The sequence below is a fragment of the Streptomyces noursei genome, from assembly GCF_001646665.1.
GTDB classification, from domain to species: domain Bacteria; phylum Actinomycetota; class Actinomycetes; order Streptomycetales; family Streptomycetaceae; genus Streptomyces; species Streptomyces lavendulocolor.
The window spans coordinates 186,556-241,754 of record NZ_LWBU01000011.1; the positions used below are offsets into that span (position 1 = coordinate 186,556).

The following is a 55,199-nucleotide window of genomic DNA, read 5'->3' on the forward strand; positions in this document are numbered from 1 at the left end:
CGCCCCGCCCGCCCCTCCTGGAGCCCTCGCCCCGCCCGCCCCGACGTCCGCCGGGGTACGGCCGGTGCTCGCCGCGCTCGCGCCGGTGATCGTGTTCGCGGTGAGCCGCCAGTCGCAGGTCCTGGTCGAGCGGTTCCTCGCCGCGCCGCTGCCCGCCGGGGCCATCTCGCACCTCAACTACGCGCAGAAGGTCGCCCAACTGCCGATGGTGCTCTCCCTGATGCTCTGCACCGTCAGCTTCCCCGTCGTCGCCCGGGCCCTCGCGGCCGGTGACACCGGCACCGCCCGCCGGCGCGCCGAACGCGACCTGCTCCTCGCCGGGGTGATCGTCCTCGTCGGCGCCGCCACCGTGGTGGCGGCCGCGCCGCAGATCGTCGGGCTCCTCTTCCAGCGCGGCGCGTTCGACGGCGCCGACACCGCCGCCACGGCGGGCGTCATGCGGGTGTACGCCCTCGGGCTCCTCGGCCAGACGCTCGTCGGCGCCCTCGTACGCTGCTACTTCTCCGCCTCCCGGCCCCTGTGGTACCCGGCCGCCGCCATGCTCGGCGGCATCGCCCTGACCGCCGCCGCCGGCTCGGCGTTCGCCGGGCCGTGGGGCGCCCGCGGGATCGCCGCCGCCAACGCGCTCGGCATCACCCTCACGGCGGCCCTGCTCCTGCTCGGCCTGCGCCACCAGAGCGTCCCGCTCGACGCCCGGCGCCTCGCCGGCGGACTGGCCCGGCTCACCGCCGCCGCGGCCGTCGCCACCGCCGCCGGACAGTGGTGCGCGGCGGGCCCGCCGCCGCTCGCCGTGCCGCTCGCGTTCGCCGCCGTCACCACCGTGTTCACCGCCACCGCCTGCGCCCTGCGCGCCCCGGTGGTCCCCTCCCTCGTCCGCTCCGCCCATCCGTTCCGTCGGCTCGCGAAGGCCCGCTCATGAACCAGCCGCGCATCCCCCTGTGGGTGGCGATGTACCACTCGATCGACGACACCACGGACGACGACCCGTACCACGTGACCGTCTCCCCGTCCCGCCTCGACAAGCAGCTGCGCTGGCTGCGCGACCACGGGCTGCGGGGCGTCGGCCTGCGCCAGCTGCTGCTGTACGCGGCCCGCCACGGCGACACCCGCGGACTCGTCGGCCTCACCTTCGACGACGGCTACGCCGACTTCCTCGACAACGCCGTCCCCGTCCTGCGCCGCCACGAGTGCACGGCCACCGTCTTCGTCCTCCCGGGCCGGCTCGGCGGCGAGAACGCCTGGGACGCCCTCGGCCCGCGCAAGGCGCTGCTCACCGAGGACGGCGTGCGCCGCTGCGCCGCCGCCGGCATGGAGGTCGCCTCCCACGGACTGCTGCACGTCTCCCTCACCGGCGCGCCCGAGCACGTGCTGCACGAGGAGACGGCCGCGAGCCGCCGGCTGCTCCGTACGATCACGGGCACCGCGCCCGACGGCTTCTGCTACCCGTACGGGCACGTCGACGAGCGAGCCGTGCGCGCCGTGCGCGAGGCGGGCTACGCGTACGCCGCCGCCATCGACCCCGGCCCGGCCGGCGGCATGTTCGCCCTGCCGCGGGTGCACATCGGGGAACGGGACACCGCCTGGCGACTGCACGCCAAACGCCGGCTGCACGGCGTGCGGCGCGCCCCGGTGCCGGTGTCATGAGCGGCCTGAAGGTCCTGCACGTCATCACCGGCCTCGGCATCGGCGGCGCCGAACAGCAACTGCGGCTGCTGCTACCGCACATGGACCGCGTCCGCAGCAGCGTCGTCACCCTCACCAACCCCGGCCCCGTGGCCGGCGCCCTGCGCGCCGACGGGGTGCCCGTGGCCCACCTGGGCATGCGCGGCAACCGCGACCTGTCGGCCCTGCCGCGCCTCACCCGCCTCATCCGGCGGGGCGCCTTCGACGTCGTCCACACCCACCTGTACCGGGCCTGCCTCTACGGGCGCGTCGCCGCCCGGCTGGCGGGCGTGCGGACGGTCGTCGCCACCGAGCACTCGCTGGGCGCCGCGCAGATCGAGGGACGGCCCCTGAGCGCCGGGGCGCGCGCCCTGTACCTGGCCGGCGAGCGGCTCGGCACCACGACGGTCGCCGTCTCCGACACGGTGGCGCGGCGCCTGGTCGCATGGGGCGTGAGCCCCTCCCGTGTCCGGGTGGTGCCCAACGGCGTCGACGTGCCGCGCTTCGCGTTCGACCCGGACGCGCGCCGGGCGGCACGCCGGCGGCTCGGGCTGGCGCCCGACGCGTACGTCGTCGGCGGCGTGGGGCGGCTCGCGCCCGGCAAACGGTTCGGCACGCTGATCCGGGCGGTCGCCGCCCTCCCCCGGGAGCCCCGGCTGCTGCTGGTCGGCGAGGGCGAGCAGCGGGAGCGGCTGGAGCGGACCGCCCGGGAGTGCGGGGCGGCGGACCGGGTGGTGTGGGCGGGCGCGGTCGACCGCGAACTGCCGGAACTGCTGTCCGCCATGGACGTGTTCGTGTCGACGTCCGCCGACGAGGCGTTCGGCCTCGCGATCGTCGAGGCGCTGGCCGCCGGGCTCCCCGTGCGGTACGTGGCCTGTCCGGCGCTCGACGACCTGCCGCCCGGGGAAGTGCCCGGGGCGCGCCGGATCGGCGGGTCGGTGCCCGAGGTGACGGCCGCGCTGGAGTCGGTCCCGCGCGAGCGGTTCGCCGTCCCCGCCGCCGTACGCCGCTACGACATCGCGCACAGCGCCCGCCGGCTGATGTCGCTCTACGACCGGCTCCACCACACCGCCCCGCACCCCACCCCTCACGACGAACTTCACGACGACCTTTACGACGGAGCGAGTTGTCGATGACCACGACCCAGTCCCTTGCCGTACGCCGTGCGATCGGCTGGCTCACCCGCCTCAAACGCACCCGGCGCCGCTGGCTCGTCCCGGCCGCCGCCCTGCTGGGCGTCCTCGTCGGCGGGGGCTACGGGCTGCTGAAGGCGCCCGAGTACGCCGCGACCAGTTACGTCATCGTCGTCCCCACCGCGAAGTCCGACCCGGCCGGGGCGATGGGCCTGGCGCAGGCGTACGGGCGGGTCGCCACCGACATCGCGGTCGTCGGCGACGCCCAGGTCGCCGCCGGGGTGCCGGCCGAGACCCTGCGGGCCGGCGTCCAGGCCGTGACCTCGCCGGACGCCCCGATGATCGCCGTCACGGCGCGCTCCTCGCGGGCCGCCACCGCCGCGGACATGGCCGACAGCGTGGCGCGGGCCCTCGTGCAGAAGGGCGCCCACACGGAGGCCGGCACCGGGGTGAAGGTGCTCCAGTTCACCCGGGCCGCCACGCCCACGGACCCCGTCTCGCCCTCGGCCCCGCTCGCCGGGCTCGTGGGCGGCTGCGCGGGCGGTCTGCTCGGCGGCCTCGCCCTGCTGGTGCGCCCGCCCCGGTACGGCCGGCGCGACGGACGGGCCCGGTTCGGGTCCGTACCGGGCCCGGTGGCACAGCCGGAGGCGCTGGTATGACGCGGGACGGGAACTGGGAGGTCACCGTCTGCCGGGACGGCGGCGCGTTCGGCCGGCTCGGGCCGGAGTGGGCCGCCCTGTACCGGCGGTGCGCCACGGCCACCCCCTTCCAGTCGCACTCCTGGCTGCACTCCTGGTGGGTGTCGTACGGCACGCCCGGCGCCCTGCGGGTGGTCCTGGTGCGCCGGGACGGCGCCCTCGTCGCGGCGGCCCCCCTGCGGCTGGCGCGCGGTCCGCTGCCGGTGCTGACCCACCTGGGCGGGGCGATCACCGACTTCTCCGACGTGCTCGTCGACGACGCGTGCGCCGACGACGCGGTACCCGTGCTCACCGGGGCGCTCGGCCGGCTGGCCCGTACCGCCGTGATCGACCTCCGCGAGGTACGGGCGGAGGCCGCCGCCCAGCGGGTGTACGCGTGCTGGCGCGGACCGCGCCGGCGCCTGCCCGACTCCGTGTGCATGGAGCTGCCCGCCGCGTCCATCGACGAACTGGTCGCCCGCCTGCCGTCGTCCCGGGCCCAGCGGGCCCGCTCCAAGCTGCGCCGGCTCGACAAGCTGGGCATCGAGGAGCGCGTCGTCCCGCCGGCCGATGTGCCGCACGCGCTGCGGCGCCTGCTCGACCTGCACCAGCGCCAGTGGGCCGACCGCGGGGTGACGCCCGAGCACCTCAGGCCCCGGTTCGCGGAGCACCTCCAGCGGGCGGTGCGGTCGATGGTCGAGTCGGGGGACGCGATGGTGACGGAGTTCCGCATGGCCGGCGACCTGGTCGCCGCCGACCTCACCCTGATGTCGCCGCTCCTGTCCGGCGGCTACCTGTACGGGGCGGACCCGGTGCTGCGTGCCAGCAAGGTGGACGTGGCGACCCTGCTGCTGCGCAACGGCGCCCGGGAGAGCAGCACCAGCGGCCGCGCCACGCTGAGCCTGCTGCGCGGCCGGGAGCCGTACAAGAGCCACTGGCGCCCCGAACCGGTCGTCAACCAGCGCCTGCTGCTGGCCCGCCGGCGCACGGCCGCGCCCCTGCTGCTCCTGGCCGGGTACGCGGCCGGCCGCCGGCGGGCGGCGGACCGGCTGCGTGACCGGGCCTGGGCGCGGAGGCTCACGACGTGAGCCGGCGCTGCCATTCGAGCCGTACGCACAGCTTGCGTCCGAGCCACTTCTCGACCCACTCGCCGAGGTCCAGCGGCGTGCAGGCGGGCTCTTCGGGCTGAGGCTCCGGCTCGGGTTCCGGCTCCGGGCGGGGCTCCGGCTCGGGCTCCGGGGCCGGCTCCACCGGGCCGCCCTTGCCGGACAGCTTCGTGCGGAACACCTCGGACGACCGCGGGTTCTCCTCGCACTGCCACACGCCGTGTGGGCAGTAGTCGGTGATGGTGTGGTAGAGCGGCTTGCTCCGTTCGATCCAGTCCAGCATGCGCCGCATGTACTCCGGGTTGTCCCCGTTGCGGAACAGGCCCCACTCCGGGTACGAGACGGGCTTGCCGTGCGCGGCGGCGAACTCCACGTGGTGCCGCAGACCGTAGGGCTCGGTGATCTGCTCGTCGAAGGACTGGCCCGTCGGCTGGTCGTAGGAGTCCATCCCGATGATGTCCACCACGTCGTCACCGGGGTAGCACTCGGTCCACGGGACGGCGTCCCGGCCGCGGTTGGGCGCGAAGTCGAACCGGAAGCGCTGCCCCGGTACGTCGCGCATGGTGGTGACGATGCGCTTCCAGTACGCCTTCCACGCCTCCGGGTCCGGGCCGCAGCGGTGCGAGTAGGTGGTGCCGTTCATCTCCCAGCCGAGCACGAGCACGGTGTCGGGGACGTCGAGCCGTACGAGGCGTTCGGCCAGCGCCCGGAAGTGCCGGTCGAACCGCCCGTCCGCGCCGAGCCGCAGCAACTGGCGGACGACGGGGTCGGGGAGGTGGCTCTCGTTGCGCTCCAGCATGGGCACGTTGAGGACGAACAGCCGGTCCTTCCGCGCCTGCCGCCACTGGGCCCAGTGCTCCAGGAACCCGGGCCGGCCCTCGATGTTGGTCCACACGTCGCCGGGCAGGTAGGTGTGCCCCACGCGCAGGTCGGCACCGCCGAGCCACTTGCTCAGCCCCGCCATGCGGTGGATGCCGCGCGGCCCGTAGTCGAGGTAGGCGCCCATGGCCGTGGCCGCCGCCCCGGCGCCGTCGCCGGTCCCGCCCTCCGGAGTGGGGACGGCGCCGGGCTCCCGGACGCGCTCGGCCCCCGACCCCGGCCCCGGGCCGCCGCCGGTGTCGGTCTCCGCGACCGCCCCGGCGCCGCTCCCGGCGCCCGTTCCCGTCCCGGCACCCGTTCCGCTCCCGGTACCCGTCCCGCTACCGGCACCCGTCCCGTCCGCGGCTCCGTCCGTGTCTCCCGTGGTGCCGTCCGGGGCGCCCGCGCCGAGCGCCGTCCCGGCACCGGCACCGGCGCCCGAGCCGGGGGCCCCGGCTCCAGGGCCCGCCACGGCACCCGCCTCCCGGTCGCCGTCCGGGCCCGGCCCGGTCCCGGTGTGCGCCCCCATGACCGGCCCCCGGGCCGCCCCGGTGACCGGCACCGCGGCCGAGGCGTGGCCGGCCGGGGCCGACACGACCGAGCCGGCCATCAGCAGGCCCAGCAGCCCGGCGGTCAGGGCTCCCGGCCGCGCGCCCCCCGGCCGCGCGCCGTCGGTCCTCTTTCTCCGGTGACCCATGTCCGCTCCTTCGCCAGGCGCCAGGATTTCGCCAGCCACTCGGAGCAAAAGTATTCTTAATGAGCCGACCGGGAACGCGGTCCCTTCCCTCAGTAGGCCGTTGGGGAATTTCATCCCCCGCTTGGGTCATCAGGACGGCGAAAAGCCGGTCCCGGAGCGCTCCGGGACCGGCTCTGGCGCGACCTGGAATCAGGCCTGATGCTGCGTCACTTGTTGATGCAGACGTTCCCGAAGGCCGGGTTCAGCAGCGCGATGATGTTGATGGTGTTGCCGCACACGTTGACCGGCACGTGCACCGGGACCTGGACGACGTTGCCGGACAGGACGCCCGGGGAGCCGACAGCGGCACCCTCGGCGTCGGCGTCGGCGACAGCAGGCGCGGCCGCACCCAGCGCCATGACGATACCGGCGACGGCTACCGCAGCCTTCTTGCACTTCATAGGTTCGGGTCCTTTCCACAGGAGGAAGTCGAGCCACGGATTTCGTGACGAACGGGCCTCGATGAGGTCCGGCTTCCACTGCGAAAATCACAACGAATGCGAAAGCGGAAAGACACCACTGAGGCTGCTTTCCGCACCGATTCACCCGAACCGCCGAGCATCGACCGGCGGCAGATGGCTCAATGGCTGGGCCACACGGGGCGCGTCACCAGAACGTCCCATTCATGGTCCGGCACTCCGGGTACCGACCGGCCCAGCGCTTTCCATTCGCGCATCAACGACGAATAGACGGGGACCGGATCGGTCTCCGCCGCTTGCCTGCTCTGTGGGATGAGGGGCACACGCTGCCATTTACCGGCGCGAGGAGCCATGCCGAACCTTTCCGTTCACAGCAGCCTTGGCGAGGCCCTCGCATCATGTCACAGGCGGTGTGCGCGCCGTCACTGTCACGGGTGGTGCGGCAGGGCCGCGAAGCGCAGCCCGAAGTGGTCCAGGGTGCGCGGCAGGGGCCGGTCGGGGCGCAGCCGCCCGGGCCGTTCCGGGAGGTAGGTGTGCCGTTCGAGCAGGGCCGCCAGCATGGTCGAGGTGACGAGCAGGACCAGGTCCTCGCCCGGGCACCGGCCGGGGCCCGCGCTGAACGGCACCAGCGCCTCGGTGTCCTGGGCGGTGCCGTCCAGCCAGATCTCCGGTGTGAAGCGGTCGGAGTACGGCAGCGACTCGTCGCGGTGGAACAGCGGCGCGTAGAGGAGGAACTCGGTCCCGGCGGGCAGCACGTCCCCGCCCCACTCGGTCTCGCGCACCGACTCGCGCAGCAGGAACGGCGTGGTGGGCCACAGCCGCACCGACTCCAGGAGGCAGGCGCGGGTGTACGGCAGGAGGTGCGGCTCGGTGAGGTCGGTGACGGCCAGCTCGTTGCGTATCTGCTCCTCCTGCGCGGAGTGCGTGGACAACAGGGCCAGGGTCCGGAAGGCCGCGATGCCGGCCGCGTCGAAGGCGAACAGCCAGTGCGGCACCTGGCCGGCCGGGTCCGTGCCGGGTACGGCGGGCGTGGCGGCGAGGGCGGCGGCGAGGCTGCCGGGTTCGGCGCGGGCGAGGTGGGCGCGCAGCCGGCGCTCGAAGCGGTCGCGCAGGGCGGTGCGGCGCGGTGCGGCGCCCGACCAGTTGGCGGCCGAGCGCAGCCTGCCGAGCATCGCGGTCAGGCCGGTGTCGTCACGGCCGTGGTCGCCGAGCACGAGCCGGCGCGCGGTGCGGTCCCAGGCGGTGCTGAAGGCCTGCCAGTCGATCTCGCCGTCACCGGCGGTGGTGGCGCCCAGCAGCTTGCCGGCCTCCTCGCGCACGGTCCGCACCATCCGCGGGGCCAGGCTGTGCATCTGGTGGCCGTACTCCAGGACGGCCTCGTTGAACGCGCGCCGGGGGTCGCGTTCCGTGCCGCGCGAGATCAGCACCCCGTGCGGCTGGAACTGCTCCAGCGCGGCGCGCTTCTCGCGGGTGGAGGGCGAGTACGGGTCCGGCGTGCCGCCCAGGATCCGCGCGGCGTCACCGGCGCTGAGGACGACGGCGAAGTGACGTCCGGCCACGTCGAGCCGCAGCGGTCCGGGGCCGTGGGCGCCACGCAGCTCGGTGAGCAGTGCGGTGGCGCGCCGGTCGACGGCGAACCGCTCGGCGAGGGCCATCCCGGAGCGGCGGCGGACGATGACGCCGGCCGCGAGCGTCGGAGCGACGACCTGCGCGACCAGCCGTGCCGTGTCGCGCGGGGAGATCCGGACGGGGGTGTGCGTGGCCGTGTCCGTACTGGTCATGGCCCCCGGGTGCCCAGCCGCCCCGGACGCGAAACGGCGTGCCGGGGCGGTCCGCGGGCCGGTCGGGGCCCGGTCGGGCGGCTGCTGCGCGGGCCGGTCAGCCGCCCGTGGTGGGACCGCCGCTGCCGAAGCCGCCGCTGGGCGCGCCGCCCCACTTGTGGTCCTTCTCGCTGCGCGGCGAGGCGTCCGGGTCGGTGTTCTGGTGCCTCAGCTCGTACGGCATCACCCGGTCCTCGCGCTCGTCCAGCTCGGCGGGCCGGCGGTGTCCCTCGGCCTCACCGGGCAGACCGGAGTTCGCCGGCCGGTGCGGCTGCTCGTCGGGCGTGGGGGGTGCGGGCTCCCGGTTCCGGACGCGCCGCCCCAGCATGAAGGCACCGATCAGGAAGCCGACGAGGAGGATGCCCGCCACCAGAGGACCAATACCGACGACATGGTCCTTAGCGGCGAATTCCATGGCGAACGTCACGAGAGAGTCCATATGGGGCGTGTACCCCGGTCGCCGCCCGATCAGACATACCCGGGCCGGACGAACGCATCATCATGCAAGCGTTTCATCCTTCTTTAGGTGATTGATCTCTTCGGGTGACCTGGCGCAACTTAAACGGTGGCCTGCTGTTGATCAGGGCGACCCCGAGCACCGGGTCTCTCGACGAGAAGGATGGACCATGATCAAGAAGGTTCTGGCCACCGCCGGCGTCGCCGCCGCCGTCCTTGGCGCGTCCGCGCCGATGGCCTCGGCCGTGGGCGACCGCGGTATCGACACGCAGAACGGCAACTTCGCCACCCAGTCGTACGGCAACACCACGACCGGTGGCTACATGAGCCCGCAGATCGGTCTGATCCAGGGTTCGCTCAACAAGCCCTGCATCGGCCTGCCGGTCCAGGCGGACGTCCAGAACATCGTGGCCCTGGTCAACGTCGGTGTGCAGGACATCCTCAACGACACGCAGAACCAGCAGTGCGCCGAGAACTCCACGGCGGTCAAGGGCGACAGCGCCCTGTCGCACCTGCTGGAGGACGTCCTCTCCGAGAACGTCTCGGCCGCCGTCCAGGACTGACGCACCAGGCAGCCGTCCCGCACGGTCGACACGGCCGTGCGGGCCGGCTCCGCGTGGCGTCCGCGCCACGCACGACGGGCTGACGCCCACGCTCCCCACGCGCCCGACGCCGGGCGCTGGCACGACCCGAGCACCGGGTCTCTCGACGAATGGGATGAACCATGATCAAGAAGGTTCTGGCTACCGCCGGCGTCGCTGCGGCCGTGCTCGGCGCGTCCGCGCCGATGGCCTCGGCCGTGGGCGACCGCGGTATCGACACGCAGAACGGCAACTTCTCCCGCCAGATCTACGGCAACACCGTGACGGGCGGCCACCAGAGCCCCCAGGTCGGCCTCGTCCAGGGCACGCTGAACAAGCCCTGTGTCGGTCTGCCGGTCCAGGCGGACGTCCAGAACATCGTGGCCCTGGTCAACGTCGGTGTGCAGGACATCCTCAACGACACCCAGGACCAGCAGTGCGTGGAGAACTCCACGGCGGTCAAGGGTGACAGCGCGCTGTCGCACATCCTGGAGGACGTCATCTCCGAGAACGCGTCCGTCGCGGTCCAGGACTGACGCACTTAACAGGCGTGACCACCGCCTGGGCGGGCCCCGCATCCGGTTCCACGGACGCGGGGCCCGCCCTTGTGCGTGCACGGGAGGAAAGCCGTGTGAAACATTTGCCGCCGGCTGCCGCGTCAATGGGGTGAAGGACGACGGCAGCGGGGTGAAGGGGAGGGCATGAGAAGGTCCCGAGCGGACGAGTTCATGGAGTTCGCGGCGGGCCGCACAGGGCATCTCTTCCGCTCCGCCTGCCTGTTGACCAGCGGCGACACCCACCTCGCCGAGGACCTGGTGCAGGAGACGCTGGGACGGATGTACGCGTCGTGGGGCCGGATGGCACGGATCGACAGCCCCGCGGCGTACGCCCAGACCGTCCTCGTACGCACCTACCTCACCCAGCGGCGGCGGCGCTCCTCGGGGGAGCGGCCGCTGGCCGAACTGCCCGAGTCCACCGCCGGGCGCGGCGACGACCCCGCCCTGCGGGTGGCGCTGCTCGACGCGCTGGCACGGCTGGCGCCGAAGGACCGGGCCGTGGTGGTGCTGCGGTACTGGGAGGACCGCAGCGTGGAGGAGACCGCCGCCGCCATGAACGTCAGCGCCGCCGCCGTCCGCACCCGCTCCACCCGGGCGCTCGCCCGGCTGCGCGAGCAACTGGGCGGCAGCATGGCGGAACTGTCCGCCGCCGTCTGACCGGGGCCGCACGTCCCCGCCCCCCTCTTCACGTCCCGCCCAGATCAGGAGCTGGTGGTTTCGCATGCCTTTTGAAGACGAGCTCGGGAAGGCGCTCCACAACGCCGGTGGCGCCTTCAGCACCGGTCAGCGTGCCCTGGTGGAGGGCGGTCTGGCGCGAGGGCGCAAGAAGCTGGCCCGCCGCCGTGTGGCCATGGTGGCGGGCAGCGCGCTCACCGTGGCCGTGGTGGCCACCGGCGGGCTCTACGCGGTGCGGACGCCCGAGAAGGACGGGACGGAACGGGCGGCGCAGGTGGCGACGACCGATGCGTACCGGCACTTCGAGGTCACCGCCGAGGAGATGGAGAACATCCTCGAGAACGGCATGGGCCGGGCCGGAATCGCCATCGTGAAGCCCCGGACCGAGGGCAGGGGCAGCACCGAGCCCGCACGCGCCGGAACCGCCTCCCTCACCTTCGGCGACGGCTGGGGCGAGGCGACCGTCGACCTGTCGGTCCGCCGGGTCGACCCGGCGGACCCCGCGCTGAAGAAGCTGATCACCTGCCCGCCCAAGAAGGGCTCGCCCTTCGAGGAGTGCACCAACCAGCCGGGCGACCGGGCCGTGAAGGGGTACACCGAGGCGGGCAAGGCGGGCGGCGTCAAGAAGTGGGCGCTCACCATGGTCTCCCCGAACGGTTACCTCATCGAACTCGCCACCCAGAACGTGCAGGTGTCCGGTGACGTGTCGCCCAAGGGCCGCAACCCTCGCATGAACCCGGGCAAGCTGCGGCACCTCGCCATGTTCGTCGACGCGTCCTTCACCCCTGAGGGCGAGCCGAACACCTTCGGCACGGTGGAGCCGGGAGCCGCGGCCGAACCGGGCGACATCCTCCCCATCCTGAAGTCCCTGCTGCCCAAGCGCCTGAAGGTGTACTCCGAGGGCGGCACCGGGGCGGGCGGTCATGTGGTGGTGGCCGACGGGCAGGGCAACGAGACCTACATCGAGGCGGGACGGAACCTCGAGGACATCGCCTGGACCGAGACCCTGCCGGACAGGACCAAGGTCGCCACCCGGCGGCTGACCGCCCAGGAACCGGGCGTCGTCAGATGGCGGGTCGACATGCTCAGGGTCAACGGCCTGCAGATGCTGGTCTCCGCCTACAACGCCCCGTCGCCCAAGTCGGCGAAGCGGGGCGCCGAGCCCCTGATCACCATGGAGGAGCTGAAGGCCATCGCCCTCAGCCGGACCTGGCTCGTGGCCCGCTAGAGAGCGGTACGCACGGGACCGGCGTCCGTCCCGCGCCTGTCGGGAGGGCGGGGCCGATACGGTGCGGACAGGCCCGGCCCGTACGGGCCCGTCACTTCGCGTCGGAGTAGCGCTCCACCGTCGCCGTCGTGAACGGGAACCGCACCGGAGTGTCGCCGAACGCGATCCGGCCGGCCGTGTCACCGGCCGCGCGGATCGCCTCGGCGACCGCCGGGGCCTCGGCGGCCGGGCAGTGCACGATCACCTCGTCGTGCTGGAAGAAGACCAGCTCCGCCCGCATCCCCGCCAGCGCCTGCCGCAGCGCGGCCAGCATCAGCAACGCCCAGTCAGCCGCGCTGCCCTGCACGACGAAGTTCCGGGTGAAGCGGCCCCGCGCGCGGGCGTTCACCGACGCGTACCCCGGGGTGAACTCGCCGTCCGTGAGCGGCTCCTCCGCCCCCTCCTGGGGGATGCCCGCCTCGTCCGCCTCCGCCGCGCCCGCCGCGCGCGGACTGGTGCGGCCCAGCCAGGTGCGCACCAGCCGGCCCTCCTCACCCGCCTTCGCCGCGTCGTCCACGTACGCCACCGCCCGCGGGAACCGGCGGCGCAGGGCCGCCAGGTTCTTCAGGCCGTCCCCGCTGGTCTGCCCGTAGATCGCGCCCAGCAGCGCCAGCTTCGCGTGGTCCCGGTCGCCGGAGAACGCCCGGTCCGACAGGCGCGTGTACAGGTCGTCCGGGTGGCCCGCGACCTCCATCAGCCCCGGGTCGCGCGAGATGGCCGCCAGCACCCGCGGCTCCATCTGGTCCGCGTCGGCCACGACGAGCCGCCAGCCGTCGTCCGCGACGACCGCCTGCCGTATGACCTTCGGGATCTGCAGCGCGCCACCGCCGTTGGTCGTCCAGCGGCCGCTGACCGTGCCGCCCGGGAGGTACTCCGGCCGGAAGCGCCCGTCCCGCACCCAGTCCTGGAGCCATCCCCACCCGTGCGCCGTCCAGATCCGGTACAGCTTCTTGTACGCGATGAGGGGCTCGACCGCCGGATGGTCGATCTTCTCCAGCTCCCAGCGGCGCGTCGACCGCACCCGGATCCCCGCCCGGGCGAACGCCTTCACCACGTCGGCCGGCAGGTCGGGACGGACCCGGCGCCCGAACGCCGCCGACACCTCGTCCGCCAGCTCCGCCAGCCGGCGCGGCTCACCACCGCCCGCGTACCGCTCGCCCAGCAGCTCGTGCAGCACCGCCCGGTGGACGTCCGCCCGCCACGGCAGACCCGCCCGGTGCATCTCGGCGGCCACCAGCATCCCGGCCGACTCGGCGGCGGTCAGCAGCCGCATCCGCCCCGGGTGCTCGGCGGCCGCGTGTCTTCGCTGCTGGTCCGCGTACACCTCCAGAAGGGCCTCGAACGGCAGGTCCAGCGTGGGCCGCGGATCGAACAGGGACGACTGGGCGTGCGCCCCCGGCTCGGCCGCCCTGAGCGGCGGGTCGGGCGGGACGGGCCGGTCCCGCAGCCGCGCCCAGGCCGCCGCGGCCGAACGGGGCTCGCCCAGCCGCCCCTCGTGCCCCAGCAGCAACTGCTCGGCGTCCTCGATGTCGTAGCACCGCTCGACCCGGACGCCCGCCGCGAGGAGCCGCGGGTAGACCGCGCCGGTGGACCGCCACACCCACCGGCCGACGTCCGGCCGCGAGCGGACCGCCTCGACCACGTCGGGCGCGGTCAGCACCGGACCGGCGGGCAGGCCGTCCTCACCGAGGGGGACGAGCCGTGCGCCACCGCCCCCGGTGTCGTCCACCGCCCAGCGTTCGCTCACGCATGCGAGTCTGGCACCCGGCACTGACAATCGGCGGGACCCGCGGTCACGCGGCGGCGTGGAAGAGGGCGGCCGCCTCGCCGCGCGAGCCGACGCCCAGCTTGGTCAGGATGTTCGCCACGTGGAACTTCACCGTCGACTCGCTGATGTGCAGCTCCTGCGCGATCACCCGGTTGCGGTGCCCCAGCGCCAGGTGGGTGAGCACCTCCAGCTCGCGCCCGCCCAGCGCCGTCAGCGGGTGCGGGGCCGGGTCCTGGGACACGCGCAGCGGGACCGACGCCGTGACGGTGGTCCCCCAGCCGGGCACGGCGTCCACGTCGAGCCGGCCGTCGAGGACGTCGAGCCGCTCGGCCACCCGGCCGGGGCCGAGCGCGCAGTGCGACAGGGTGCCCGGCCCGTCGTCCCGCACGATCGCGCGCAGGGTGTCCTCGGTGACCTGCCAGCCGACGTGGACGCGGGTCACCGCCTCCTGCTCCAGCACCTTCATCAGGACGGCCCGGACCACCGCGCGGGCGGTGTGCGCCACGTCGGCGGCGAGCGGTTTGGTGGAGCCGGGCGCGCCCAGCTCCAGGCGGACCGGGCCGTAGCGGACGAGGGGGCGCAGCGACTCGGCGAGCCGGTCGAACGCCTGGTCGGCGGGCTCCTCCGCGATCTCCTGGTCCCGCTCGGCCTGCGCCCGCAGCTCCACCAGCGCGGACACGGCCAGGTCGGTCGCGGTGGCGCGGGCGGCGGCGTCGTCCAGGTGCCGGCCGCGCAGCACGCCCAGCAGCCCCGTGAGCGTCGCCGCGTGCGCCTCGCCCAGCTCGGCGATGACCCTGGCGCGGGTGCCGGCGGCGGTGCGGGACCGGGCCAGCGCGCCCGGCACGGCCTCCGCGGCCAGCCGCTCGAAGTGGCTGGTGACCAGGTCCCACAGGGCCTGTACGAAAGCGAGGACCTGGCTATCGAGCGGGTCGCCCCCGGTGCGGAACAGCACGAGCACCGCGCCCCGGGGCGTCGCGTCGCTGCGGACGGCGAGCACGGGGTGCGCGGTGCCCGCCACCGTCAGGGTGCCCTGCCAGGGGCGGCCGGGCACGCCCGAGGCGAGGAGCGGGGCCATCTCGGCGGTGCCCAGCCGGGCGGTGACGGCCTCGTCCCCGTACGACTTGAACGGTGAGTGGGCGCAGTGCGTGGACAGTTCGGCCGCGGCGACGTGCGGGACCGTCCCGGACAGCACGGCCGAAAGGCGGGGCAGGACCTGGCCCAGCGGCCGGCTGATCACGTCGTGGGCGGCGGTCAGTGCGGGCACCGCGCCGGGGCCGAGGCCCAGGCCGGGTCCCGGGCCGCCGTTGTCCGTGCCGAGGCCGGTGCCGGTCGGGGCGATCACATCCATGCGCCTCAGCCTAGCCACGACGGGCACCGGTGCCGCTCTCCTTTCGGACAGGTCCAACCGTCCTTTGGACCGGCCGTGTTGACGGGTGCTCCGGTGGAGGGTTGAGCCCGTCAACCGGAATCCACGAGGGGGAGCACGACATGAAGGCCATTTCCTACGAGCGGTTCGGCGGCCCCGAGGTCCTGGCGCTCGGCGAGACCGCCACGCCGGAGCCCGGCCCGGGCGAGGTGCGGGTGAAGGTGGTGGCGGCGGGGGTCAACCCGCTCGACCACAAGCGCCGCGAGGGGTGGGTGGAGCAGTTCTACCCGACGACGTTCCCGGCCGTACCCGGTCTGGAGTTCGCCGGCGTCGTGGACGCCCTCGGGGAGGGTGCGACCGGCTTCGCCGTGGGCGACGAGGTGTTCGGGTGGACGCGGACCGGCGCGTACGCCGAGTACGCGATAGCCGGCGACATCGTCCACAAGCCGGCCGGGCTCTCCTTCGAGGAGGCGGCCGCCCTGCCCGTGGCGGGGGAGACCGCCCAGCGGGTGCTGGACCTGCTGGAGGTGCGCGGCGGCGAGACCCTGCTCCTGCACGGCGCGGCCGGCGTGGTCGGCCAGGTCGCCGTACAGCTCGCCGTGGCGCTCGGCGTCACGCTCGTCGGCACGGCCTCCCCGGCCAACCACGACTTCCTGCGGGAGCTGGGGGCCGTCCCCGTGGCGTACGGGGACGGGCTCGGCGACCGCGTCCGTGCGGTGGCCCCGGGCGGGAACGTCGACGCGGTCTTCGACGCCGCCGGGCACGACACGCTGCCCGTCTCGATCGAGCTGCGCGGCGGTACGACGGACCGGATCGTCACCATCGCGGCCACGGACGCCGACGCGTACGGCGTCCCCTTCTCCGGGGGCGGCACCCCGCCGGAGGCCGTCCGCGCGGGACTCGCCGAGCAGGGCCGTCTCGCCGCCGCGGGCCGGCTGCGGGTGCGGATCGCCGAGACGTTCGCCCTGGCCGACGCGGCGAAGGCGCAGGAGCTGAGCCAGGCCGGCCACGCGCGCGGCAAGCTGGTCGTCCGCCCCTGAACCGGGTGCCGGGCCGCTGGTCCCGGGCCGTCCGCGCGCACCCCCGCACGGCCGGCGGGGCGGCCCGGCACGGCCCCGGACCGGGGTGGCGGTCACCGGCTCGCGCGGGCTGCGGCCACGACCGACGACACCACCGCCACCAGGGCGCAGCCGGCCAGGGCGGCCCCCATGGGCGCCCACGGCACCGCGAGCACCACCGGGGCCGAGAGGGCGGCGAGACCGGCGCAGAGCCCGGCCAGGCCGACCGCCGCCACCGCGGCGCCCAGGACCGCGCCGATCCCGACGGCGAACAGCGCCTCGCCCGCGACGACCGCCAGCACCCGGGGGCGCGTCGCCCCGGCCAGCCGCAGCGCGCGCAGCTCCCCGCCCCGTACGGACGTGGCCATCACCAGCGTGTTGGCCAGGGATATCGCGGTGTAGAGGAGGGCGATGCCGAGCACCACGACGAAGCCGAGCCGGGTCTGCGGCGAGGTGCGCGGCGCGGCCCACGCGTCGACGGGGGTGACCGTGGAGCCGGCCGCGCGCAGCACGGCCGGGTCCGTGCCGGGCGGCAGCCGGACGTCGACACGGTCGACCGCCGCCGCGCGGGCGTTGGCGGCCGTGACGTACGGGCCGTTGCCGCCCGTCCCGGTCGCGAGCACCGCGGCGACGCGCAGCGACGCGGGCCGGCCGTCGCCCAGCCGGACGTCGAGCCGGTCGCCGACCCTCCGCTCCCCGGACTCGCTGTGCGCGATCTCCTCGTCGATGACGATCGAGCCGTCGTCCAGGTCGCCGAGGTCGCCCGCCACGACGGGCAGGCGGGCCAGTTCGGCGAAGGCGGCCGGGTCGGTGACCGCCCGGGCCTCGTACCGGACGACGGCCGTCGCGCCGTCGCGGACGAAGACGCCGGTCGACGCGCTGGGGGAGACCGTGGCGCCCGGGACCCGCACCGGCCGGAGGTCCCCGCCCGTCACGATGTGGCTCGCCGCCGTGTGGCGCCGCGCCTCGGCGGCCTCTGCGGCGGCCACCGTCCCGGCCGTGCCGAGCAACGACCCGGCCAGCGCGACGGTGACCAGGACAGGCGCGGCGACGGCGGAGGTCCGGCGCAGGGCGGCCGCCGCGTTCTGCCGTACGAGCATGCCCGTGACGCCCGGCAGGGGCAGCGCCCGCGCCACCGGGCGGACCAGCAGCGGGGTGAGCAGGGCCGTGCCCGTGACGAGCAGCATGGGCCGGGTCGTGTACGTCTTGCGCTTCAGCAGGTCCGAGGGGTCGGTGAGCAGCATCCAGCCGAGCAGGGCGAGACCCGTCAGCAGCAGGGCCGCGCCCATCACCCGGCGGCCCGGGGGCAGGACGCCGCTGTCGACGTCGGCCTCCCGCAGCGCCTCGACCGGGCCGGTGCGCCCCGCCCGGCGGGCCGCCGCCCAGGCGCCGGTGAGGGCGACGGCCAGGCCCGTCCAGAAGGCGGCGTGGAACGGCCAGCCGGTGTCCCGGACGGTGAACCACTCCGGTGCGACGCCCTCCTCGACCAGGACCCGGGCCAGCTCCGGCGCGCCCCACGCCCCGAGCGCGCACCCCGTGCCCGAGGCGACGGCCCCCATGACGGCCGCCTCGGCGAGCAGCGCCCGCCGCACCTGGCCCGGGGTCGCGCCGGCCGTGCGCAGCAGCCCGAACTCGCGCCGCCGCAGCGCCACCGCGAAGGCGAACGTCGACGCGACGACGAACACCGAGACGAAGGCGGTCACCCCGCCGGCCGTGCCCAGCAGGGCGTTCACGGTGACCAGGGCCTCCGCGTCCCGCTCCGGCCCCGGGTCCGCCTGCCGCCGCTCGTCGCCGGTGAGGACCCGGCCGCGGTCGCCGACGACCCGGCGTACGGCGTCGGGAGCCGCGTCCACGCCCACCGCGTCCGTGCCGCCGTCGGTGGCCACCGGGCCGAGGGCCCGCAGGTCGGCGAGGAGCCGTGTGTCCACAGGGTGTGGATGGAACAGTTCGTGCGTCACGCGCCCGACGGTCACCGTGTCCGTGCCGATCACCACCACCGGCGAGGCGGCGAACCGCTCCGGCGCCCGCTCCGGCGCGTCGGTCGTCGAGGCGAGGCCGAGGCCCATGGTCGTGAGCAGCCCCACGCCGATCGCCAGCGCGACGAAGCTCCCGGCGAAGGAGGCCCAGCGGTCGCGCAGCCCCAGGAGGGCGAGACTCAGCACGCGGCACGCTCCGGGGACGCGGACGCGGGCGTGGACGTGGACGCGGACCCGGCCATCCGGTGGGCGACCGCCTCGGCGGTGGGCGCCGTCAGCTCCCCGCCCACCCGGCCGTCCGCCAGGAACACCACCCGGTCCGCTCGGGAGGCGGCCACCGGGGCGTGGGTGACCATGATGACCGTCATGCCGTCCCGGTCCACCGTCTCCCGCAGCAGCCGCAGCACTTCACGGCCCGCCCCGGAGTCCAGCGCCCCGGTCGGCTCGTCGGCGAAGAGCACGGCGGGCCGGGTGATCAGCGCCCGTGCCAGCGCCACCCGCTGCTGCTGTCCGCCGGACAGCTCGCCCGGCCGGTGCCCCGCGCGGTCGGCGAGCCCCACGCGCGCGAGGGCCGCCCGCACCTCGGCCCGCGAGGGTCTCCGCCCGGCCAGCCGCAGTGGCAGGGCGACGTTCTGGGCGGCGGTCAGCGACGGCAGCAGGTTGAACGCCTGGAACACGAACCCGATGCGGTCCCGCCGCAGCAGCGTCAGCCGCCGCTCGCTCAGCCCGCCGAGGTCGACGCCGGCCACCTCGACCCGGCCGCCCGTCGGCCGGTCGAGCCCGGCCGCACAGTGCAGGAGGGTCGACTTCCCGGACCCGGACGGGCCCATCACGGCGGTGAAGGAGCCGGTGCGGAAGTCGAGGTCGACCCCGTCGAGCGCGGTGACGTCCCGGTGGCGGCGGCGAAGCGCGGTGAGCCGTACGGCGGTTGTGGTCATGGCTCCAGACAACCGTCCGCGCCGCCCGCGATCACGACCACTGGCAGGTGTCTTCGTGGTGGGGCAGGCCCTACCCCCCTGCGACCATGGAGGACGAGGACGCCGGGGCCGGCGTGCGGCAACGAGGAGGCGGGGAGCATGTCAGCGGGGCAATCGGAGGCGGGCGCCGTGGAGCGGGCGTTCGCGGCGGCGCTGTACGCCGAGGACGACGCCGCCCTCGACACTGGCGCCTCCCTGCTGGCCGCCGAACCCGCCGCCGACGCGGAACTGGCGCGCCGGGGCGAGGAGTTCGTGCGCCGGGCGTGGCAGCGCGGCTGGCAGCCGGCCGACGTCGTCCGGCTGGTCCGCCGCGACCTGGACGACCACCACGTGCGGCTGGTCGCGGCGCTGATCGTGGCCGAGGTCCGTGCGTACGAGCGGCTGCCGGCGCGGTGGGCCGCCCAGGTCGCGGAGCTGGACGGCACCGGCTGGCGCGCGGACCGGTTCTCGTACGCCACGGCCGTGCTGGAGCTGTACCGGCTGCTCGCCCGCCTCCCGGCGATCGAGCCGGTGGGCCCCGTGCCGGGCGCCTCGCCGCTGCACACTCCGCCGGTGCACGGCGAGCCGCGCATGCTGGGCCGGATCCGCGCGCTGCTGGCCAAGGCGGAGGCGACCGGGTATCCCGAGGAGGCCGAGGCGCTCACCGCGAAGGCGCAGGAGCTGATGGCGCGGTACAGCCTGGACGAGGCCGCCCTGGCGTCCCGTACGCACAGCCCGGAGGAGCCGGGCGCGCTGCGGATCGGCGTCGACGCGCCGTACGAGACGGCCAAGGCGATCCTGCTGGACGCGGTGGCGTCGGCGAACCGCTGCCGGGCGGTGTGGAACGAGGCGTTCGGCTTCTCGACGGTCGTCGGCTTCGAGCCGGACCTGGAGGTCGTCGAGCTGCTGTACACCTCGCTGCTGGTGCAGGGCACGGGCGCGATGACCCGGGCGGAGGCGGAGCAGCGGAAGGGCGGACGCAGGCGTACGAAGACGTTCCGCCAGTCGTTCCTGCTGGCGTACGCCCACCGGCTCGGCGACCGGCTCGCGTCCACCTCCGAGCGGGTCACCGCCGAGGAGCCGTCGCTGCTGCCGGTCCTGGCGGCCCGGGACGTGGCGGTGACGGCCCGGGCCGACCGGATGTTCCCCGAGACGACCACGACCCGGGTGCGCGGCGCCACCGACGAGGCGGGCTGGCACCACGGCACGGCGGCCGCCGACCGGGCGCGCACGGACCACGGCCGTGGACACGACCGGGGCCGCGGCACCCTGCCCCGCTGACAGCCCCCGCCCGGCCGGCTCCCGACCTTGGCGGGCGACCGGCACCCCGACGGCTCCAGTGGCCGGTGGCCCGCGCCGGGTGGCGGGTGTCAGGGCGGCTTCCCACGCCTGTGGCCGGGCGGCCCCCGGTGGCGCGGCGGCTCCCGTGGCCGGTGGCCGCGCCTTGGCGGCTCGGGCTCCCGTGGCCGGTGGCGGGTGCCCGGGCGGCCGGCTGCTGCCAAGGACGGCCGACAAACCGCCGCCCTGGAGGCGGCCGTGGCTCCCCGACGCCGGTGGTCGGCGCCCCGGCGCCGGTGGTTGCCGACGACGGCGGCCCGGTAAGGGGCGTCCCGCCCGTGCCCGTACGACCCGCCCCGGCGGGGAGGTGGTCGCCCCGCCGGGGGCCTAGGAGGCGGTCGCTTTGGTGAGCGTGTCCTTCGTGCCGTCGGCCCAGGTGACGACCAGCTTGCCCCGCTCGGTGCTCGCCGTGCCCTCGGTGCGGGCGGTGTAGCCGTCGTCGCAGGTCAGGGTGAGGGCCACGGGGGCCGTGCCGCGCGCGGTGCCCTGGCAGACGTGTGCCTCGGCGAGCACCAGGGCGTGGCCCTTCTTGACGGTGACGCTGACCGGCTTGCCGCCGGTGAGGCCCACCCAGGACCCGTCCGCCGGACCGGCGGCGGCCGGCGGGGCGGACGCGTACGGGGACGAGGACGGGGAGGGCGGCGCGGCCGGTGTCGCCGCCGGGGACGGCGTGGCGCCGCCGGCCGGCCGCGGGGCGGCGCCGCCGGGGCCGCCGCCGCAGCCGGCCAGCGCGAGCAGGACGGCGGCACCCGCCGCCGCGACGACCCCGGTTCGTACGAGCCTGTGCGCGTCCACGCCACGTCTCCCCAACGTCGGTGCCGGAAACGCGCGACAAGCTACCAGCCGGTAGGCCCGGCTACCAGGACGACTTGGTGACGCCCGGCAGGAACCCGGCGTGCGCCTGTTGCCGCAGGTTGACGCGGGAGAGCCCGAACCTGCGCAGGTGGCCGCGCGGCCGGCCGTCCACGCTGTCGCGGTTGCGCACCCGGGTGGGGCTGGCGTCCCGCGGCTGCCGGCTCAACTCGGCCCGCGCGGCGAGCCGTTCGGCCTCCGGGGTGCCGGGCCGCCGGATGATCTCCTTCAGCTCGGCGCGGCGGGCCGCGTACCGCTCGACGACCCGCTTGCGCCGCTCGTTGCGGGCGATCTTGCTCTTCTTGGCCATCAGACCTTCCCCCCGCGGGCGCGGATCCGGGCCACCGCGGCCTCGATCCCCAGGGTGTCGACGGTCTTGACGCCCCTGGCGGACAGGGTGAGCCGGACGTACCGGCCCTCGCTCGGCAGCCAGTAGCGCTTGCGCTGGATGTTGGGGTCGAAGCGCCGGGACGTGCGCCGGTGCGAGTGCGAGACGCGGTTGCCGAAACCGGGGCGGGCGCCGGTCAGCTGGCAGTGGGCGGACAAGGGTGACCTACCTCTCCATGGGCTGTCTTGGTAATGGAAACCATTTCCATTTACTGTACCTGCATGGCCCGCAACGAACTCCGACCGGTCATCAGGCTCCGGTCCACCGCCGGCACCGGCTACACCTACGTGACCCGCAAGAACCGCCGTAACGACCCCGACCGCATGACGCTGCGCAAGTACGACCCGGTCGCCGGGCGGCACGTCGACTTCCGAGAGGAGCGCTGAGGCGCGCGATGAAGCCCGGTATCCACCCCCCGTACGAGCCCGTCGTCTTCCGTGACAAGGCGGGCGGCTTCGCCTTCCTGACCCGCTCCACCGCCACGAGCGAGAAGACGGTCGAGTGGGAGGACGGCAACACGTACCCCGTCATCGACGTCGAGATCTCCTCCGCGAGCCACCCCTTCTACACGGGCCAGGCGCGCGTCCTGGACACGGCCGGGCGCGTGGAGCGGTTCGAGCAGCGCTACGGCCGGCGACACGGGGCCCGCTGATGCTCTCCGTCGCTCTCGTCGGCGGGCTCCACTCCGGGGCCCGCGCGGCCGCCGTTGAGCGGCTGCTCACCACCGTCCCCGGCAGCGTGGCGCTCCACCACGACCTGACGGGCGCCGCCGAGCGGGGCACGGTCACCCGCACCGTGCGCGACGCCACCGGCGTCCTGTCCACGGACGAGACGCCGCTGGTCAACGACTGCGCCTGCTGCGCGCTCCGCGAGGACCTGGTGCCCGAACTGCAACGGCTCGCCGACGCGGGGCTGACGCGCCTGGCGGTGGTCGAGCTGTGGGACTCCGTCGAGCCCAAGGCGATGGCCGAGGTGGTCGCGGCGGCCGGACTGACGGTCGGCTCGGTGATCACCGCCGTCGACCCCGCCCTGCTGCTGCCCTGCCTCGGCAACGGCGACGACCTGGCGGACGCGGGGCTCGCGGCCGCCGCCACCGACCGGCGTACGGTCGCCGACACCTTCGCGCGCCAGCTGGAGTACGCGCCCGTGCTCGCCGTCCTGGACGGCCCGGACGCCGACGACGAGGACCGGGCGCTGCTCGCCCAGCTCCATCCGACGGCCCGGCAGGTGCCCCTCCCCGGCGGGGACCTGGCCGCCGCCGCGCTGGCCGGGTTCGACGTCGAGGCCGCGGCGGCCGCCCAGCACCCGGCCTGCGCGCTGCTGCCGCAGGAGGCGGACGCGCACGGCGTCGGCACGTACGTGTGGCACCGGCGCCGCCCGTTCCACCCGGAGCGGCTGTACGCGGCGCTGGAGGACCTGTGTTGCGCGGCCGCCCGCAGCCGGGGGCGGTTCTGGCTGGCCGACCGGCCGGACACGCTGCTGGCCTGGGACGCGGCGGGCGGCGCCCTGTGCGTCGAGCCCACCGGGCCGTGGCTGGCGTCGCTGCCGGACGCCGCCTGGGAGATGGTCCCGCCGGTACGCCGGGCGGCGGCCGCGCTGGACTGGGACCCCGAGCACGGGGACCGCTGCCAGCACCTGGTCTTCACCTCGCCGGACCTGGACCGCGAGGGCCTGGCCGAGCTCCTCGACTCCTGCCTGCTCACCGACGCGGAGTACGCCGCGGGCCGCGAGGCCTGGAAACGGCTCCCGTCCGCATTCGACGCCCTCCTGGAGGTCTGACCCCATGTCCCCCCGCCGTTCCGCCGACCGCAAGCCGGTGAAGTCCCGCCCCAATCCCCTGGACCGCGAGGGCATCACCTACGTCGACTACAAGGACACCGACCTGCTGCGGAGGTTCCTCTCCGACCGCGGCAAGATCCGCAGCCGGCGGGTGACGCGCGTGTCGGCGCAGCAGCAGCGGCAGCTGGCCCGCGCCATCAAGAACGCACGGGAGATGGCCCTGCTGCCGTACTCCTCGTCGGCGCGCTGACGCTCCTCGCGTACGCCTGTTCGGTACAAGGCCCTCCTTCCGGGAGGGCCTTTTCGTATGTCGTGCAGAAAGAAGGGAGCCATTACGGCGTTCCGAACGTCCTTCATTCTGTACGGGGGAGTAGCAACGTCGTCGTCACCACAGGACCACCCTCCGTGCACGTGCATCTGCACATGCAACAGCACGTGAACCTAGCTATGATCCCGATAGTTGACACCTGCATCATGTATCTCGGGGAGCGTCCTGTGCACCACGTGTACAACGGCATGGCGGCCACGGAGCTTCACGGCGTCGTATGGCAGAAGAGCAGGCACAGCAACTCGCAGGGCTCGTGCGTCGAATTCGCCAAACTGCCCGGCGGGGACGTGGCCGTGCGCAATTCGCGGCATCCGGACGGCCCGGCGCTGGTGTACACGCCGGCGGAGATCGAGGCCCTGCTGCTGGGCGTCAAGGACGGCGAGTTCGACCACCTGGCGGCCGGCTGACGTATCCGTGGGGCGCCCTCCGGGCGCCCCACGTCCCTACGGGGTCCGCTGCGTACCGGGCGTGTCCGAGAGGCGGAACAGGGCCCAGACGACCTTGCCGTGCAGCGTGCCCGCCAGCGGGTGCCAGCCCCAGCTGTCGCTGAAGGACTCGACCAGGAACAGCCCGCGGCCCGACTCGGCGGAGAAGTCCTCGTCCGACTCGCGCGCCGCCGGGCTGTCCGGGCTCGGGTCGCGCACCGCGCACACCAGCCGGCTCGCCCACCGCATCAGGTGCAGCCGTACCGGGGGGTCGTGCGGCGCCTCGCGGGGCGTGTCGGCCGGCAGGGCGTGCCGGAGCGCGTTGGTGACGAGTTCGGACACGACCAGGGCCACGTCGTCGAACCGGTCGGTGAGGTCCCACTGGGCGAGCGTCGCGCTGGTGAACTTCCGCGCGCCACGCACCGCTTCATAGCGGGCGGGCAGTGCGCACGAGGCGGAACTGGAGACAGAAGCGGCATCGATCGGCGGAAGCCCCTGCCTTAAAGGCTCGAGCATGGTCGATCCATTCGTCCCCATGCGAGGCACTCCCGGGATTCGCGGCTGTGGTGCGACAACACGAACGACTACGCAGGTGCGCGGGGTCCATCGTTCCGAATGCGACCACCTGATGCAAGGGCAGATGCACGTGCACGCGCCCGACCTGTCCACCCCCGTGCCGATTACTGGCCATATCTTCCGCCCCCCACTTTCCCCGGCGGGGCGCTCGAGCCGTCGCGACTCGGTCAAGGCTTCGTCTTTGCGTAACCGTGCGAGTACGCGGTGAAGCATTTTGGTGGCAGAATCCGGCGTCTCGGAGCTCGGGGGTGCTCCGTCGTACACATCGGCGATGGGGAGGGTTGGAGACGTGACCGCAAGTGAGTCGAGCGGTTCCGTGGTGCGGCGCATCCTGCTGGGTTCGCAACTGCGGCGGCTGCGGGAGTCGCGCGGCATCACGCGCGAGGCCGCCGGTTATTCCATCCGGGCGTCCGAATCCAAGATCAGTCGTATGGAGTTGGGCAGGGTGAGCTTCAAGGCGAGGGACATCGAGGACCTGCTCACGCTGTACGGCGTCACCGACGACAGCGAGCGCGACTCCCTCCTCGGCCTCGCCCGCGAGGCCAACGTCGCCGGCTGGTGGCACAGCTACGGCGACGTGCTCCCCGGGTGGTTCCAGACCTACATCGGCCTCGAAGGCGCCGCCTCGCTCATCCGTATCTACGAAGTGCAGTTCGTGCACGGGCTGTTGCAGACGGAGGCGTACGCGCACGCCGTCGTCACCCGCGGCATGCCGGACGCCCCGCGGGCCGAGATCGACCGCCGCGTGGCGCTGCGCCTGGAGCGCCAGAAGGTGCTCGTCTCCGAGCGGGCGCCGCACTTTCACGCCGTTCTCGACGAGGCGGCCCTGCGCCGCCCCTACGGCGACCGGGAGGTGATGCGCGACCAGCTCAAGCACCTGATCGAGGTCTCCGAGCAGCCCAACGTCACCCTCCAGGTCATGCCCTTCAGCTTCGGCGGCCACGCCGGCGAGAGCGGCGCCTTCACCATGCTCCGCTTCCCCGAGTCCGACCTCTCCGACATCGTCTACCTGGAGCAGCTGACGAGCGCGCTCTACCTCGACAAGCGCGAGGAAGTGGCCCAGTACGAGCGGGTGATGGAGCGGCTGCATCACGACAGCCCGGGCCCCGAGGAGAGCCGAGACGTTCTCCGGGGACTCCTCCAACTCACGTGACCCGCCAGTAGGATGACGTCCCATCAAACGCGTCGTCATGAGCGTGTCATGAGAGCGCGCGCCCTCGGGAAGGGATGGCATGTCCTACTTCACAGACCTGGCCCTGCAGTACATAGACGGTGAGTGGCGGGCCGGCGGCGGCTCGTGGGACATCATCGACTTCAACCCGTACAACGAGGAGAAGCTCGCCTCCATCACCGTGGCCACGGTCGAGGAGATAGACCAGGCCTACCGGGCGGCCGAGCGCGCCCAGCCCGCGTGGGCCGACACGAACCCGTACACCCGCCGCGCCGTCTTCGAGCGGGCCCTGCGCCTCATCGAGGAGCGCGAGGAGGAGATCACCGAGGCGATCATCGCCGAACTCGGCGGCACGCGCACCAAGGCGGCCTTCGAACTGCACCTGGCCAAGGAGTTCCTGCGCGAGGCGGTCAACCTGGCGCTTCGCCCCGAGGGCCGCATCCTCCCCTCGCCGGTCGACGGCAAGGAGAACCGCCTCTACCGGGTGCCGGTCGGCGTCGTCGGTGTCATCAGCCCCTTCAACTTCCCCTTCCTGCTCTCCATCAAGTCCGTCGCCCCGGCGCTCGCCCTCGGCAACGCAGTCGTCCTCAAGCCCCACCAGAACACCCCCATACTCGGCGGCGCCCTGGTCGCCAAGATCTTCGAGGACGCCGGCCTCCCGGCCGGTCTGCTCAACGTCGTGATCACCGACATCGCGGAGATCGGCGACGCGCTGATCGAGCACCCGGTGCCCGCGGTCATCTCCTTCACCGGGTCCGACCGCGTCGGCAAGCACGTCGCCACCGTCTGCGCCGCCCACTTCAAGCGGTCCGTGCTGGAGCTGGGCGGCAACAGCGCCCTCATCGTGCTGGACGACGCCGACATCGACTACGCCGTCGACGCGGCCGTCTTCAGCCGGTTCGTGCACCAGGGCCAGGTCTGCATGGCCGCGAACCGGGTCCTGGTGGACCGCTCGGTGCTGAGCGAGTTCACCGACAAGTTCGTCACCAAGGTCCGCGGCCTGAGGGCGGGCGACCCCGCCGACCCCGCCACCCACCTCGGCCCGCTCATCAACTCCTCCCAGGCCGAGTCGGTGACCACGCTGGTCGACCAGACCGTCGCCGCCGGCGCGACGGCCCTCGTCCACGGCTCCGCCACCGGCAACGTGGTCACGCCCACCGTGCTGACCGACCTCCCGGACGACTCCCCGGTCCTCGCCCAGGAGATCTTCGGCCCCGTTGTGATGCTCCTGCCCTTCGACGGGGAGGACGAGGCGGTGCGCATCGCCAACGACACCCCGTACGGGCTCAGCGGCGCCGTCCATACGGGTGACGTCGAGCGTGGCGTACGGATCGCCCGGCGCATCCGCACCGGCATGATCCACATCAACGACGGCACCGTCCATGACGAGCCGATCGTGCCCTTCGGAGGCGAGAAGCACTCAGGCGTGGGGCGGCTGAACGGCGAATCCACGGTGGAGGCGTTCACCACCCACCAGTGGATCTCCATCCAGCACGGCCGGAGCAGGTTCCCCTTCTGAGGCCCCTTCCGGCCGCGAGTTGAGGACAGAACCTGACCGCGAGGGTCCGTAGGTTGGTTGTCGTAAGGCACCGACCGGAAAGGCGGACCGACATGGTCACCCACGTTCCCTCAGAGGCCCACGGCGACGAGCGCGGCGCGCTGCTGAACTTCATCGAGGCGCAGCGCGGCGCGGTCCGCCGCTCCGTGCTCGGGCTGACCGAGGAGCAGGCCGCGTCCCGCCCGAGCGCCAGCGAGCTGTCGCTCTCCGGTCTGCTCAAGCACGTCGCCGAGACGGAACTCGGCTGGCTGCGGCTGGCGCAGCAGCAGCCCAACGAGAGGCAGCGCACCGAGGAGACGTGGGCCGACGGCTTCCGGCTGGAGCGCGACGAGACGATCCAGGGCGTGCTGGCGTTCTGGGACGGCGTCGCCAAGGAGACCGAGGAACTGCTGCGGACCGTCCCGAGCCTGGACGACACCTTCCCGCTGCCGGACGCGCCCTGGTACCCCAAGGACGCCCGGGTCTCCATGCGCTGGCTGGGCATGCACCTGGTCGAGGAGATCGCCCGGCACGCCGGCCACGCCGACATCATCCGCGAGTCCCTGGACGGCAAGGGCGCTTTCGACCTGGTCGCGCTCGAACGGGCCTGACGCACCGGGCCGGCCGGGCCCCGGCACGGTGCCGCGCCCCGGCACCGTGCCCTCCGGGCCCCGGCGCCCCCTGCGTACCCTGGTCGCGAAGGACCGGGAAGGGTGCGTGAGAGATGTCGGCGATCCGGCTGCTGGTGCTGGGAGCCGTGCGCCAGCACGGGCGGGCGCACGGCTACCAGGTCCGCAACGACCTGGAGTTCTGGGGCGCGCACGAATGGTCCAACGCCAAACCGGGATCGATCTACCACGCGCTGAAGCAGATGGCCAAGCAGGGGCTGCTGCACGCCTACGAGACCGCGCCGAGCACGGCCGGCGGCCCCCCGCGCACCGAGTACGAGCTCACCGCCGAGGGCACCGAGGAGTACTTCGCTCTGCTGCGCGAGTCGCTGACGGCGTACGACCAGCGCACGGACGTCCTGTCGGCGGCCGTCGGGTTCATCGTCGACCTGCCGCGCGACGAGGCCGTCGCGCTCCTCAAGCGGCGGATCGAGGGCCTGGAGCGGTGGCGGGCCGGCGTCACGGAGTACTACACGCCCGCCGACGGGCCCGAGTCGCTCGGCCACATCGGCGAGATCATGAACATGTGGGTCCACTCCGCCGACGCGGGCGCCGCGTGGACGCGCGGGCTGATCGAGCGCATCGAGGGCGGCGCGTACACCTTCGCCGGCGAGGGCGAGCCCTTCGTCGGCGTGCTGTCCGAGGACGACGAGAACCCGTACGCGACCGGGACCCCGCACCCCGGCGACACCCGGTGACAACCGGCCCGACGGCGGCCGCACCCTCCAGGACGTGCGCACCGGCACGTACCACCTGACCCGCAGCCCCCTGGGCTCCCCGTGGACGGCCCGCGCTTACAGCCGACAAGGGACTTGCACCTCACGTGGCGTGAGGGAACAGGCTGGAGCGCGCAACCAGAAGAAGGGAGCGGAGAGCCGTGAGCCACTCCGTGGGACAGGTCGCCGCGTTCGCCCACGTCACGGTGCGGACGCTGCACCACTACGACGAGATCGGGCTGCTCTCCCCGAGCGGCCGCAGCCACGCGGGCCACCGGCGGTACGACGACGCCGACCTCGACCGGCTGCAGCGGATCCTGTTCTACCGGGAGCTGGGCTTCCCGCTCGACCAGGTCGCGGTCCTCATCGACGATCCCGACGCGGACCCGCAGGAACACCTGCGGCGCCAGCACGAGCTGCTGACCACGCGGATCGCCGAACTGCAGAGGATGGCCGAGGCCGTCGAACACGCCATGGAGGCGAAGAAGATGGGCATCAACCTCACGCCCGAGGAGAAGTTCGAGGTGTTCGGGGACCACGACCCCGACCAGTACGAGGAGGAGGTCGAACAGCGCTGGGGCGACACCGACGCCTACCGGGAGTCGGCCCGCCGCACGGCGCGGTACACCAAGGAGGACTGGCTGCGGATGAAGGAGGAGTCCGCCGACTGGGGCGCCCGCTACCAGGCCCTCATGGAGGCGGGCGAGCCGGCGACGAGCGAGCGCGCGATGGACCTCGCGGAGGAACACCGCACGCAGATCGTGCGGTGGTACTACGACTGCACGTACGAGATCCACCGGTGCCTCGCGGACATGTACGTCGCGGACGAGCGCTTCACGGCGTACTACGACGCCATCCGCCCCGGCCTCGCCCAGCACCTCCGCGACGCCATCCACGCCAACGCCGCCCGCCACGCCTGACACCGCGCGCGGGCCGGGAGACCGGGTGGGAGGGGGCGTGGAACCGGGTGGGGGGTGGAAGCGTTGATAGCTTTGGGCAGCCATCCCCCGCCCACCGACCCAGGAGCCCCGGAACCCGTGAATACGCTTGCGCTCGGACCGAGCTGGCTGGACCCGGACTACCTCATCGAGACCTTCGGCCTCATCGGCGTCCTGGTCATCGTCTTCGCCGAGTCCGGACTGCTGATCGGTTTCTTCCTCCCCGGTGACTCCCTGCTGTTCACCACCGGCCTGCTGGTCACCACCGGTGTCCTCGACACCCCGCTGTGGCTCGTCTGCACCCTGGTCGTGCTGTCCGCGATCATCGGCGACCAGGTGGGTTACCTCTTCGGCCGCAAGGTCGGACCGGCCCTCTTCAAGCGCCCGGACTCCCGCCTCTTCAAGCAGGAGAACGTCGAGAAGGCCCACGAGTTCTTCGAGAAGCACGGCCCCAAGTCGCTGATCCTCGCCCGGTTCGTCCCGATTGTCCGGACGTTCACGCCGATCATCGCCGGTGTGAGCCGGATGAACTACCGCTCGTTCATCACGTTCAACGTGATCGGCGGTGTCCTCTGGGGCGCCGGTGTGACGCTCCTCGGCGCGTCGCTCGGCAAGATCGAGTTCGTCCACAAGAACATCGAGCCCATCCTCATCCTGATCGTGCTGATCTCGGTCGTCCCGATCGTGATCGAGTACCTGCGGGCCCGCTCGCAGAAGAGGAAGGAGCCGGTCACCGAGGACGGCGGCCCCTCGGCCCCGCGCGGCCGCCACGCCAAGCGCTGACCCCGCCCCCTGGTGGGCCCAGCCCCTGCGGGCCCACCCCGCCCGGTGAGGACGCCGCCCCTGGCCCGGCTTCCGCCCGGTGCGCCACCCGTGCGGTGCCTGTCCGGTGGGTGGTGGGGTGTGGCCCCTCCAGGCTCACCTCCTCGGGGCCGGCGGCCCTGGGTCACATGCAAGGGAGCCCACCCCTTGCCGCCAACCCCTGCGGGGGCGACCCTGCACGGCCCCACCCCAGGCCGTCCCCCGCCTGCGGGCCGGTGGGTGGGGCGCTCTCAACCCCGAGCGTCCCCGTCTGCGGGCCGGTGGGGGAAGACCCGACCTTGGTGTGTGTGCCTTCTGCGGATCGGTGATCGGGGCGTGCCTCATGCCAGCGCGTAGGCGTGTGCGGGACGGGGCGGGGTATTCGCGGACTCGGCGAGGAGGGGCCGTGCAGGGTCGCCCCCTGGGGGTCCCCCCACGCCGCCAGGCGTAGGGGGAGGATTGGCGGCGAGTAACGGCAACAAAGCCGGCTCGGCGCCCCGCCAACCGCGAGGAGGTGAGCCCGGAGGGGCCCCGTACCCCGCACACCGGCAAAAAGCACCCCGGCCACGCCCGGCACGGGGCACCAGCACCGCACCGCCGGGGCGCCGTACAGGCACCGCACCGCACAGGCAGCGCACCGCGCCGCCAGGGCCTCGCCGGGTCAGAAGCCGCGGGTGCGCTTGGCCGCGCGGCGCAGCGCCGCCGAGCCGGGCGCCCGGATGAACAGCCGGGCCATCTCGCCGCCCAGGTTCACGCCGATCGCGATGGCCAGCGCCAGCGCGGCCGCGCGCGCCAGTGAGGTGAACCCCGCGTCCATGTTGTTCTGCGCGATGTTCAGCACCCCGAGGTACGTGGCGCTGCCCGGCAGCAGCGGGCCGATCGCCGCCGTGACGTACGGCAGCGACGAGGTGTGCTCGTAGCGGGCCATGAGCTGGCCGAACAGGCCGACCAGCCCCGCCGCGACGGCCGTCGCCATCACGGTCGAGCCGCCCGCCGTCACCGCTATCGCCGCGTAGATGACCCACGCCGCCGCCCCGTTCAGCGCCACGAACAGCACCGTGGAACGTTCCTGCTGGAGCAGTACCGCGAACGTCACGGACAGCAGCACCGCCGCCAGGATCTGGATGACCGGCCGTTCGACGGAGTCGAGCACGCCCTCGGGGTTGAGCTTGGCGCCCAGCTGGACGCCCCCGTACAGCACCGACAGCACGCCCACGACGATGGCGACGAAGAAGTAGCCGACCTCCAGCAGGCGTGCCGAGGCGGTGATGTAGAAGCCGGTCAGTCCGTCCTGGACGGCGGCCACCAGCGCCCGTCCGGGAATGAGGGCGAACAGCCCACCGGTGATCACCGCGTTCGGCTGGAGCCCGGCGTGCAGGAGGCTGACGACGACGCCGAGCGCGGCGGGGGGTACGGCGGCGACCGCGAACTGGTAGAACTCGGGCAGTCCGCGGCCCGCGCAGAGCCACGCCAGCCGGTCGCCCAGCATGGCGCCGGCCGCCGCGATGAGGAAGACGGCCATGTCGCCGCCGAGCAGCATGGACGCGGCGCCGGCGAGTCCGCCCGCCGCCACGGTGAGGACCCAGCCGGGGTACGGGTGCCGGTTGCGGCGGATCTCCGCGAGGCGCCGGTAGGCCTCCTCCAGGGAGACCTCGTAGTCCTCGGCGTTGATGTCGGCGACGAGCGTGTAGACGGCCGACAGCCGGTTGTAGTCGGTGCCCCGCCGCCGTACGGTCCGGTTGGCCGTGACGGGGTCGTCGACCAGCGAGGGCTGGTACGTGATCGACAGCAGCGTGAAGGTGACCGTCGGTTCGCAGCGGTCGAGCCCGTACGAGCGGCAGATCGCGAACATCGCCGCCTCGACGTCCTCCGCGCCCTCGCCGCCCGCCAGCAGCAGTTCGCCGATGCGCAGGGTCAGGTCGAGGACGCGCGGCACGGCGGGCCCGGCGTCGTCCTGCTTCTGCACCGGTTCGGGCACGGGCCGCTCGCTCACCGGCATGCGCAGCATGGTGCGCATGCGGTCCTGCCAGGGCGCGTCCTTCGACAGCCGTATCGCCGGAAATCCCTCGGCGGGCGTGAAGGCGGCCGGGGACTCCTTCGCCGAGTACGTCGAGGGCGGGGCGAACGCGGAGCCCTCGGGCTCGGCGGGCGCCTCGGGCGTCAGTCCCGGCGGGAGGGCGAACTCCGACGTCGTCTGCTGGTCCTCCTCGGTACCGGGGGGCTGCTCCACGCCCGGTGGTGGCGCGAAGGCGCTGTGTGCCTCATCGGACTGAGGCTTACGGTCCTCCGGACCGTCCGTCTCCGGCGCCACTGTGCTCGTCCTCGCTCCCGTCCGACCCATCCGATTCGCCTGCCCAGTATGGGCACGGCCAAGGGCTCCCACACGACGACGGGCGGCGCACCCGAGGGGTGCGCCGCCCGTCGTGCGGGGAGAGGGGGCTCAGTGAGCGCCGCCCTGCGCCTCCAGGCGCTTCACGGAGGCCTCGATCTCGGCCTCGGCCTCGGCGCGGCCGACCCAGTTGGCGCCCTCGACGGACTTGCCGGGCTCCAGGTCCTTGTAGACCTCGAAGAAGTGCTGGATCTCCAGGCGGTCGAACTCCGACACGTGGTGGATGTCGCGCAGGTGCTCCATGCGCGGGTCGGAGGCCGGCACGCAGAGCAGCTTGTCGTCGCCGCCCGCCTCGTCGGTCATCCGGAACATGCCGATGGCGCGGCACTTGACCAGGACACCCGGGAAGGTGGGCTCGTCCAGGATGACCAGCGCGTCCAGCGGGTCGCCGTCCTCGCCGAGGGTGCCCTCGACGAAGCCGTAGTCGGCCGGGTAGACGGTCGACGTGAAGAGGTGGCGGTCCAGTCGGATACGACCGGTCTCGTGGTCCACCTCGTACTTGTTCCGCGACCCCTTCGGGATCTCGATGGTGACGTCGAACTCCACGGGTGGCTCCTCCAAGATCAACACATTACGTCGGGTGATACTGCTCCCCCGGCAGGACCGGACCGCCGTGGTCACCGGGGGTGCCGTGCTCACGGCACAGCTCAGTGGTTAAGTGTCCCTCACGCAACTGTGTGCTCGCGAAAGGGGCTGGTCAGCCGTGCTGGAGCCGAAGCTGGTGCAGCTCACCGCGGGTTCCGCCGTGCTCGGCCTCGTCCTGGCGGCCGGGACGGTGGCCCTGGCCGGGCCCTGGGACTCGGGTCAGCGTACGGCCGAGCGCGCCCGGGCCGCCGCCCAGGTTGGTACAGGTGGCGCAGATCACGACGCCGCCGGTCCCGAGCGGCCCGCCCCCGCGCCGGCCCCCAGCGCCCCCGGTGTCCTCACGGCCCTCGCCGCGCCCCGGGCCAAGGCCGCCCCGAAGCCGGCGGCCCCGGCGCCCGCCGCCCTGGCGGCGACCCTCGGCCCGCTGCTCGCCGACCCGGGTCTGGGCCCGCTGCGCACGGCGTCCGTCGTGGACGTCACGACGGGCAGGCAGGTGTACGGGAGCGGGGCGGGCACGCCCATGACGCCCGCCTCCACCATCAAGATCGCCACCTCGGCCGCGGCCCTCACCGCCCTGGGCCCCGACCACCGCATCGCCACCACCACGGTCGCCGACACCGGCGCCCGGCGCGTCACGCTCGTCGGCGGCGGCGACCCCACCCTCTCCCGGGCCCGGCTGGGCGCCCTGGCCGCCGACACCGCGCGTGCCCTGCGCTCGCGCGGCACCACCGCCGTGACGCTGACGTACGACACGTCCCGCTACACCGGCCCGGAACGGCACCCGATCGGCGTCAACGACAACATCGCCCCGGTCACCGCCCTGATGACCGACGAGGGCCGCCTGAACGGCTCCACCGCCGGCCCCGCCCCGCGCTCCACCGACCCCGCGGGCGACACCGCCCGCACCTTCGCGGCCCTGCTCGCCGAGCACGGCGTCTCGACCGGCAGGCCCCCGGCACGCGCGCGTGCGCCGAAGAAGGCCGTGCCGCTCGCCCGTACCTGGTCCGAGCCGCTGTCCGCCCTCGTCGAGCGTGCCCTGACCCACAGCGACAACGACCTCGCCGAGGCGCTCGCCCGCCAGACCGCCCTCGCCTCCGGCCGGCCCGCGAGCTTCGACGGCGCCGGGCGCGCCGTCGCCGAGCGGCTGCGCGAGCTGGGCGTACCGCTCGGCGGAGCCCGCTTCGCGGACGGCAGCGGCCTGGACCGCCGCGACCGGCTGTCGGCCGCCCTGCTCACCGCGCTGCTCGCCCGGGCGGCCGATCCGGCCCGCCCCCAGCTGCGACCGGTCCTCACCGGGCTGCCCGTCGGCGGCTTCAGCGGCACCCTGGCGGACCGTTACCCCGACGGCTCGCCCGGCGCCGGCCTGGTCCGGGCCAAGACGGGCACCCTGACCGGCGTCAACACCCTGGCCGGCACGGTGGTCACCGCGGACGGCCGGCTGCTGGCCTTCGCGTTCCTCGCCGGGCGCACCCCGTCCGCCGCCGCGGCCCAGCCCGCGCTCGACGGCCTCGCCTCCGCGCTCGTCCCGTGAGCCGGTCGGCGCCGCACCCTGACCCGATCCGGCGCCGAGCACGTACGGTTGACGCATGACGAGCATCGGTGGTGCCGAGATGGTCGACTGGAATCTCGCGGTCGCGACCGCGACCCGGCTGGTGCGCCCGGGGCCCGAGGTGACCCGTGAGGAGGCCCGCGCGGTCGTGGCCGAGCTGCGGCGGCACGCCAAGGCGTCCGAGGAGCACGTCCGGGCGTTCACCCGGATGATCCCCGAGGGGCACGAACCGGAGGACACCCCTGTCCTGGTGGTCGACCGGGCCGGCTGGATCAGGGCGAACGTGGCGGGCTTCCGGGAGCTGCTCAAGCCGCTGCTGGAGAAGATGCAGGAGCGCCGCTCCGGCAGTTCCGGCGGCGCCGTGCTGGGCGCGGTCGGCGGCAAGGTGACCGGCGTGGAGCTGGGCATGCTGCTGTCGTTCCTGGCCTCCCGGGTCCTCGGGCAGTACGAGACGTTCGCCCCCGCCACGCGGGAGTTGCCGGCCGGTGAGAACGGCGGCGGCCGGCTGCTGCTGGTGGCGCCGAACATCGTGCACGTCGAGCGGGAGCTGGACGTCGACCCGCACGACTTCCGCCTCTGGGTGAGCCTCCACGAGGAGACGCACCGCACGCAGTTCACGGCCGTGCCGTGGCTCCGCGACCACCTGCAGGGCGAGATCCAGTCATTCCTGAGCGCGACCGACATGGATCCGATGACGGTCCTGGAGCGGCTGCGGGAGGCGGCCCAGGCCCTCACCGGCGCCCGCCCCGAGGGCGAGGAGGACGAGGGCGGCCGCTCGCTGGTGGAGCTGGTGCAGACGCCCGAGCAGCGCGAGATCCTCGGCCGCCTCACGGCGGTGATGTCGCTGCTCGAAGGCCACGCCGACTACGTGATGGACGGCGTCGGCCCGCAGGTCGTGCCGTCGGTGGCGGAGATCCGGGAGAAGTTCCAGCAGCGCAGGGCCAAGGGCGCCTCCCGGCTGGACCTGGCGCTGCGCCGCCTGCTGGGCCTGGACGCCAAACTGCGCCAGTACCGCGACGGCGAGCGGTTCGTCCGGGCGGTCGTCGACGAGGTCGGGATGGAGGGGTTCAACCGGGTGTGGACCTCGCCGAACACCCTGCCCACCAAGGCGGAGATCGCCAAACCGGCGGACTGGGTCGCGAGGGTGCACCGTAAAGCAGAATGAGGAGCCCGATCCGGACGACGGCAGAAGAACGCCTCCCCAATCACCCATCCGAGGGACCGTGGGCAGTGGGTAGGCGTGCGATGCTCGGGGAACGGCCGAGTTCTGTCACCATCGACGCACTCTGAGTGACCGAACCCCCCGCTCCGGCCGTTAAGACTCCGACCGAGGCACCCCCCAACTTCACACGAAGGGCACCGGACATGGGTCCCCATCCTGCGGTCGCGGCGATACGCCTGGCGGTCCGCCGCGTACTCCACGACGTTCTCACCGAGCACTCCGCCCCGGCTCCCGCCGCTGCCGGGACAACCGAAGACACCGCCCCCGGCGGGCCCGGCCGGGCCCCGCTCGTCCTGGTGGCCTGCTCGGGCGGCGCCGACTCCATGGCGCTCGCCTCAGCCCTCGCCTTCGAGGCCCGCAAGCTCGCCGTCCGCGCCGGCGGCATCACCGTCGACCACGGCCTCCAGCCCGGCTCCGACCTCCGCGCCGCCGAGGTCGCGGCCCGCCTCACCGCGATGAACCTCGACCCGGTCGAGGCGGTCGCCGTCACCGTCGGCCGCGACGGCGGGCCCGAGGCCGCCGCCCGCGACGCCCGGTACGCCGCGCTGGACGAGGCCGCCGAACGCCTCGGCGCCTCCGCCGTGCTGCTCGGACACACCCGCGACGACCAGGCCGAGACGGTGCTCCTCGGCCTCGCCCGGGGCTCCGGCATCCGCTCCCTGTCCGGCATGGCCGCCGTCTCCGGCACCGGGGACCGCTACCGCCGCCCGTTCCTCACGCTCGACCGGCAGACCGCCCGCAAGGCCTGCATGGTCCAGTCCCTGCCGGTCTGGGACGACCCGATGAACGCCGACCCGGCCTACACCCGCTCCCGGCTGCGCCACGAGGGCCTGCCCGCCCTGGAGAAGTCCCTCGGCAAGGGCGTCGTCGAGGCCCTCGCCCGGACGGCCCAGCTGTGCCGCGACGACGCGGACGCCCTGGACGCGTGGGCGGCCGACGCCGACCCGACCGTGCGGGACGAGGCGGGCCTCCTGGAGTGCGCCAAGCTGTACGCCCTGCCCCCCGCCGTCCGCCGCCGCGTGCTGCGCCGCGCGGCCATCGCCGAGGGCGCCCCGGCCGGCTCCCTCTTCGCCCGGCACGTCGAGGAGCTGGACCGCCTGATCACCGGCTGGCGGGGCCAGGGGGCCATCAATCTGCCCGGCCGCGTCGTGGCACGCCGCCAGGGTGGCAGACTGGTCATTCGGCAAGGCTGACGCAGGCTGCAACGAAAGTGACCCGGGTGAACGAGAAAGACATGGGCACCGACCTCAAGTCGGTGCTCATCACCAAGGAAGAGATCGACGCGAAGCTGGCGGAGCTCGCCGCGAAGATCGACGCTGAGTACGCGGGCAAGGACCTGCTCATCGTGGGTGTCCTCAAGGGCGCCGTCATGGTGATGGCCGACCTGGCGCGTGCGCTGTCCACCCCCGTCACCATGGACTGGATGGCCGTCTCCTCGTACGGCGCGGGCACCCAGTCCTCCGGCGTGGTCCGGATCCTCAAGGACCTGGACACCGACATCAAGGGCAAGCACGTCCTGATCGTCGAGGACATCATCGACTCCGGTCTGACGCTGTCCTGGCTGCTGTCGAACCTCGGCTCGCGCGAGCCGGCCTCCCTGGAGGTCTGCACGCTGCTGCGCAAGCCGGAGGCGGCGAAGGTCGCGATCGACGTGAAGTGGATCGGCTTCGACATCCCGAACGAGTTCGTCGTCGGCTACGGCCTGGACTACGCGGAGAAGTACCGCAACCTCCCGTTCGTCGGAACGCTCGCTCCGCACGTCTACGGCGGCTGAACCGCCCCGGGCGCCCGCCGGGCCCCGGGAACCTCGACCGCCCTCCCGCCGTTGGAGCATGGGAAGGCGGTCGCGGGTGACAATGCTGGGGTACCGTCCGAAGAACAGTCTTTTCTCATAGCAGCATTTACCTACGGGCAGGAGGGACGGGGCGTCATCGCTCCGTATGGATGGACGTGAAGCGATACTTCCGTGGGCCGGTCATGTGGATCGTGCTGGCCGTCCTCGCCGTGGTCGTGTTGATGCAGGTCGTCGGCTCGTCCGGTGGCTACAAGACGGTGGACACCGGCGAGGTCGTCCAGGCGATCGACAAGAACCAGGTCGACCAGGTCAAGCTGACCACCGGCGACGAACAGATGATCAAGGTCGACCTCAAGGACGGCCAGAAGGTCAAGGGCAGCGACAAGATCCAGGCGAGCTACATCGGCACGCAGGGCTCCGACCTCGCCGCCACGCTCCAGAAGAAGTACGAAGCCGGCGACATCGACAAGGGCTACACCGTCTCGCCGACCAAGCAGAGCGCCATCGTCTCGGTGCTGCTCTCGCTGCTCCCCTTCGTGCTGATCGTCGTGGTCTTCCTGTTCCTGATGAATCAGATGCAGGGCGGCGGCTCCCGGGTGATGAACTTCGGGAAGTCCAAGGCCAAGCTGATCACCAAGGACACCCCGAAGACGACCTTCGCCGACGTGGCGGGGTCCGACGAGGCCGTCGAGGAGCTCCACGAGATCAAGGAGTTCCTCCAGGAGCCGGCGAAGTTCCAGGCCGTCGGCGCCAAGATCCCCAAGGGTGTGCTGCTGTACGGCCCGCCCGGAACCGGCAAGACCCTGCTCGCGCGCGCCGTCGCGGGCGAGGCGGGCGTCCCGTTCTACTCGATCTCCGGCTCCGACTTCGTCGAGATGTTCGTCGGTGTCGGTGCCTCCCGTGTCCGTGACCTCTTCGAGCAGGCCAAGGCGAACGCCCCGGCGATCGTCTTCGTCGACGAGATCGACGCCGTCGGCCGGCACCGCGGCGCGGGTCTCGGCGGCGGCCACGACGAGCGCGAGCAGACCCTCAACCAGCTGCTCGTCGAGATGGACGGCTTCGACGTGAAGGGCGGCGTCATCCTGATCGCCGCCACGAACCGGCCGGACATCCTCGACCCGGCGCTGCTCCGCCCGGGCCGTTTCGACCGGCAGATCGCGGTCGACCGCCCCGACATGCAGGGCCGTCTGGAGATCCTCAAGGTCCACCAGAAGGGCAAGCCGGTCGCCCCGGACGTCGACCTGTCCGCCGTCGCGCGTCGTACGCCGGGCTTCACCGGCGCCGACCTGTCGAACGTGCTGAACGAAGCCGCGCTGCTCACCGCGCGCAGCGACAAGAAGCTCATCGACAACCACATGCTGGACGAGGCGATCGACCGGGTGGTCGCGGGCCCGCAGAAGCGGACCCGGATCATGTCGGACAAGGAGAAGAAGATCACCGCGTACCACGAGGGCGGTCACGCCCTGGTCGCGGCGGCGTCCCCGAACTCCGACCCGGTCCACAAGATCACCATCCTGTCCCGCGGCCGGGCGCTCGGCTACACCATGGTCCTCCCGGACGAGGACAAGTACTCCACCACCCGCAACGAGATGCTCGACCAGCTGGCCTACATGCTGGGCGGGCGCGCGGCGGAGGAGCTGGTCTTCCACGACCCGACCACGGGCGCGGCCAACGACATCGAGAAGGCGACCGCGACCGCGCGGGCCATGGTCACGCAGTACGGCATGACCGAGCGGCTCGGCGCGATCAAGTTCGGCGGCGACAACACCGAGCCCTTCCTGGGCCGGGAGATGGCGCACCAGCGCGACTACTCGGAAGAGGTCGCCGCGCTCGTCGACGAAGAGGTCAAGAAGCTCATCGAGACCGCGCACAACGAGGCCTGGGAGATCCTCGTCGAGAACCGCGACGTCCTCGACAACCTGGTCCTCCAGCTGCTGGAGAAGGAGACGCTCAACAAGGAGGAGATCGCCGAGATCTTCGCCCCGATCGTCAAGCGCCCGGCCCGCCCGGCGTGGACCGGCTCCTCGCGGCGTACGCCGTCGACGCGGCCGCCGGTGCTCTCCCCCAAGGAGCTGGCGCTGACCAACGGCGCCGTGGGCGCCAACGGCACCACGCCGACGGACATCACCAAGACCGGCCCGTCCGCCCCGGCGGCCGAGGCGGTCCCGGAGGAGCGTCCGGAGAACTGACCGGCCCCGGCCGGCGTCCGGGCCGGGCCTCCCGGCCCCGGAATGAAAGCCGCGCCCCCCAGGTTCTAGCCTGGGGAGGCGCGGCTTTCGCGTGCGCGGTCCCGCGCGCACACAGGCACCATGGAACGAGGCACAGATGACCGACCCGGTGACGTTGGACGTCGAGGGCACGATCGGCGAGTTCGACGAGAAGCGAGCTGAGAGCGCCGTGCGCGAGCTGCTGCTGGCGGTCGGTGAGGACCCGGACCGTGAGGGGCTGCGGGAGACGCCGGCGCGGGTGGCGCGGGCGTACAAGGAGATATTCGCCGGGCTGTGGCAGGAGCCCGAGGACGTCCTGACGACGACGTTCGACCTGGGCCACGACGAGATGATCCTGGTGAAGGACATCGAGATCACCTCCTGCTGCGAGCACCACCTGGTCCCGTTCCGGGGCGTCGCCCACGTCGGCTACATCCCGTCCGTCAGCGGGAAGATCACCGGGCTGTCGAAGCTGGCGCGGCTCGTGGACGTCTTCGCCCGCCGGCCGCAGGTGCAGGAGCGCCTGACCACGCAGGTCGCCGACTCCCTGATGAAGATCCTGGAGCCGCGCGGCGTGATCGTCGTCATCGAGTGCGAGCACATGTGCATGTCGATGCGCGGCATCCGCAAGCCCGGCGCGAAGACCATCACGTCGGCGGTCCGGGGGCAGCTCCGCGACGTCGCGACCCGCGCCGAGGCGATGAGCCTCATCATGGCGCGCTGAAGCACGGCGCGCGCCCGGCACGGCGCGTCGTCCGCGTGGCACGCCGCACCACGGCGCACCACGCAGCACCATGGCACGCCGAGGGTTCTCGCCAACCACCGTCGCATGCGCGGCAGTTATGGCCACGGGCATTGGACGCCGGGGCGGGCTGCCGGAAGACTCGTACGCGTACATCGGGAAGTCTCATGGATCCCGGGGGATCCACGGATGGAGATGCCGCGCATGAGCGAGAATGCCCTGCCCACCCGTCGGCTCGGTGGCCTGGAGGTGTCCGCCCTCGGGTTCGGCGCGATGGTGCTGTCGCCCGGGGTGTACGGGGAGATCGACGACGCCCGCGCCGAGCGGGCCCTGCTCGCGGCGGTGGACGCCGGGGCCACCCTCATCGACACGTCGGACGGCTACGGCGCCGACGGCCACAACGAGTGGCTGATCGGCCGGGCGCTGCGGGGCCGGCGGGACGAGGTGGTCATCGCCACCAAGTTCGGCTTCCGGCTCCCGGAGGGCGTCGAGCCGCACCCCTTCCCGGTCGGGTACGCCTTCGGGGAGCTGGCCGTGAACGCCGACCCCAAGCATGTGCGCGGGTACGCGGAGGCGAGCCTGCGCGAGCTGGGCACCGACCGGATCGACCTGTACTACCCGCACTTCCCCGACCCGCAGGTGCCGCTGGCGGACACCGTGGGCGCGGTCGCCGAACTCGTCGAGGCGGGTCTCGTGCGCCACCTCGGGCTCTCCAACGTCACGGCGGACCAGCTGCGCGAGGCACACGCCGTGCACCCGGTGGCGGCCGTCCAGACCGAGTGGTCCATGTGGCGGCACGTGGACGAGGAGCTGCTGGCGGCGGCCCGCGAGCTGGGGGTGGGCGTCGTCGCCTGGTCGCCGCTGGGCGCCGGCTTCCTGACCGGCAAGGTCGGCACGGTGCAGGACGGCGACTTCCGGCAGCACATGCCCCGGTTCGACGCCGAGAACCACCGGGCCAACAGCGACCGCTTCGCGCCCGTGCGGGGCATCGCCGGGGAGCTGGGCATCACCCCGGCGCAGCTGGCCCTGGCGTGGCTGCTGGACCAGGACGAGCACGTCGTCCCCATCCCGGGCAGCCGCACCCCGGCGCACATCCGGGAGAACCTGGCCGCCGCCCGGGTGCGGCTCTCCCCGGACGTGCGCGACCGTCTCTCCGCCGTCCTCGCCGACACGGAGGTCTCCGGCGGCACCCTGCTGTAGCCGACCGGTGCCCGGGGCGGGCCGGCGAGACGCCCCCTAGGCGCGCGACGGGGCCTCGTCGTCGTCCTCGGGGAGCTTGCAGACCCGCTCCAGGAACATCGCCGCCGCGATCACGCCGATTCCCGCCAGGACCGAGAAGCCGGCGTAGATGGCCTGGTCGCGGCGGGCCGGGATGTCGAGCGAGCCGAGCAGGAAGACGCCCGTCCCGCCGTACATGCCGCTCACCAGCGCCGCGACGAGGGCGCTCGCCTGGCCGAAGACGACCGCGCGGGCGGCCATCATCGGCTCGACGCCCTTGGCGTCGGGGCGGCGCTCGCGCTGGGCGCGCAGCCGGGAGCGCAGGGACAGCGCCGTCGCGGTCAGGACCACCGCGATGACGGCGAGGACGACCGGCGCGGCCAGGGGCACGCTCGGCAGGGTGCCGAACGCCTCCCACAGCCGGGCGCCGCCCCAGGAGAGGATGCCGGCGACGGCGAACAGTCCGGCCAGTACCTTGAGCCGCAGTTGTTTCACCGGGGGCCTTTCATCTCGTCGCCGTGCAGTGCCTGCCGATCACCCAACGCTACTCGGGCAGGCGCAGTTCCAGGTCGGCGCGCGGCAGGACGCCTTCCCGGCCCACGCCCCCGAGCAGGTCGGCGACCGCGCCGACGCCCGGCAGCTGTGCCTCCGGCTCCACGTCGTGCCACGGTGCGAGCACGAAGGCCCGCTGGTGGGCGCGCGGGTGGGGGAGGGTGAGGACGGGGTCGTCGGAGACGACGTCCGCGTACGCCACGATGTCGACGTCGATCGTGCGCGCGCCCCAGCGCTCGTCACGGACGCGGTGGAAGGCCTCCTCCACCGCGTGCGCCCGCTCCAGCAGGGACGCGGGCGGCAGGGTGGTCTTCAGGAGCACGACCGCGTTGAAGTACGACGGCTGGGTGCCGGGGTCGACGCCCCAGGGCTCCGTCTCGTACACCGGCGAGACCGCTTTGACCCGGACGCCGGGGGTGTCCTCGAGCGCGTCGATGGCGCCCTGGAGCGTCTCCAGGCGGTTGCCCAGGTTGGAGCCGAGGGAGATCACGGCCCGCTTGGGGTTGGACAGGGTGATGTCGGCGGCGTCGACCTGCTCCGTCACGGAGGCCGGCACGGGCTGCACCGTGGGGTCGCTGTGCGTCTTGTTCATGCGCGGCTCCGGGTGATGGTGATGGTCACGTCGTCGAACGGCACGGTGATCGGGGCGTCCGGCTTGTGGACCACCACCTCGACCTCCTGGACGCCGTCGTGCTTGAGGCACTGCTGGGCGATGCGCTCGGCGAGCGTCTCGATCAGGTCGACCGGCTCCCCCTGCACGACGTCCACGACCTCTTCCGCCACGACGCCGTAGTGCACGGTCTTCGCCAGGTCGTCGTCGGCCGCCGCGGGGCGGGTGTCGAGGCCGAGGACCAGGTCCACGATGAACGTCTGGCCCTCCTCGCGCTCCCGGGGGAAGACGCCATGGTGCCCGCGGGCCTTGAGGCCGCGCAGCGCGACACGATCCACGCGAATCACTCCTGCTGTCGTTGGTCTGGCGGGCACGCGGCCGGGTGCGGACGGCGCGATGCCACCCGTCGAATCTACCTGCGAGCACTGACAGGACCTGCCCACGGGCCCCTCTCCGGCTCGCCTACCCATTCAGGAGGGGTTCTCGTCGGGCTCTTCCTCACCGGTTTCGGCCAGAACGGGCGACCCGTGGTGGGCCCAGATCCGCCAGCCGTCGGGTGTGCGCCGGAACACGTTCGTGGCGACGACCAGCTGCCCGACGAGCGGTCCGAGGTCCGCGCCCTCCTCGGCGGGGCCGCCGCTGAGGATGTTCTCCGTGCAGGTCACCAGCGCCGTGTCGGCGGCCACGGAGACCTTCACATCGGTCAGGAAGAACTGGATGTAGTCCGTGTTCGCCATGATCAGCGCGTACGAGCGGAGCACCTCGCCGCGTCCGGTGAGCACCGGCCAGCCGGGGTGGACGCAGGAGATCGCGCCCTGCGAGTCGTCGAGCCACAGCTCGGAGATCTCCTCGAAGTCCCCGCGCTCCATCGCCTCGTAGAACGCCGTGTTGGCGAGCTCCACCGCCTCGACGTCGGTGCGTGCGGCGTCGCTCACCGGGCGGCCTCCACGGCGCGGGCCACGCGGACCGCGTCCGCCGTCGCGCGCACCTCGTGGACCCGTACGGCCCAGGCGCCCTCGTACGCCGCGATGGCCGAGACGGCCGCGGTGGCCGCGTCGCGCTCCCGGGCCGGCGGCGGCGCGGAACCCTCCCCGGCCAGGACGTGGCCCAGGAACCGCTTGCGGGACGCGGCCACCAGCAGCGGGCGGCCCAGCGCCCGCAGGTCGGCCAGGTGCGCCACCAGGGCCAGGTCGTGCGGGGCCGCCTTGGCGAAGCCCAGGCCCGGGTCGACGACGATCCGCTCGGGGTCGACGCCGCCCTCCACGACCGCCTCCATACGCGTGCGCAGCTCGCCGACCACCTCGGCCACCACGTCGTCGTACACGGCGAGGCTGTTCATGTCCTTGCTGAAGCCGCGCCAGTGCATCACGACGAACGGCACCTCGGCGGCGGCGACGGCGGGGACCATCCCGGGGTCGGCGAGGCCGCCGCTGACGTCGTTCACGAGGATGGCGCCGGCCTCGACGGCGCGGCGGGCGACGGAGGCGCGCATGGTGTCGACCGACACGGCGACCCCTTCGGCCGAGAGGCCGCGTACGACGGGGACGACGCGGCGCAGTTCCTCCTCCTCGTCCACCCGGGTGGCGCCGGGGCGGGTCGACTCGCCGCCGACGTCGACCAGGTCCGCGCCCTGGGCGACCAGCTCCAGACCGTGCTTGATGGCGGCCGTGGTGTCGAACCAGCGGCCGCCGTCGGAGAAGGAGTCGGGCGTCACGTTGACGACCCCCATGACCGCGCAGCGGTCGAACGTGGGCAGGCCGCGGGCCGTGCCCCGTCCGCGCAAGGTACTCATGCGACCAGCCTAGGGGGTGTCCTCGGACCGGGACGGCCGGGAACGGCCCGCCGCGCGCGCGGCCCGGCCGGGGGTGACGGGCCGGGGGGACCGGGCGGGCCGGCGGCGCGGCCCGGGCGGGGGTGGCCGGGCGGGGGTGGCCGCCCCGGCCGGGGGCCGCGTGCCGGGTCAGGCGGCGCGGACCTCGTGCTCGCCGCGCGGGGCGAGGTGCGCGCACGGGCGGGCCGTGGGGGCCGAGGAGCGGCGGCGGAAGGGCCGGGGCGGGGCCAGGTCCACGAAGCCCTCGGCCTGCATGGCGGCGAAACCGATGCGCGGCAGGTCGCGGGCGTTGCGGTAGACCACGAAGCGGGGCTCCCAGCGGGGCTGGAACTTGGCGTTGAACTTGTACAGCGACTCGATCTGGAACCAGCGCGACAGGAACACCAGCAGGCCGCGCCAGACGCGCAGGACCGGGCCGGCGCCGAGCTTCTCGCCGCGCGCCAGGGCGGAGCGGAACATCGCGAAGTTCAGCGAGACGCGCTCGATGCCCAGCTTGGGCGAGGCCTGGAGGGCGGCGACGATCAGCAGCTCGTTCATGCCCGGGTCGGCGGAGCGGTCGCGGCGCATCAGCTCCAGCGACATCCCGTCCGTACCCCACGGCACGAAGTGGATGATCGCCTTCAGGTCGCCGTACGGGGAGTCCGGGTCCTCCTTGTGGGCGGTGGCGATCACCGCGTCACCGTCGGCCGGGTCGCCTATGCGGCCCAGGGCCATGGAGAAGCCCCGCTCGGTGTCGGTGCCCCGCCAGTCGGCCGCGGCGCGCCGGATCCGCTCCAGCTCACCGTCCGAGAGGTCACGGGCGCGCCGGACGCGGGTCGTGTACCCATTGCGCTCGATGCGCTTGACCATCTGGCGCACATTGCGCATGGCGCGCCCGGTCAGGGAGAAATCCGCGACGTCCACCACCGCCTCGTCGCCCAGCTCCAGCGCGTCCAGGCCCGTCTCGCGGGTCCACACCTCGCCGCCGGTCTCGGAGCAGCCCATCACCGCGGGCGTCCAGGAGTGGGCCTTGGCCTCGTCCATGAACCGCTCGATGGCGCCGGGCCACGCCTCGACGTCGCCTATCGGGTCGCCGCTGGCCAGCATCACGCCGGAGACGACGCGGTAGCAGACGGCGGCCTTGCCGCTGGGGGAGAAGACGACACCCTTGTCGCGGCGGAGCGCGAAGTGGCCGAGGGAGTCACGGCCGCCGTGCTTGTCCAGCAGGGCGCGCAGCCGGGACTCGTCGTCCTCGGTGAGCCGGGCGACCGGGTGCTCGGGGCGGAAGGCCAGGTAGATGGTGGTGATGGCGGTGAGCAGGCCGAGGGCGCCGAGCGAGTAGCCGACCGTCCAGTCGACGCCGCCCCGGTAGCCGACGGGGCCCTCCACGCCGAACAGGCCGTACAGCACGTGCTCCAGGCGGTCGCTCAGGCCGGGGCTGCCGACGACCTTCCCCGGGTGGGCGCTGACGATGACCAGCCCGAGGGCGATGGAACCGGCGCCCATGAGGACGAAGTTGGCGAGCGCCTTCCAGCGGCTGCGCGGGTCGGGCAGTGCCGCGAACTCCCCGCGGTGGCGCAGCAGCAGCGCCAGGAGCAGCAGGGAGAACAGCACGCCGATCACGGAGTGGCGGTAGACGAACTGCGCCGCGGCTCCCACCGGCAGCAGGATCACGGCCGCCCGCCAGGCGCGGCGCTTGTGGCGCTTGAGCCCGTGGGCGAGGAGCAGCAGCAGGACGCCGACGCCGAGGGAGAGGGCCGCCGACAGGGGGCCCAGGGTGCCGGGCAGCACCTCGGCGACGGCGTGCATGCGGCTGGTGCGGAAGCGCGGGAACACGCCCGCGGCGATGTCGATCAGACCGATGAACGTGCATGCGGTGCCGACCAGGGAGGGCACCTTCTCGGCGCGTGGACCGCGCAGGAGACGGCTCATCCGGCTCGGAACCGACTCCGACTTATCCCCATCTACCGTGACAGACATCGCTTCCCAAGGCTCCGCAAAGAATCGTTGTGTCCCTTCGGCCGGAACTGGTCCGGCCCGGACGTTTTGCGCTCTCTAGGACGGGGCTCGTGGGGGGTGGGTTCATTCCCCGCCCCGAAAATCTCGACGAAGAAGGCTTGAAGGACTCATGGGTCTCACCAGCAACAAAGTCCTGGCGCTGGCCGCCCTGCTGGCCGTCGTGCTGTTCGCGGTCACGGTCTGGCTGTGGCCGCGGCTGGCGCGCGGCGGCCTGCGGGCGGTGCTGGGCCGGATCGGTCTGCTGCTGGCGACCCAGGCGGCGCTGTTCGCCTCCGTGGGCCTCGCGGCCAACAACTACTTCCTCTTCTACGGCTCCTGGGCCGACCTGCTGGGACAGGAGCAGGAGATGGGGGTGGTCGTCGACCACTCGGCGGGTGCCAAGGACGTCAGGATCGTCGGCAGGCAGAAGATCGAGGGCGTCCCCGGCGGCGGCCGCCCGGCGGTGGGCGGCCAGGTCCAGAAGGTCGTCATCTCGGGGGAGACCTCGAAGATCGACAGTCCGGCCTACGTCTACCTGCCCCCCGAGTACTTCCAGCCGGCGTACGCGCGCAAGACCTTCCCCGCCGCGGTCGTCCTGACCGGCTACCCGGGCACGGCCGAGAACCTGCTCAAGGGGCTGAAGTACCCGCGCACCGCCTACGAGCAGGCGAAGAACAAGAAGATGCAGCCGATGATCCTGGTGATGATGCGGCCCACCGTGGCCCCGCCGCGCGACACGGAGTGCGTCGACGTCCCCGGCGGCCCGCAGACGGAGACCTTCTTCGCCGAGGACCTGCCGAAGGCCGTCTCGGAGACCTACCGGGTCGGCACCGCCGCCCGGAACTGGGGGTTCATCGGCAACTCCACCGGTGGCTACTGCGCCCTCAAGATCGCCCTGCACCACCCCGGGCGGTTCGCCGCCGGCGCGGGCCTGTCCGCCTACTACAAGGCCGCCGAGGACATCACCACCGGCGACCTCTTCCAGGGCGACCGGCGCCTGCGCGACCGGGCGAACCTGCTGTGGAGCCTGGACCACCTGCCCCAGGGGCGGTCGTCCTTCCTCGTCACCACCTCCGCCAAGGGCGAGGGGAACCTGGAGGGCACCCGCGCCTTCATCCGGAAGGTGAAGGCGCCCGCGCGCGTCTCGTCGATCACCCTCGACAGCGGCGGGCACAACTTCAACACCTGGAACCGGGAGATCCCGCCCGCGCTGGTGTGGATGAGCGGCCGGCTCAGCGCGGCCTGACCCGCCTCGCCCGGCCGGGCGGGCGGGCCGTCCTCCGGACGCGCCCGCCCGTCTCCTGTCCCGCCCGCCCGTCCCCTGTCGCGCCGCGCTGTCTTCCACCGCGCCGGGCCGTCTCCTGTCGCGTCCGCCCGTTCCCTGCCGCGCCCGGCTCGCCGTACCCGGCCGTCTTCCGCCGCGCCGCGCTGTCTTCCGCCGTACCCGGCCGTCTCCTCCCGTGCCCGGACGCTGCCTGCCCGCTAGCCGACCGTCTCCAGGTCGACGTCCCCACGGGGGACGTCCCGGGCGTCCGCGTCGATCGAGCGGCGCAGCGCCTCGTGCAGCCGGGCCGGGGTCAGCACACCGAGGAAACGCCCCCGCTCCGCGCGGTCGATGACGGCGATCCAGCCGGCGTCGTGCTGGAGCATCGTCGCGAAGGCCTGCTTCAGCGAGGCGCCGACGGGCAGCCACGCCTCCATGCGGCGGGCGTGGTCACCGACGGTCCCCGTGCCGCGGGCGGCCTGCTCGGCGGAGATCCAGCCGTGCAGGTTGTCGTCCCGGTCCAGTACGACGGCCCAGCGCGAGCCCAGCTCGCGGGGGAGGGCGTCGTCGAGGTGGACGACCGGCGGCTGCTCCAGGTCGCCCGGCTCGACGGGGGTCACGGACAGCCTCTTGAGGCCGCGGTCCGCGCCGACGAAGTCGGCGACGTACGGGGTCGCCGGGGCGCCCAGCACGGTGGCCGGGGCGTCGAACTGCTCGATCCTGCCCTGCCCGTAGACGGCGATGCGGTCGCCGAGCCGGACGGCCTCCTCGATGTCGTGGGTGACGAAGAGGACCGTCTTGCGCACCTCCGACTGGAGTTTGAGGAACTCGCTCTGCAGGTGCTCGCGCACCACCGGGTCGACCGCGCCGAACGGCTCGTCCATCAGCAGGACGGGCGGGTCGGCGGCCAGGGCGCGGGCGACGCCGACGCGCTGGCGCTGGCCGCCGGAGAGCTGCTCGGGGTAGCGGTCGCCGTGGACGCGGGGGTCGAGGCCGACGAGCGCGAGGAGTTCGGCGGCGCGGGCGCGGGCGGCGGAGCGTTTGACGCCGAGCAGGTGAGGGACGGTCGCGGTGTTCTCCAGCACGGTCTTGTGGGGGAAGAGGCCCACCTGCTGGATGACGTAGCCGATCCGGCGGCGCAGCCGCACCGGGTCCACGTCGGCTATGTCCTGGCCGTCGACGAATATCCGGCCCTCGGTCGGCTCGATCAGCCGGTTGACCATCTTCATCGTGGTGGTCTTGCCGCAGCCGGACGGTCCGACGAGCGTGACCAGTTCGCCCTCGGCCACCTCGAACGACAGGTCGTCGACGGCGGTCGTGCCGTCCGCGTACCGCTTGGTCACGCGCTCGAATCGGATCATGCGTCCCATTGTGGCCGCAGCGGCCGTCCGGTGTGTGAAGGCCGTGTTGCCGGCCTGTGGTGACCGGCGCCGATTGTCGGTGGGCGGGGTTAGGGTCGTGGTGGTTCGAACACCGGGCCGAGTCGGTCGGGGCGGGGCGGAGTGCGCGTCCGAACGCCGGGTACGGATGCCCGGGGACCGACTGCCGGTCCGGACCGGGTGCCCGTCGTGGGCCCGGGGTCCGGGTGCGGGATCGGGTGTCCGGCGCGGGCCGGGCGGACGTGAGTGAGCGGGGAGGAGGGGGCGGGTGAGTGCCGTGGTGAGCGCTGCCGGGTGTCTGGCGGCGAACGACTGGATCTGCGGTGAGTACGTGCGCTCCCGCGCCCAGGAGTTGACCGACGCCACCGTCGAGCATGTGTGGATCACCGCCGTGTCGGTGCTGATCGGGCTGGTCGTGGCCTTCCCGCTGGCGCTGCTCGTCCGTGCCCGCCCACGCTTCGCGGCCCCCGTCCTCGGACTCACCACCGTGCTGTACGCGATCCCGTCGCTGGCCATGTTCTCGCTGCTGCTGCCGCTGTTCGGCCTGTCCGCCGCCCTGGTGGTGACCGGGCTCGTGCTGTACTCGCTGACCATCCTCGTCCGGAACATCCTGGCCGGGCTGGCCTCGGTGCCCGAGGAGGCGCGGGAGGCCGCGCGCGGGATGGGGTACGGCCCCGGCCGGCTGCTGTGGGAGGTCGAACTGCCGCTGGCGCTGCCCGCGGTGATGGCGGGCGTGCGGATGGCGACGGTGTCGACCGTCGCGCTGACCACGGTCGGGGCCCTGGTGGACCACGGCGGCCTGGGCACCCTCATCACGACCGGGCTGAAGAGCTTCTTCAAGGCGCAGGTGCTCACCGCGTCCGTGCTGTGCGTCCTGCTCGCGGTCACCGCCGACCTGCTGCTCCTGGCGCTGCAGCGGTTCCTCACCCCGTGGACCCGTCCGGCCCGCACGCCGGGCACGCTCATACGCAAGGCCGGGTGAGCGATGGGCGCGGTGACCGAGGCGTGGACCTGGCTGACGACCGGGGCCAACTGGCAGGGGGAGAGCGGGGTGTGGCACCGGCTGGCCGAGCACCTGTGGTTCAGCGGCGTGTGCCTGGTCGTCTCGTGCCTGATCGCCCTGCCGCTCGCGCTGTGGCTCGGGCACATCGGCCGGGGCGGCGCGCTGGCCGTCAACATCTCCAACGCGGGCCGTGCGGTGCCCACCCTGGCGGTGCTGGTGCTGCTGACGCTCACGCCGCTGGGCCGGCAGGGCGCCCTGCCGACGATCATCGCGCTCGTGCTGTTCGCCGTGCCGCCGCTGCTCACCAACGCGTACGTCGGCATGCGCGAGGTGGACCGCTCGGTGGTCGAGGCGGCCCGGGGCATGGGGATGTCGGGCGGCCAGGTGTTCGCCCGGGTGGAACTGCCCCTCGCGTACCCGATGGTGATGACGGGCCTGCGGTCGGCGACCGTGCAGGTCATCGCCACCGCCACACTCGCCGCGATGGCGGGTGAGGGCGGGCTCGGCCGGATCATCACCGCCGGGTTCAACAGGAATGACACCGCGCAGGTGGTCGCCGGGGCGCTGGTGGTGGGCGCGCTCGCCCTGCTGGCCGAGGGCCTGCTGGTGGCGGTGGGCCGGGCGTTCGACCCCATGCGCGCGACCCGGCGGGCGCACTGACCGATGAACGGCAAGCAGCGGGACCGGATGGAGAACGTGATGAGCAGGACCTCGGCGATGGCGGGTGCGGTACTGGGCGTGGTGGCGCTCACGGGCGGGCTGGCCGCGTGCGGCGGTGGCGAGAGCCTGGAGGAGCGCGGCGGAGCGGACACCTCCGCGGCCAAGGGCAGCGGTGGCAAGGGCACGCTGGTCGTCGGATCGGCCGGATTCACCGAGGCCAATGTCCTGGCGGAGCTGTACGCCCAGGTGCTGAGGGACGCCGGTTACTCGACCTCCGTCAAGACCGTGGAGAACCGGGAACTGTACGAACCGTCCCTGGAGAAGGGCGAGATCGACGTCGTACCGGAATACGCGGCTACGCTTGCGGAATTCCTGAACGCGAAGGTGAACGGCCCGAAGGCGGTCGAGGAGAAGCCGGTCGCCTCCAGTGATGTGACCGCCACCGTGACGGCGCTGGAGAAGCTCGCCGGCCCGCGCGGTCTGAAGGTGCTTCCGGCCGGTGAGGCGGTGGATCAGAACGCCTTCGCCGTGACCAGGGAATTCGCCGACAAGAACAAGCTCAGGACGCTTTCGGATCTCGGCGCCTCGAAGCTGAAAGTCCGGATCGCGGCCGGTGACGAGTGCGAGATACGGCCGTTCTGCGCACCCGGGCTGAAGAAGACGTACGGAATCGATGTCACGGGCATCGACCCCAAGGGCGTGGGCACGCCCCAGGCCAAGCAGGCCGTGAAGGACGGCACCGACCAGCTCGTCCTGACCACGACGACCGACGCGACCCTGGACGCCTTCGGGCTGGTGCTCCTGGAGGACGACAAGAAGCTCCAGAACGCCGACAACGTCCTTCCCGTCGTCAATGCGAAGGACGCGGGTTCCCCGGAGATAGCCGCCGCCCTCAACAAGATCACCAAGGCGCTCAGCACCGAGGATCTGGTCGAGTTGAACAAGAAGGTGGACGCCGAGCGGGCAAAGCCGGCGGACGTGGCCAAGGCCTACCTGGAGTCCGAGGGACTGATCGGGAAGTAACCCGGGAAGGCCGGCCGGACCGGTGGTCCGGCCGGCCGGCAAGCCCTGGTGACGCCGTTTCGGATCACGAGGCCGAAACATTGCCGTACCGACCCCCCATATGGCCCCTACGCACGGTAAATTTCAGGCCATGCCACGTGGACGCCACCGCCATTCCCCACCCCTGCACCGGCTTCTGCCCCCTTCCGCGGTAGCCGGAGCGGCCGTCCTGTGCGCCGGTGGCGCCTGGCTCCTCTCCGATCCGCTCGCCCTGCGGGTCCTGACCGCCGCCGCGGCCGCCGCGGCGGTCACCGGCGCGGTCCTGATGCGCAGCTGGGACCGCGCGGCCGGCCGCCGCGTCGCCGAACTGACCCGGGCCCGGGCCGGCGACCAGTGGCGCACCGAGGAGCGCCTGGCCGAGCTGGAGACCGACCTCGAGGAGTCGCGCGAACTGCGCGCCAAGCTCGACGCCAGGCTGCGGGCCAAGCGGGTCGAACTGGCCGCGCTGCGGAACGAGCACGCGGAGCTGCTGCGCCGGTACGCGACCGCCGAGACGGAGCGGGCCAGCGCGCTGGAGGGCCGCCGGCAGCTCGCCCTGGAGGCCGCCACCCCCAGCCGGGCACTGCCCGCCGGCACCTCCACGCCCACGCCGGCCGCCTACCTCCAGGCCGCCCGCGCCCTGGAGAGCCTCACGCGCAACGCCGCCGAGCAGGAGGCCAGGCGCACCACCGAGGAGGCCCGGCGCCGCGACCGGGCCGAGCGCGCCCGTGAGGCGGACGAGCCGCAGGGGAAGCACGCGGCGGTCGCCGAGCGGCAGCACGACCGCCCGTCGGCCGCCGCCCCCTCCGTCCGCGGCGCCTCCGCGATGCGCCCGGTGCCGCCGGCCGCCGCGATCGTGCCGTCCACCGAGCAGCGCCGCCCGGCGCCCCGCCTCCTGGGCGGCTTCGACTTCTTCGGCACGGGCGGCGCGAAGACCCCCGCCGCCATCGAGGCCGTGCAGGACGAGGACCTCGCGGACGTCGTGGGCGAGGAGGCGCTGGCCGTGCGGCGCGGGGAGGAGCGCGCGGTCGGCAAGGTCATTGACCTGACCGCGCACGACGAGACCGAGCAGCTCGACGTGGTGGAGCTGCGGCGCGACGCGGTGTCCTGACCGGCCTCCGGTCACCGTCCGGACGCTGACCGGCCTCCGGTCACTGTCCGGACGCCGGTCACTGTCCGCGCCGCCGCCCTACTTGTCGATGTCGCCGACCACGAAGAAGAACGAGCCCAGGATCGCCACCATGTCGGCGACCAGCGTGCCCGGCAGCAGCTCGACCAGCGCCTGGATGTTGTTGAAGGACGCCGAGCGCAGCTTGAGGCGGTACGGCGTCTTGTCGCCCTTGGAGACCAGGTAGTAGCCGTTGAGGCCGAGCGGGTTCTCGGTCCAGGCGTACGTGTGGCCCTCGGGCGCCTTGAGCACCTTCGGCAGCCGCTGGTTGATCGGGCCGGGCGGCAGCTCGGCCAGCCGGTCCAGGCAGGCGTCGGCGAGGTCCAGCGAGTTGTGGGTCTGCCCCAGCAGGCACTCGAAGCGCGCCAGGCAGTCGCCCTCGGTACGGGTGACGACCTCCAGGGCGTCCTGGAGCTCGCCGTACGCCAGATACGGCTCGTCGCGGCGCAGGTCGAAGTCGACGCCGGAGGCGCGGGCGATCGGGCCGCTGACCCCGTACGCGTGCACGGTCGCGGGGGGCAGGACGCCGACGCCCCGGGTGCGGCCGCGGAAGATCTCGTTGCCGAGGACGAGGCGGTCGTACACGTCCATGCGGGAGCGGACCTCGGCCACCGCGCCGCGGGCCCGGCCGAGCCAGCCCGCCGGCAGGTCCTCCTTCAGCCCGCCGACCCGGTTGAACATGTAGTGCATCCGGCCGCCGGAGACCTCCTCCATGACGTGCTGGAGGTCCTCCCGCTCGCGGAAGGCGTGGAAGATCGGGGTGATGCCGCCCAGTTCGAGGGGGTAGGAGCCGAGGAACATCAGGTGGTTGAGGACCCGGTTCAGCTCGGCGAGCAGCGTGCGGGTCCACACGGCCCGCTCCGGCACCTCCATGCCGAGCATCCGCTCGACGGCCATGACGACGCCCAGCTCGTTGGAGAACGCCGACAGCCAGTCGTGGCGGTTGGCCAGCATGATGATCTGGCGGTAGTCGCGCGCCTCGAAGAGCTTCTCGGCCCCGCGGTGCATGTAGCCGACGACCGGCTCGGCGTGCCGGATCACCTCGCCGTCCAGGACGAGCCGGAGGCGCAGCACGCCGTGCGTGGAGGGGTGCTGGGGTCCGATGTTCAGCACCATGTCGGTGCTTTCCGCGGCACCGCCGATGCCGACCGTGGTCTCCGTCATGCCGGACAGTATCCCTCCCCGGGCACCCGCTGGAGCAGCCAGGTGAAGTCCCCGAGCCCGCCCCGCGCGGTCAGCTCGGCGGCCTGGCCGGCACGCGCGAGCGCCCGTACGTATCCGGCGGGATCCGTCCGGGCCGTCTCGATCGGCGGCCGCCCGCCGCTGACGCCGAGCCGCCGCAGCGCCTCCCGCTGGGTGACCAGCCGCGTGCCGTACGGGAGGAGGCCGGACCGCCCCGGGGACGGGGCGTCCGCCGAG

The 55,199-nt window shown here is 73.4% G+C and carries 57 protein-coding genes (1 of these 57 running past the window's edge); 34 read left to right on the forward strand and 23 right to left on the reverse strand.

Annotated features, from left to right (window positions below; genetic code table 11):
- From A4V12_RS38225 to A4V12_RS01640, 5 genes are all read left to right on the forward strand, one after another.
- The coding region (locus A4V12_RS38225) for a lipid II flippase MurJ (RefSeq protein WP_350497990.1) at positions 1-919 on the forward strand (919 nt) is incomplete at its 5' end.
- Positions 916-1,644 (forward strand): polysaccharide deacetylase family protein, encoded by a 729-nt coding sequence (locus A4V12_RS01625; RefSeq protein ID WP_064067325.1) that lies wholly within the window; start codon positions 916-918, stop codon positions 1,642-1,644. The genes A4V12_RS38225 and A4V12_RS01625, both read left to right, overlap by 4 nt.
- Positions 1,645-1,649: 5 nt before the next feature.
- Positions 1,650-2,798 (forward strand): glycosyltransferase, encoded by a 1,149-nt coding sequence (locus tag A4V12_RS01630; protein WP_064067428.1) that lies wholly within the window; start codon positions 1,650-1,652, stop codon positions 2,796-2,798.
- On the forward strand, positions 2,795-3,454 hold the full coding sequence (locus A4V12_RS01635; RefSeq protein ID WP_234372035.1) for a lipopolysaccharide biosynthesis protein: 660 nt from the start codon (positions 2,795-2,797) through the stop codon (positions 3,452-3,454). The genes A4V12_RS01630 and A4V12_RS01635 overlap by 4 nt, the downstream gene beginning before the upstream one ends.
- Positions 3,451-4,560 carry a GNAT family N-acetyltransferase gene (locus A4V12_RS01640; protein WP_064067326.1) on the forward strand — a complete coding sequence of 370 codons (1,110 nt, stop codon included), beginning with the start codon at positions 3,451-3,453 and terminating at the stop codon, positions 4,558-4,560. Before A4V12_RS01635 ends, A4V12_RS01640 begins: the two co-directional genes overlap by 4 nt.
- On the opposite strand, the gene A4V12_RS01645 is transcribed toward A4V12_RS01640, so the two are convergent.
- The 4 genes from A4V12_RS01645 to A4V12_RS01660 form a co-directional block, all read right to left on the reverse strand.
- Positions 4,550-6,133 (reverse strand): glycoside hydrolase family 26 protein, encoded by a 1,584-nt coding sequence (locus A4V12_RS01645; protein ID WP_234372036.1) that lies wholly within the window; start codon positions 6,131-6,133, stop codon positions 4,550-4,552. The two genes, A4V12_RS01640 and A4V12_RS01645, sit on opposite strands and share 11 nt — an antisense overlap.
- A gap of 206 nt (positions 6,134-6,339) precedes the next feature.
- Positions 6,340-6,573, reverse strand: a complete 234-nt coding sequence (locus A4V12_RS01650) for a chaplin (RefSeq protein WP_079136729.1) — start codon at positions 6,571-6,573, stop codon at positions 6,340-6,342.
- A gap of 446 nt (positions 6,574-7,019) precedes the next feature.
- Positions 7,020-8,372 carry a cytochrome P450 gene (locus A4V12_RS01655; protein WP_064067328.1) on the reverse strand — a complete coding sequence of 451 codons (1,353 nt, stop codon included), beginning with the start codon at positions 8,370-8,372 and terminating at the stop codon, positions 7,020-7,022.
- 97 nt (positions 8,373-8,469) lie between these two features.
- Positions 8,470-8,850, reverse strand: coding sequence for a DUF6479 family protein (locus A4V12_RS01660; protein WP_079136730.1), 381 nt, complete (start codon positions 8,848-8,850; stop codon positions 8,470-8,472).
- A gap of 187 nt (positions 8,851-9,037) precedes the next feature.
- Here A4V12_RS01660 and A4V12_RS01665 point away from each other — a divergent pair, with 187 nt between their 5' ends.
- The 4 genes from A4V12_RS01665 (at position 9,038) to A4V12_RS01680 (ending at position 11,908) form a co-directional block, all read left to right on the forward strand.
- Positions 9,038-9,430 (forward strand): rodlin, encoded by a 393-nt coding sequence (locus tag A4V12_RS01665; protein ID WP_064067329.1) that lies wholly within the window; start codon positions 9,038-9,040, stop codon positions 9,428-9,430.
- 161 nt (positions 9,431-9,591) lie between these two features.
- The gene (locus A4V12_RS01670) at positions 9,592-9,984 is read left to right on the forward strand and encodes a rodlin (RefSeq protein ID WP_064067330.1); all 393 of its coding nucleotides are present in this window, start codon (positions 9,592-9,594) and stop codon (positions 9,982-9,984) included.
- A 165-nt stretch (positions 9,985-10,149) separates the two neighbouring features.
- Entirely contained in the window at positions 10,150-10,662 is a 513-nt protein-coding gene (locus A4V12_RS01675) for a SigE family RNA polymerase sigma factor (RefSeq protein ID WP_064067331.1), read from the forward strand.
- Positions 10,663-10,726: 64 nt separating this feature from the next.
- Positions 10,727-11,908, forward strand: a complete 1,182-nt coding sequence (locus tag A4V12_RS01680) for a hypothetical protein (protein WP_064067332.1) — start codon at positions 10,727-10,729, stop codon at positions 11,906-11,908.
- Between the two features lie 91 nt (positions 11,909-11,999).
- On the opposite strand, the gene A4V12_RS01685 is transcribed toward A4V12_RS01680, so the two are convergent.
- Entirely contained in the window at positions 12,000-13,694 is a 1,695-nt protein-coding gene (locus tag A4V12_RS01685; protein WP_064067333.1) for a bifunctional 3'-5' exonuclease/DNA polymerase, read from the reverse strand.
- A 46-nt stretch (positions 13,695-13,740) separates the two neighbouring features.
- Positions 13,741-15,063 (reverse strand): LuxR C-terminal-related transcriptional regulator, encoded by a 1,323-nt coding sequence (locus tag A4V12_RS39650; protein ID WP_107415288.1) that lies wholly within the window; start codon positions 15,061-15,063, stop codon positions 13,741-13,743.
- A gap of 140 nt (positions 15,064-15,203) precedes the next feature.
- Here A4V12_RS39650 and A4V12_RS01695 point away from each other — a divergent pair, with 140 nt between their 5' ends.
- Positions 15,204-16,121, forward strand: coding sequence for an NADP-dependent oxidoreductase (locus A4V12_RS01695; protein WP_064067334.1), 918 nt, complete (start codon positions 15,204-15,206; stop codon positions 16,119-16,121).
- Positions 16,122-16,213: 92 nt separating this feature from the next.
- Here A4V12_RS01695 and A4V12_RS01700 read toward each other — a convergent pair whose 3' ends face one another.
- Positions 16,214-18,301: an ABC transporter permease gene (locus A4V12_RS01700; protein WP_064067335.1), complete on the reverse strand. Its 2,088-nt coding sequence runs from the start codon at positions 18,299-18,301 to the stop codon at positions 16,214-16,216.
- Positions 18,295-19,053: an ABC transporter ATP-binding protein gene (locus A4V12_RS01705; protein ID WP_064067336.1), complete on the reverse strand. Its 759-nt coding sequence runs from the start codon at positions 19,051-19,053 to the stop codon at positions 18,295-18,297. The genes A4V12_RS01700 and A4V12_RS01705 overlap by 7 nt, the downstream gene beginning before the upstream one ends.
- Before the next feature lie 138 nt (positions 19,054-19,191).
- Between A4V12_RS01705 and A4V12_RS01710 the strand changes: the two genes are divergently transcribed.
- Positions 19,192-20,352, forward strand: coding sequence for a DUF2786 domain-containing protein (locus A4V12_RS01710; RefSeq protein ID WP_064067337.1), 1,161 nt, complete (start codon positions 19,192-19,194; stop codon positions 20,350-20,352).
- 384 nt (positions 20,353-20,736) lie between these two features.
- Here the strand turns inward: A4V12_RS01710 and A4V12_RS37325 are convergent, their stop codons facing one another.
- The 3 genes from A4V12_RS37325 to rpmB form a co-directional block, all read right to left on the reverse strand.
- Positions 20,737-21,204 (reverse strand): hypothetical protein, encoded by a 468-nt coding sequence (locus A4V12_RS37325; RefSeq protein ID WP_064067338.1) that lies wholly within the window; start codon positions 21,202-21,204, stop codon positions 20,737-20,739.
- A 61-nt stretch (positions 21,205-21,265) separates the two neighbouring features.
- On the reverse strand, positions 21,266-21,571 hold the full coding sequence (rpsN, locus tag A4V12_RS01720; RefSeq protein ID WP_064067339.1) for a 30S ribosomal protein S14: 306 nt from the start codon (positions 21,569-21,571) through the stop codon (positions 21,266-21,268).
- Positions 21,571-21,807 (reverse strand): 50S ribosomal protein L28, encoded by a 237-nt coding sequence (gene rpmB, locus A4V12_RS01725; RefSeq protein WP_064067340.1) that lies wholly within the window; start codon positions 21,805-21,807, stop codon positions 21,571-21,573. The genes rpsN and rpmB overlap by 1 nt, the downstream gene beginning before the upstream one ends.
- A 63-nt stretch (positions 21,808-21,870) precedes the next feature.
- Here rpmB and rpmG point away from each other — a divergent pair, with 63 nt between their 5' ends.
- From rpmG to A4V12_RS01750, 5 genes are all read left to right on the forward strand, one after another.
- Positions 21,871-22,035, forward strand: a complete 165-nt coding sequence (gene rpmG / locus A4V12_RS01730) for a 50S ribosomal protein L33 (protein ID WP_064067341.1) — start codon at positions 21,871-21,873, stop codon at positions 22,033-22,035.
- An 8-nt stretch (positions 22,036-22,043) separates the two neighbouring features.
- Positions 22,044-22,301: a type B 50S ribosomal protein L31 gene (locus A4V12_RS01735; RefSeq protein ID WP_064067342.1), complete on the forward strand. Its 258-nt coding sequence runs from the start codon at positions 22,044-22,046 to the stop codon at positions 22,299-22,301.
- Positions 22,301-23,428: a CobW family GTP-binding protein gene (locus tag A4V12_RS01740; protein ID WP_064067343.1), complete on the forward strand. Its 1,128-nt coding sequence runs from the start codon at positions 22,301-22,303 to the stop codon at positions 23,426-23,428. The genes A4V12_RS01735 and A4V12_RS01740 overlap by 1 nt, the downstream gene beginning before the upstream one ends.
- Positions 23,429-23,432: 4 nt before the next feature.
- Positions 23,433-23,678, forward strand: coding sequence for a 30S ribosomal protein S18 (gene rpsR / locus A4V12_RS01745; protein WP_064067344.1), 246 nt, complete (start codon positions 23,433-23,435; stop codon positions 23,676-23,678).
- Between the two features lie 245 nt (positions 23,679-23,923).
- A complete protein-coding gene (locus A4V12_RS01750; RefSeq protein WP_064067345.1) occupies positions 23,924-24,163 on the forward strand; it encodes a DUF397 domain-containing protein in 240 nt (79 codons plus the stop codon).
- Positions 24,164-24,199: 36 nt separating this feature from the next.
- On the opposite strand, the gene A4V12_RS01755 is transcribed toward A4V12_RS01750, so the two are convergent.
- A complete protein-coding gene (locus A4V12_RS01755) occupies positions 24,200-24,718 on the reverse strand; it encodes an ATP-binding protein (RefSeq protein WP_064067346.1) in 519 nt (172 codons plus the stop codon).
- 310 nt (positions 24,719-25,028) lie between these two features.
- Here A4V12_RS01755 and A4V12_RS01760 point away from each other — a divergent pair, with 310 nt between their 5' ends.
- The 6 genes from A4V12_RS01760 (at position 25,029) to A4V12_RS01785 (ending at position 30,570) form a co-directional block, all read left to right on the forward strand.
- Positions 25,029-25,910 (forward strand): helix-turn-helix domain-containing protein, encoded by an 882-nt coding sequence (locus A4V12_RS01760; protein WP_064067347.1) that lies wholly within the window; start codon positions 25,029-25,031, stop codon positions 25,908-25,910.
- A 79-nt stretch (positions 25,911-25,989) separates the two neighbouring features.
- Entirely contained in the window at positions 25,990-27,447 is a 1,458-nt protein-coding gene (locus tag A4V12_RS01765; RefSeq protein ID WP_064067348.1) for an aldehyde dehydrogenase family protein, read from the forward strand.
- A gap of 92 nt (positions 27,448-27,539) precedes the next feature.
- A complete protein-coding gene (locus tag A4V12_RS01770; RefSeq protein ID WP_064067349.1) occupies positions 27,540-28,076 on the forward strand; it encodes a DinB family protein in 537 nt (178 codons plus the stop codon).
- 113 nt (positions 28,077-28,189) lie between these two features.
- Positions 28,190-28,831 carry a PadR family transcriptional regulator gene (locus tag A4V12_RS01775; RefSeq protein ID WP_064067350.1) on the forward strand — a complete coding sequence of 214 codons (642 nt, stop codon included), beginning with the start codon at positions 28,190-28,192 and terminating at the stop codon, positions 28,829-28,831.
- Between the two features lie 179 nt (positions 28,832-29,010).
- Complete coding sequence (locus tag A4V12_RS01780; protein WP_064067351.1) at positions 29,011-29,769, forward strand: MerR family transcriptional regulator; 759 nt, start codon at positions 29,011-29,013, stop codon at positions 29,767-29,769.
- Positions 29,770-29,886: 117 nt separating this feature from the next.
- A complete protein-coding gene (locus tag A4V12_RS01785) occupies positions 29,887-30,570 on the forward strand; it encodes a DedA family protein (RefSeq protein WP_107415290.1) in 684 nt (227 codons plus the stop codon).
- Between the two features lie 679 nt (positions 30,571-31,249).
- Here the strand turns inward: A4V12_RS01785 and A4V12_RS01790 are convergent.
- Positions 31,250-32,929, reverse strand: coding sequence for a threonine/serine ThrE exporter family protein (locus A4V12_RS01790; protein ID WP_064067353.1), 1,680 nt, complete (start codon positions 32,927-32,929; stop codon positions 31,250-31,252).
- A gap of 99 nt (positions 32,930-33,028) precedes the next feature.
- Positions 33,029-33,523: an inorganic diphosphatase gene (locus tag A4V12_RS01795; RefSeq protein WP_064067354.1), complete on the reverse strand. Its 495-nt coding sequence runs from the start codon at positions 33,521-33,523 to the stop codon at positions 33,029-33,031.
- Between the two features lie 157 nt (positions 33,524-33,680).
- Here A4V12_RS01795 and dacB point away from each other — a divergent pair, with 157 nt between their 5' ends.
- From dacB to A4V12_RS01830, 7 genes are all read left to right on the forward strand, one after another.
- The gene (dacB, locus tag A4V12_RS01800; protein ID WP_064067355.1) at positions 33,681-35,093 is read left to right on the forward strand and encodes a D-alanyl-D-alanine carboxypeptidase/D-alanyl-D-alanine endopeptidase; all 1,413 of its coding nucleotides are present in this window, start codon (positions 33,681-33,683) and stop codon (positions 35,091-35,093) included.
- 55 nt (positions 35,094-35,148) lie between these two features.
- Entirely contained in the window at positions 35,149-36,276 is a 1,128-nt protein-coding gene (locus A4V12_RS01805; protein WP_064067356.1) for a zinc-dependent metalloprotease, read from the forward strand.
- A gap of 200 nt (positions 36,277-36,476) precedes the next feature.
- Positions 36,477-37,526, forward strand: coding sequence for a tRNA lysidine(34) synthetase TilS (gene tilS, locus A4V12_RS01810; RefSeq protein WP_064067357.1), 1,050 nt, complete (start codon positions 36,477-36,479; stop codon positions 37,524-37,526).
- Positions 37,527-37,567: 41 nt separating this feature from the next.
- On the forward strand, positions 37,568-38,107 hold the full coding sequence (hpt, locus tag A4V12_RS01815) for a hypoxanthine phosphoribosyltransferase (RefSeq protein ID WP_064067358.1): 540 nt from the start codon (positions 37,568-37,570) through the stop codon (positions 38,105-38,107).
- A 170-nt stretch (positions 38,108-38,277) separates the two neighbouring features.
- Positions 38,278-40,317 carry an ATP-dependent zinc metalloprotease FtsH gene (gene ftsH / locus A4V12_RS01820; protein ID WP_064067359.1) on the forward strand — a complete coding sequence of 680 codons (2,040 nt, stop codon included), beginning with the start codon at positions 38,278-38,280 and terminating at the stop codon, positions 40,315-40,317.
- Positions 40,318-40,453: 136 nt separating this feature from the next.
- On the forward strand, positions 40,454-41,059 hold the full coding sequence (gene folE / locus A4V12_RS01825) for a GTP cyclohydrolase I FolE (RefSeq protein WP_064067360.1): 606 nt from the start codon (positions 40,454-40,456) through the stop codon (positions 41,057-41,059).
- A 222-nt stretch (positions 41,060-41,281) separates the two neighbouring features.
- Positions 41,282-42,277 carry an aldo/keto reductase gene (locus tag A4V12_RS01830; protein ID WP_234372037.1) on the forward strand — a complete coding sequence of 332 codons (996 nt, stop codon included), beginning with the start codon at positions 41,282-41,284 and terminating at the stop codon, positions 42,275-42,277.
- A 36-nt stretch (positions 42,278-42,313) separates the two neighbouring features.
- On the opposite strand, the gene A4V12_RS01835 is transcribed toward A4V12_RS01830, so the two are convergent.
- From A4V12_RS01835 to A4V12_RS01860, 6 genes are all read right to left on the reverse strand, one after another.
- Positions 42,314-42,790, reverse strand: coding sequence for a DUF3180 domain-containing protein (locus A4V12_RS01835; RefSeq protein ID WP_064067361.1), 477 nt, complete (start codon positions 42,788-42,790; stop codon positions 42,314-42,316).
- Between the two features lie 49 nt (positions 42,791-42,839).
- Positions 42,840-43,439, reverse strand: coding sequence for a 2-amino-4-hydroxy-6-hydroxymethyldihydropteridine diphosphokinase (gene folK, locus A4V12_RS01840; RefSeq protein ID WP_064067362.1), 600 nt, complete (start codon positions 43,437-43,439; stop codon positions 42,840-42,842).
- Entirely contained in the window at positions 43,436-43,795 is a 360-nt protein-coding gene (folB, locus tag A4V12_RS01845) for a dihydroneopterin aldolase (RefSeq protein WP_064067363.1), read from the reverse strand. The genes folK and folB overlap by 4 nt, the downstream gene beginning before the upstream one ends.
- Before the next feature lie 132 nt (positions 43,796-43,927).
- Positions 43,928-44,392: a nuclear transport factor 2 family protein gene (locus A4V12_RS01850; RefSeq protein ID WP_064067364.1), complete on the reverse strand. Its 465-nt coding sequence runs from the start codon at positions 44,390-44,392 to the stop codon at positions 43,928-43,930.
- Positions 44,389-45,249 (reverse strand): dihydropteroate synthase, encoded by an 861-nt coding sequence (gene folP, locus A4V12_RS01855; protein WP_064067365.1) that lies wholly within the window; start codon positions 45,247-45,249, stop codon positions 44,389-44,391. Before folP ends, A4V12_RS01850 begins: the two co-directional genes overlap by 4 nt.
- A gap of 168 nt (positions 45,250-45,417) precedes the next feature.
- A complete protein-coding gene (locus A4V12_RS01860; protein ID WP_064067366.1) occupies positions 45,418-47,247 on the reverse strand; it encodes a phosphatidylglycerol lysyltransferase domain-containing protein in 1,830 nt (609 codons plus the stop codon).
- Between the two features lie 148 nt (positions 47,248-47,395).
- Here A4V12_RS01860 and A4V12_RS01865 point away from each other — a divergent pair, with 148 nt between their 5' ends.
- A complete protein-coding gene (locus tag A4V12_RS01865) occupies positions 47,396-48,511 on the forward strand; it encodes an alpha/beta hydrolase (protein ID WP_064067367.1) in 1,116 nt (371 codons plus the stop codon).
- Positions 48,512-48,747: 236 nt separating this feature from the next.
- Here A4V12_RS01865 and A4V12_RS01870 read toward each other — a convergent pair whose 3' ends face one another.
- Positions 48,748-49,890, reverse strand: coding sequence for an ABC transporter ATP-binding protein (locus A4V12_RS01870; RefSeq protein ID WP_064067433.1), 1,143 nt, complete (start codon positions 49,888-49,890; stop codon positions 48,748-48,750).
- A gap of 298 nt (positions 49,891-50,188) precedes the next feature.
- Between A4V12_RS01870 and A4V12_RS01875 the strand changes: the two genes are divergently transcribed.
- The 4 genes from A4V12_RS01875 (at position 50,189) to A4V12_RS01890 (ending at position 53,723) form a co-directional block, all read left to right on the forward strand.
- Positions 50,189-50,890: an ABC transporter permease gene (locus A4V12_RS01875; protein ID WP_064067434.1), complete on the forward strand. Its 702-nt coding sequence runs from the start codon at positions 50,189-50,191 to the stop codon at positions 50,888-50,890.
- 3 nt (positions 50,891-50,893) lie between these two features.
- Positions 50,894-51,571: an ABC transporter permease gene (locus A4V12_RS01880; RefSeq protein ID WP_064067368.1), complete on the forward strand. Its 678-nt coding sequence runs from the start codon at positions 50,894-50,896 to the stop codon at positions 51,569-51,571.
- Between the two features lie 39 nt (positions 51,572-51,610).
- A complete protein-coding gene (locus A4V12_RS01885; protein WP_064067435.1) occupies positions 51,611-52,594 on the forward strand; it encodes an ABC transporter substrate-binding protein in 984 nt (327 codons plus the stop codon).
- A 130-nt stretch (positions 52,595-52,724) separates the two neighbouring features.
- A complete protein-coding gene (locus tag A4V12_RS01890) occupies positions 52,725-53,723 on the forward strand; it encodes a hypothetical protein (protein WP_199831199.1) in 999 nt (332 codons plus the stop codon).
- 78 nt (positions 53,724-53,801) lie between these two features.
- On the opposite strand, the gene A4V12_RS01895 is transcribed toward A4V12_RS01890, so the two are convergent.
- Together A4V12_RS01895 and A4V12_RS01900 are read right to left on the reverse strand one after the other, a co-directional pair.
- A complete protein-coding gene (locus tag A4V12_RS01895; protein ID WP_064067369.1) occupies positions 53,802-54,944 on the reverse strand; it encodes an NADH-quinone oxidoreductase subunit D in 1,143 nt (380 codons plus the stop codon).
- Positions 54,941-55,199 carry the 3' portion of an SAM-dependent methyltransferase gene (locus A4V12_RS01900; RefSeq protein WP_079136731.1) on the reverse strand. Its footprint extends 818 nt past the window's final position, so only the last 259 of its 1,077 coding nucleotides appear in the window; the start codon falls outside the window, past its right edge; it ends in the stop codon at positions 54,941-54,943. The genes A4V12_RS01895 and A4V12_RS01900 overlap by 4 nt, the downstream gene beginning before the upstream one ends.

Excerpts from the sequence above, each read along its gene's own strand:
- A4V12_RS01870 (WP_064067433.1), bottom strand. The coding sequence starts at position 49,890 with ATGATCCGATTCGAGCGCGTGACCAAGCGGTACGCGGACGGCACGACC.
- A4V12_RS01635 (WP_234372035.1), top strand. The coding sequence starts at position 2,795 with ATGACCACGACCCAGTCCCTTGCCGTACGCCGTGCGATCGGCTGGCTC.
- A4V12_RS01865 (WP_064067367.1), top strand. The coding sequence starts at position 47,396 with ATGGGTCTCACCAGCAACAAAGTCCTGGCGCTGGCCGCCCTGCTGGCC.
- A4V12_RS01710 (WP_064067337.1), top strand. The coding sequence starts at position 19,192 with ATGTCAGCGGGGCAATCGGAGGCGGGCGCCGTGGAGCGGGCGTTCGCG.
- A4V12_RS01645 (WP_234372036.1), bottom strand. The coding sequence starts at position 6,133 with ATGGGTCACCGGAGAAAGAGGACCGACGGCGCGCGGCCGGGGGGCGCG.
- A4V12_RS01665 (WP_064067329.1), top strand. The coding sequence starts at position 9,038 with ATGATCAAGAAGGTTCTGGCCACCGCCGGCGTCGCCGCCGCCGTCCTT.
- A4V12_RS01880 (WP_064067368.1), top strand. The coding sequence starts at position 50,894 with ATGGGCGCGGTGACCGAGGCGTGGACCTGGCTGACGACCGGGGCCAAC.
- A4V12_RS01805 (WP_064067356.1), top strand. The coding sequence starts at position 35,149 with ATGACGAGCATCGGTGGTGCCGAGATGGTCGACTGGAATCTCGCGGTC.
- rpsN (WP_064067339.1), bottom strand. The coding sequence starts at position 21,571 with ATGGCCAAGAAGAGCAAGATCGCCCGCAACGAGCGGCGCAAGCGGGTC.
- A4V12_RS01650 (WP_079136729.1), bottom strand. The coding sequence starts at position 6,573 with ATGAAGTGCAAGAAGGCTGCGGTAGCCGTCGCCGGTATCGTCATGGCG.
- A4V12_RS01770 (WP_064067349.1), top strand. The coding sequence starts at position 27,540 with ATGGTCACCCACGTTCCCTCAGAGGCCCACGGCGACGAGCGCGGCGCG.
- A4V12_RS01625 (WP_064067325.1), top strand. The coding sequence starts at position 916 with ATGAACCAGCCGCGCATCCCCCTGTGGGTGGCGATGTACCACTCGATC.
- folP (WP_064067365.1), bottom strand. The coding sequence starts at position 45,249 with ATGAGTACCTTGCGCGGACGGGGCACGGCCCGCGGCCTGCCCACGTTC.
- A4V12_RS01640 (WP_064067326.1), top strand. The coding sequence starts at position 3,451 with ATGACGCGGGACGGGAACTGGGAGGTCACCGTCTGCCGGGACGGCGGC.
- A4V12_RS01740 (WP_064067343.1), top strand. The coding sequence starts at position 22,301 with ATGCTCTCCGTCGCTCTCGTCGGCGGGCTCCACTCCGGGGCCCGCGCG.
- folK (WP_064067362.1), bottom strand. The coding sequence starts at position 43,439 with ATGAACAAGACGCACAGCGACCCCACGGTGCAGCCCGTGCCGGCCTCC.
- hpt (WP_064067358.1), top strand. The coding sequence starts at position 37,568 with ATGGGCACCGACCTCAAGTCGGTGCTCATCACCAAGGAAGAGATCGAC.
- A4V12_RS39650 (WP_107415288.1), bottom strand. The coding sequence starts at position 15,063 with ATGGATGTGATCGCCCCGACCGGCACCGGCCTCGGCACGGACAACGGC.
- tilS (WP_064067357.1), top strand. The coding sequence starts at position 36,477 with ATGGGTCCCCATCCTGCGGTCGCGGCGATACGCCTGGCGGTCCGCCGC.
- A4V12_RS01655 (WP_064067328.1), bottom strand. The coding sequence starts at position 8,372 with ATGACCAGTACGGACACGGCCACGCACACCCCCGTCCGGATCTCCCCG.
- ftsH (WP_064067359.1), top strand. The coding sequence starts at position 38,278 with ATGGACGTGAAGCGATACTTCCGTGGGCCGGTCATGTGGATCGTGCTG.
- A4V12_RS01890 (WP_199831199.1), top strand. The coding sequence starts at position 52,725 with ATGCCACGTGGACGCCACCGCCATTCCCCACCCCTGCACCGGCTTCTG.
- A4V12_RS01735 (WP_064067342.1), top strand. The coding sequence starts at position 22,044 with ATGAAGCCCGGTATCCACCCCCCGTACGAGCCCGTCGTCTTCCGTGAC.
- A4V12_RS01755 (WP_064067346.1), bottom strand. The coding sequence starts at position 24,718 with ATGGGGACGAATGGATCGACCATGCTCGAGCCTTTAAGGCAGGGGCTT.
- rpsR (WP_064067344.1), top strand. The coding sequence starts at position 23,433 with ATGTCCCCCCGCCGTTCCGCCGACCGCAAGCCGGTGAAGTCCCGCCCC.
- A4V12_RS01775 (WP_064067350.1), top strand. The coding sequence starts at position 28,190 with ATGTCGGCGATCCGGCTGCTGGTGCTGGGAGCCGTGCGCCAGCACGGG.
- rpmG (WP_064067341.1), top strand. The coding sequence starts at position 21,871 with ATGGCCCGCAACGAACTCCGACCGGTCATCAGGCTCCGGTCCACCGCC.
- A4V12_RS01675 (WP_064067331.1), top strand. The coding sequence starts at position 10,150 with ATGAGAAGGTCCCGAGCGGACGAGTTCATGGAGTTCGCGGCGGGCCGC.
- A4V12_RS01695 (WP_064067334.1), top strand. The coding sequence starts at position 15,204 with ATGAAGGCCATTTCCTACGAGCGGTTCGGCGGCCCCGAGGTCCTGGCG.
- A4V12_RS01760 (WP_064067347.1), top strand. The coding sequence starts at position 25,029 with ATGGGGAGGGTTGGAGACGTGACCGCAAGTGAGTCGAGCGGTTCCGTG.
- A4V12_RS01860 (WP_064067366.1), bottom strand. The coding sequence starts at position 47,247 with ATGTCTGTCACGGTAGATGGGGATAAGTCGGAGTCGGTTCCGAGCCGG.
- A4V12_RS01830 (WP_234372037.1), top strand. The coding sequence starts at position 41,282 with ATGAGCGAGAATGCCCTGCCCACCCGTCGGCTCGGTGGCCTGGAGGTG.
- A4V12_RS01885 (WP_064067435.1), top strand. The coding sequence starts at position 51,611 with ATGAGCAGGACCTCGGCGATGGCGGGTGCGGTACTGGGCGTGGTGGCG.
- A4V12_RS01705 (WP_064067336.1), bottom strand. The coding sequence starts at position 19,053 with ATGACCACAACCGCCGTACGGCTCACCGCGCTTCGCCGCCGCCACCGG.
- A4V12_RS01765 (WP_064067348.1), top strand. The coding sequence starts at position 25,990 with ATGTCCTACTTCACAGACCTGGCCCTGCAGTACATAGACGGTGAGTGG.
- A4V12_RS01670 (WP_064067330.1), top strand. The coding sequence starts at position 9,592 with ATGATCAAGAAGGTTCTGGCTACCGCCGGCGTCGCTGCGGCCGTGCTC.
- A4V12_RS01895 (WP_064067369.1), bottom strand. The coding sequence starts at position 54,944 with ATGACGGAGACCACGGTCGGCATCGGCGGTGCCGCGGAAAGCACCGAC.
- folE (WP_064067360.1), top strand. The coding sequence starts at position 40,454 with ATGACCGACCCGGTGACGTTGGACGTCGAGGGCACGATCGGCGAGTTC.
- A4V12_RS01660 (WP_079136730.1), bottom strand. The coding sequence starts at position 8,850 with ATGGACTCTCTCGTGACGTTCGCCATGGAATTCGCCGCTAAGGACCAT.
- A4V12_RS01680 (WP_064067332.1), top strand. The coding sequence starts at position 10,727 with ATGCCTTTTGAAGACGAGCTCGGGAAGGCGCTCCACAACGCCGGTGGC.
- A4V12_RS01790 (WP_064067353.1), bottom strand. The coding sequence starts at position 32,929 with ATGGGTCGGACGGGAGCGAGGACGAGCACAGTGGCGCCGGAGACGGAC.